This is a genomic window from Methanoregula sp. PtaB.Bin085, assembly GCF_002067035.1.
GTDB lineage: Archaea > Halobacteriota > Methanomicrobia > Methanomicrobiales > Methanospirillaceae > Methanoregula.
The window spans coordinates 1-55,657 of sequence record NZ_MVQB01000026.1 but is presented as its reverse complement, the minus strand read 5'-3'; the positions used below and the strand labels follow the sequence as shown (position 1 = coordinate 55,657).

The 55,657-nt window shown below is 57.3% G+C and carries 60 protein-coding genes and 1 pseudogene (1 of these 61 cut by a window edge); 28 read left to right on the top strand and 33 right to left on the bottom strand.

Annotated features, from left to right (window positions below; translation table 11 throughout):
- The 3 genes from A4E33_RS05055 to A4E33_RS05045 form a co-directional block, all read right to left on the bottom strand.
- Positions 1-139 carry the 5' end (the start) of a zinc ribbon domain-containing protein gene (locus A4E33_RS05055; protein ID WP_292346599.1) on the bottom strand. It extends 602 nt beyond the left edge of the window, so 139 of the gene's 741 nt are visible here — the first part of the coding sequence; its start codon is at positions 137-139; its stop codon lies off the left edge, out of view.
- Positions 140-323: 184 nt separating this feature from the next.
- Entirely contained in the window at positions 324-1,754 is a 1,431-nt protein-coding gene (locus A4E33_RS05050) for a PAS domain S-box protein (RefSeq protein WP_292346598.1), read from the bottom strand.
- Positions 1,755-1,902: 148 nt separating this feature from the next.
- Positions 1,903-2,517, bottom strand: a complete 615-nt coding sequence (locus tag A4E33_RS05045; protein WP_363053835.1) for an HD domain-containing protein — start codon at positions 2,515-2,517, stop codon at positions 1,903-1,905.
- A 748-nt stretch (positions 2,518-3,265) separates the two neighbouring features.
- On the opposite strand from A4E33_RS05045, the gene A4E33_RS05040 reads away from it, so the two are divergent.
- Positions 3,266-3,790, top strand: coding sequence for a DJ-1/PfpI family protein (locus tag A4E33_RS05040; RefSeq protein WP_292346597.1), 525 nt, complete (start codon positions 3,266-3,268; stop codon positions 3,788-3,790).
- A gap of 38 nt (positions 3,791-3,828) precedes the next feature.
- Here the strand turns inward: A4E33_RS05040 and A4E33_RS05035 are convergent, their stop codons facing one another.
- Positions 3,829-4,164, bottom strand: coding sequence for a hypothetical protein (locus A4E33_RS05035; protein ID WP_292346596.1), 336 nt, complete (start codon positions 4,162-4,164; stop codon positions 3,829-3,831).
- A gap of 279 nt (positions 4,165-4,443) precedes the next feature.
- On the opposite strand from A4E33_RS05035, the gene A4E33_RS05030 reads away from it, so the two are divergent.
- The 3 genes from A4E33_RS05030 (at position 4,444) to A4E33_RS05020 (ending at position 7,400) form a co-directional block, all read left to right on the top strand.
- On the top strand, positions 4,444-5,250 hold the full coding sequence (locus A4E33_RS05030; protein WP_292346595.1) for a hypothetical protein: 807 nt from the start codon (positions 4,444-4,446) through the stop codon (positions 5,248-5,250).
- Between the two features lie 293 nt (positions 5,251-5,543).
- The gene (locus A4E33_RS05025; RefSeq protein WP_292346594.1) at positions 5,544-6,323 is read left to right on the top strand and encodes a hypothetical protein; all 780 of its coding nucleotides are present in this window, start codon (positions 5,544-5,546) and stop codon (positions 6,321-6,323) included.
- Positions 6,324-6,467: 144 nt separating this feature from the next.
- Positions 6,468-7,400 carry a polyphosphate kinase 2 family protein gene (locus A4E33_RS05020; RefSeq protein WP_292346593.1) on the top strand — a complete coding sequence of 311 codons (933 nt, stop codon included), beginning with the start codon at positions 6,468-6,470 and terminating at the stop codon, positions 7,398-7,400.
- An 18-nt stretch (positions 7,401-7,418) separates the two neighbouring features.
- On the opposite strand, the gene A4E33_RS05015 is transcribed toward A4E33_RS05020, so the two are convergent.
- The 5 genes from A4E33_RS05015 to A4E33_RS04995 all read right to left on the bottom strand — a co-directional run bounded on the left by A4E33_RS05015 (position 7,419) and on the right by A4E33_RS04995 (position 11,646).
- Positions 7,419-8,687, bottom strand: a complete 1,269-nt coding sequence (locus tag A4E33_RS05015; protein ID WP_292346592.1) for an ABC transporter permease — start codon at positions 8,685-8,687, stop codon at positions 7,419-7,421.
- Positions 8,684-9,364 carry an ABC transporter ATP-binding protein gene (locus A4E33_RS05010; protein WP_292346591.1) on the bottom strand — a complete coding sequence of 227 codons (681 nt, stop codon included), beginning with the start codon at positions 9,362-9,364 and terminating at the stop codon, positions 8,684-8,686. Before A4E33_RS05010 ends, A4E33_RS05015 begins: the two co-directional genes overlap by 4 nt.
- Before the next feature lie 17 nt (positions 9,365-9,381).
- Positions 9,382-10,749 carry a hypothetical protein gene (locus A4E33_RS05005; protein WP_292346590.1) on the bottom strand — a complete coding sequence of 456 codons (1,368 nt, stop codon included), beginning with the start codon at positions 10,747-10,749 and terminating at the stop codon, positions 9,382-9,384.
- 230 nt (positions 10,750-10,979) lie between these two features.
- A complete protein-coding gene (locus A4E33_RS05000) occupies positions 10,980-11,201 on the bottom strand; it encodes a helix-turn-helix transcriptional regulator (protein ID WP_292346589.1) in 222 nt (73 codons plus the stop codon).
- On the bottom strand, positions 11,191-11,646 hold the full coding sequence (locus A4E33_RS04995) for a DUF2178 domain-containing protein (RefSeq protein WP_292346588.1): 456 nt from the start codon (positions 11,644-11,646) through the stop codon (positions 11,191-11,193). The genes A4E33_RS05000 and A4E33_RS04995 overlap by 11 nt, the downstream gene beginning before the upstream one ends.
- A gap of 337 nt (positions 11,647-11,983) precedes the next feature.
- Here A4E33_RS04995 and A4E33_RS04990 point away from each other — a divergent pair, with 337 nt between their 5' ends.
- The 5 genes from A4E33_RS04990 (at position 11,984) to A4E33_RS04970 (ending at position 16,328) form a co-directional block, all read left to right on the top strand.
- Complete coding sequence (locus tag A4E33_RS04990) at positions 11,984-13,258, top strand: response regulator (RefSeq protein ID WP_292346587.1); 1,275 nt, start codon at positions 11,984-11,986, stop codon at positions 13,256-13,258.
- Positions 13,259-13,406: 148 nt separating this feature from the next.
- Positions 13,407-13,886, top strand: coding sequence for a metal-dependent transcriptional regulator (locus A4E33_RS04985; RefSeq protein ID WP_292346586.1), 480 nt, complete (start codon positions 13,407-13,409; stop codon positions 13,884-13,886).
- Positions 13,883-14,698, top strand: coding sequence for an energy-coupling factor transporter transmembrane protein EcfT (locus A4E33_RS04980; RefSeq protein WP_292346585.1), 816 nt, complete (start codon positions 13,883-13,885; stop codon positions 14,696-14,698). The genes A4E33_RS04985 and A4E33_RS04980 overlap by 4 nt, the downstream gene beginning before the upstream one ends.
- Before the next feature lie 4 nt (positions 14,699-14,702).
- Entirely contained in the window at positions 14,703-15,608 is a 906-nt protein-coding gene (locus A4E33_RS04975) for an energy-coupling factor ABC transporter ATP-binding protein (protein ID WP_292346584.1), read from the top strand.
- 78 nt (positions 15,609-15,686) lie between these two features.
- Positions 15,687-16,328 carry an energy-coupling factor ABC transporter permease gene (locus A4E33_RS04970; RefSeq protein WP_292346583.1) on the top strand — a complete coding sequence of 214 codons (642 nt, stop codon included), beginning with the start codon at positions 15,687-15,689 and terminating at the stop codon, positions 16,326-16,328.
- A gap of 188 nt (positions 16,329-16,516) precedes the next feature.
- Here A4E33_RS04970 and A4E33_RS04965 read toward each other — a convergent pair whose 3' ends face one another.
- The 4 genes and pseudogenes from A4E33_RS04965 to A4E33_RS14725 all read right to left on the bottom strand — a co-directional run.
- Positions 16,517-17,050: a hypothetical protein gene (locus A4E33_RS04965; protein WP_292346582.1), complete on the bottom strand. Its 534-nt coding sequence runs from the start codon at positions 17,048-17,050 to the stop codon at positions 16,517-16,519.
- A 238-nt stretch (positions 17,051-17,288) separates the two neighbouring features.
- Positions 17,289-18,212, bottom strand: coding sequence for a 4Fe-4S binding protein (locus A4E33_RS04960; RefSeq protein WP_292346581.1), 924 nt, complete (start codon positions 18,210-18,212; stop codon positions 17,289-17,291).
- 189 nt (positions 18,213-18,401) lie between these two features.
- Positions 18,402-19,364 (bottom strand): DUF4352 domain-containing protein, encoded by a 963-nt coding sequence (locus A4E33_RS04955; protein ID WP_292346580.1) that lies wholly within the window; start codon positions 19,362-19,364, stop codon positions 18,402-18,404.
- A 165-nt stretch (positions 19,365-19,529) separates the two neighbouring features.
- Positions 19,530-19,691: pseudogene (locus A4E33_RS14725) on the bottom strand (zinc-ribbon domain-containing protein); the annotation flags it as partial.
- A 312-nt stretch (positions 19,692-20,003) separates the two neighbouring features.
- Here A4E33_RS14725 and nikR point away from each other — a divergent pair.
- On the top strand, positions 20,004-20,426 hold the full coding sequence (nikR, locus tag A4E33_RS04950; RefSeq protein WP_292346579.1) for a nickel-responsive transcriptional regulator NikR: 423 nt from the start codon (positions 20,004-20,006) through the stop codon (positions 20,424-20,426).
- Between the two features lie 379 nt (positions 20,427-20,805).
- On the opposite strand, the gene A4E33_RS04945 is transcribed toward nikR, so the two are convergent.
- The 9 genes from A4E33_RS04945 to A4E33_RS04905 form a co-directional block, all read right to left on the bottom strand.
- A complete protein-coding gene (locus tag A4E33_RS04945) occupies positions 20,806-21,900 on the bottom strand; it encodes an adenosylcobinamide amidohydrolase (RefSeq protein WP_292346578.1) in 1,095 nt (364 codons plus the stop codon).
- Positions 21,897-23,240 (bottom strand): cobyrinate a,c-diamide synthase, encoded by a 1,344-nt coding sequence (locus tag A4E33_RS04940; protein WP_292346577.1) that lies wholly within the window; start codon positions 23,238-23,240, stop codon positions 21,897-21,899. The genes A4E33_RS04945 and A4E33_RS04940 overlap by 4 nt, the downstream gene beginning before the upstream one ends.
- A 43-nt stretch (positions 23,241-23,283) precedes the next feature.
- Positions 23,284-24,315 (bottom strand): ABC transporter substrate-binding protein, encoded by a 1,032-nt coding sequence (locus A4E33_RS04935; protein ID WP_292346576.1) that lies wholly within the window; start codon positions 24,313-24,315, stop codon positions 23,284-23,286.
- Positions 24,312-25,064, bottom strand: a complete 753-nt coding sequence (locus tag A4E33_RS04930; protein WP_292346575.1) for a sugar phosphate isomerase/epimerase family protein — start codon at positions 25,062-25,064, stop codon at positions 24,312-24,314. The genes A4E33_RS04935 and A4E33_RS04930 overlap by 4 nt, the downstream gene beginning before the upstream one ends.
- On the bottom strand, positions 25,061-26,350 hold the full coding sequence (locus A4E33_RS04925) for an ABC transporter ATP-binding protein (protein WP_292346574.1): 1,290 nt from the start codon (positions 26,348-26,350) through the stop codon (positions 25,061-25,063). Before A4E33_RS04925 ends, A4E33_RS04930 begins: the two co-directional genes overlap by 4 nt.
- A complete protein-coding gene (locus A4E33_RS04920; RefSeq protein ID WP_292346573.1) occupies positions 26,347-27,294 on the bottom strand; it encodes an iron ABC transporter permease in 948 nt (315 codons plus the stop codon). Before A4E33_RS04920 ends, A4E33_RS04925 begins: the two co-directional genes overlap by 4 nt.
- A gap of 40 nt (positions 27,295-27,334) precedes the next feature.
- Complete coding sequence (locus tag A4E33_RS04915) at positions 27,335-27,700, bottom strand: hypothetical protein (protein WP_292346572.1); 366 nt, start codon at positions 27,698-27,700, stop codon at positions 27,335-27,337.
- A gap of 138 nt (positions 27,701-27,838) precedes the next feature.
- A complete protein-coding gene (locus tag A4E33_RS04910; protein WP_292346571.1) occupies positions 27,839-28,465 on the bottom strand; it encodes a type IV pilin N-terminal domain-containing protein in 627 nt (208 codons plus the stop codon).
- Positions 28,462-29,073: a type IV pilin N-terminal domain-containing protein gene (locus tag A4E33_RS04905; protein WP_292346570.1), complete on the bottom strand. Its 612-nt coding sequence runs from the start codon at positions 29,071-29,073 to the stop codon at positions 28,462-28,464. Before A4E33_RS04905 ends, A4E33_RS04910 begins: the two co-directional genes overlap by 4 nt.
- Before the next feature lie 398 nt (positions 29,074-29,471).
- Here A4E33_RS04905 and A4E33_RS04900 point away from each other — a divergent pair, with 398 nt between their 5' ends.
- From A4E33_RS04900 to A4E33_RS04880, 5 genes are read left to right on the top strand one after another with little or no spacing between them, the layout of a single operon-like run.
- Positions 29,472-30,089, top strand: a complete 618-nt coding sequence (locus A4E33_RS04900) for a hypothetical protein (protein WP_292346569.1) — start codon at positions 29,472-29,474, stop codon at positions 30,087-30,089.
- Complete coding sequence (locus A4E33_RS04895) at positions 30,090-32,003, top strand: type II/IV secretion system ATPase subunit (protein WP_292346568.1); 1,914 nt, start codon at positions 30,090-30,092, stop codon at positions 32,001-32,003.
- Between the two features lie 55 nt (positions 32,004-32,058).
- Positions 32,059-33,831 (top strand): type II secretion system F family protein, encoded by a 1,773-nt coding sequence (locus A4E33_RS04890; protein ID WP_292346567.1) that lies wholly within the window; start codon positions 32,059-32,061, stop codon positions 33,829-33,831.
- An 11-nt stretch (positions 33,832-33,842) separates the two neighbouring features.
- Complete coding sequence (locus tag A4E33_RS04885; protein ID WP_292346605.1) at positions 33,843-34,280, top strand: type IV pilin N-terminal domain-containing protein; 438 nt, start codon at positions 33,843-33,845, stop codon at positions 34,278-34,280.
- Entirely contained in the window at positions 34,277-35,269 is a 993-nt protein-coding gene (locus A4E33_RS04880; RefSeq protein WP_292346566.1) for a hypothetical protein, read from the top strand. Before A4E33_RS04885 ends, A4E33_RS04880 begins: the two co-directional genes overlap by 4 nt.
- A gap of 47 nt (positions 35,270-35,316) precedes the next feature.
- On the opposite strand, the gene A4E33_RS04875 is transcribed toward A4E33_RS04880, so the two are convergent.
- From A4E33_RS04875 to A4E33_RS04855, 5 genes are all read right to left on the bottom strand, one after another.
- Positions 35,317-36,126: a winged helix-turn-helix transcriptional regulator gene (locus tag A4E33_RS04875; protein WP_292346565.1), complete on the bottom strand. Its 810-nt coding sequence runs from the start codon at positions 36,124-36,126 to the stop codon at positions 35,317-35,319.
- 29 nt (positions 36,127-36,155) lie between these two features.
- Entirely contained in the window at positions 36,156-36,467 is a 312-nt protein-coding gene (locus A4E33_RS04870) for an energy-coupling factor ABC transporter substrate-binding protein (RefSeq protein WP_292346564.1), read from the bottom strand.
- Positions 36,467-37,159, bottom strand: coding sequence for an energy-coupling factor ABC transporter permease (locus A4E33_RS04865; RefSeq protein WP_292346563.1), 693 nt, complete (start codon positions 37,157-37,159; stop codon positions 36,467-36,469). The genes A4E33_RS04870 and A4E33_RS04865 overlap by 1 nt, the downstream gene beginning before the upstream one ends.
- Before the next feature lie 681 nt (positions 37,160-37,840).
- Positions 37,841-38,179 (bottom strand): hypothetical protein, encoded by a 339-nt coding sequence (locus A4E33_RS04860; protein WP_292346562.1) that lies wholly within the window; start codon positions 38,177-38,179, stop codon positions 37,841-37,843.
- A 263-nt stretch (positions 38,180-38,442) separates the two neighbouring features.
- A complete protein-coding gene (locus A4E33_RS04855; RefSeq protein ID WP_292346561.1) occupies positions 38,443-38,739 on the bottom strand; it encodes a helix-turn-helix domain-containing protein in 297 nt (98 codons plus the stop codon).
- Between the two features lie 91 nt (positions 38,740-38,830).
- On the opposite strand from A4E33_RS04855, the gene A4E33_RS04850 reads away from it, so the two are divergent.
- The 5 genes from A4E33_RS04850 to tsaA are packed head-to-tail and all read left to right on the top strand — an operon-like array spanning position 38,831 to position 42,990.
- Positions 38,831-39,994: an iron ABC transporter substrate-binding protein gene (locus A4E33_RS04850; protein WP_292346560.1), complete on the top strand. Its 1,164-nt coding sequence runs from the start codon at positions 38,831-38,833 to the stop codon at positions 39,992-39,994.
- A gap of 15 nt (positions 39,995-40,009) precedes the next feature.
- On the top strand, positions 40,010-41,080 hold the full coding sequence (locus tag A4E33_RS04845; RefSeq protein ID WP_292346559.1) for an iron ABC transporter permease: 1,071 nt from the start codon (positions 40,010-40,012) through the stop codon (positions 41,078-41,080).
- Complete coding sequence (locus tag A4E33_RS04840) at positions 41,077-41,850, top strand: ABC transporter ATP-binding protein (RefSeq protein ID WP_292346558.1); 774 nt, start codon at positions 41,077-41,079, stop codon at positions 41,848-41,850. Before A4E33_RS04845 ends, A4E33_RS04840 begins: the two co-directional genes overlap by 4 nt.
- Positions 41,851-41,861: 11 nt before the next feature.
- Entirely contained in the window at positions 41,862-42,557 is a 696-nt protein-coding gene (locus A4E33_RS04835; RefSeq protein WP_292346557.1) for an FmdE family protein, read from the top strand.
- A 19-nt stretch (positions 42,558-42,576) separates the two neighbouring features.
- Positions 42,577-42,990: a tRNA (N6-threonylcarbamoyladenosine(37)-N6)-methyltransferase TrmO gene (gene tsaA, locus A4E33_RS04830; protein ID WP_292346556.1), complete on the top strand. Its 414-nt coding sequence runs from the start codon at positions 42,577-42,579 to the stop codon at positions 42,988-42,990.
- Between the two features lie 52 nt (positions 42,991-43,042).
- Here the strand turns inward: tsaA and A4E33_RS04825 are convergent, their stop codons facing one another.
- From A4E33_RS04825 to A4E33_RS04810, 4 genes are all read right to left on the bottom strand, one after another.
- Positions 43,043-44,116 (bottom strand): iron ABC transporter permease, encoded by a 1,074-nt coding sequence (locus tag A4E33_RS04825; protein ID WP_292346555.1) that lies wholly within the window; start codon positions 44,114-44,116, stop codon positions 43,043-43,045.
- Between the two features lie 21 nt (positions 44,117-44,137).
- The gene (locus A4E33_RS04820; RefSeq protein WP_292346554.1) at positions 44,138-45,187 is read right to left on the bottom strand and encodes a methyltransferase; all 1,050 of its coding nucleotides are present in this window, start codon (positions 45,185-45,187) and stop codon (positions 44,138-44,140) included.
- 16 nt (positions 45,188-45,203) lie between these two features.
- Positions 45,204-46,337, bottom strand: coding sequence for an iron ABC transporter substrate-binding protein (locus tag A4E33_RS04815; RefSeq protein ID WP_292346553.1), 1,134 nt, complete (start codon positions 46,335-46,337; stop codon positions 45,204-45,206).
- Positions 46,338-46,618: 281 nt separating this feature from the next.
- Positions 46,619-47,191 (bottom strand): flavin reductase family protein, encoded by a 573-nt coding sequence (locus A4E33_RS04810; protein ID WP_292346552.1) that lies wholly within the window; start codon positions 47,189-47,191, stop codon positions 46,619-46,621.
- A 197-nt stretch (positions 47,192-47,388) separates the two neighbouring features.
- Between A4E33_RS04810 and A4E33_RS04805 the strand changes: the two genes are divergently transcribed.
- From A4E33_RS04805 to A4E33_RS04780, 6 genes are read left to right on the top strand one after another with little or no spacing between them, the layout of a single operon-like run.
- Entirely contained in the window at positions 47,389-48,150 is a 762-nt protein-coding gene (locus A4E33_RS04805) for a class I SAM-dependent methyltransferase (protein ID WP_292346551.1), read from the top strand.
- Between the two features lie 44 nt (positions 48,151-48,194).
- On the top strand, positions 48,195-49,823 hold the full coding sequence (locus tag A4E33_RS04800; RefSeq protein ID WP_292346550.1) for an ABC transporter substrate-binding protein: 1,629 nt from the start codon (positions 48,195-48,197) through the stop codon (positions 49,821-49,823).
- Positions 49,824-49,868: 45 nt separating this feature from the next.
- On the top strand, positions 49,869-50,816 hold the full coding sequence (locus A4E33_RS04795; RefSeq protein WP_292346549.1) for an ABC transporter permease: 948 nt from the start codon (positions 49,869-49,871) through the stop codon (positions 50,814-50,816).
- Positions 50,809-51,720 carry an ABC transporter permease gene (locus A4E33_RS04790; RefSeq protein WP_292346548.1) on the top strand — a complete coding sequence of 304 codons (912 nt, stop codon included), beginning with the start codon at positions 50,809-50,811 and terminating at the stop codon, positions 51,718-51,720. The genes A4E33_RS04795 and A4E33_RS04790 overlap by 8 nt, the downstream gene beginning before the upstream one ends.
- On the top strand, positions 51,717-52,661 hold the full coding sequence (locus tag A4E33_RS04785) for an ABC transporter ATP-binding protein (RefSeq protein WP_292346547.1): 945 nt from the start codon (positions 51,717-51,719) through the stop codon (positions 52,659-52,661). The genes A4E33_RS04790 and A4E33_RS04785 overlap by 4 nt, the downstream gene beginning before the upstream one ends.
- Positions 52,637-53,374 (top strand): ABC transporter ATP-binding protein, encoded by a 738-nt coding sequence (locus A4E33_RS04780; protein ID WP_292346546.1) that lies wholly within the window; start codon positions 52,637-52,639, stop codon positions 53,372-53,374. Before A4E33_RS04785 ends, A4E33_RS04780 begins: the two co-directional genes overlap by 25 nt.
- Before the next feature lie 4 nt (positions 53,375-53,378).
- Here the strand turns inward: A4E33_RS04780 and A4E33_RS04775 are convergent, their stop codons facing one another.
- Positions 53,379-53,531: a hypothetical protein gene (locus A4E33_RS04775; protein ID WP_292346545.1), complete on the bottom strand. Its 153-nt coding sequence runs from the start codon at positions 53,529-53,531 to the stop codon at positions 53,379-53,381.
- Between A4E33_RS04775 and A4E33_RS04770 the strand changes: the two genes are divergently transcribed.
- Together A4E33_RS04770 and A4E33_RS04765 are read left to right on the top strand one after the other, a co-directional pair.
- The gene (locus A4E33_RS04770) at positions 53,530-54,447 is read left to right on the top strand and encodes an ABC transporter ATP-binding protein (protein ID WP_292346544.1); all 918 of its coding nucleotides are present in this window, start codon (positions 53,530-53,532) and stop codon (positions 54,445-54,447) included. The two genes, A4E33_RS04775 and A4E33_RS04770, sit on opposite strands and share 2 nt — an antisense overlap.
- A complete protein-coding gene (locus A4E33_RS04765) occupies positions 54,447-55,190 on the top strand; it encodes an ABC transporter permease (RefSeq protein WP_292346543.1) in 744 nt (247 codons plus the stop codon). The genes A4E33_RS04770 and A4E33_RS04765 overlap by 1 nt, the downstream gene beginning before the upstream one ends.
- 54 nt (positions 55,191-55,244) lie before the next feature.
- On the opposite strand, the gene A4E33_RS04760 is transcribed toward A4E33_RS04765, so the two are convergent.
- A partial coding sequence (locus A4E33_RS04760; protein WP_292346542.1) for an integrase core domain-containing protein occupies positions 55,245-55,657 on the bottom strand: 413 nt, incomplete at its 5' end.

Sequence of the window (55,657 nt, the reverse complement as noted above, 5' to 3'; positions counted from 1 at the left end):
CGGAAACGACGGTGCCGCACCCCGGGCAGACCGGGAATGCGGGCTTCTTCTCTTCGGGCACGGGAGCACCGCACCGGTTGCAGAAGAGCGCATGGTCGTCGAGCCCCGCGTGGCCGCATTGCGCACAGGTTTTGGTCATGTACTTCACTATTGATAAAACCGACAGGAGTATAAACGCTGTGATACCCCCGTGCCGCTGCCGGCTGTAACGGTTCAGGGAGTCCGGGAGGGGACCGGACTGGACGGTGGTTCCAGGGGAAGCCGGCCGGGTCACGGGGCGTTGTCAGTACCGGACGGCACCCCTTCCATAAAACCGGCTGCCCTTACCCGTGCAGGGAATCCTTGTTACCAGCGAACCGGTACCCTCCCTTTTTTACCCGCAGATCGAACCGGGCACCGGAATGCGGGCCACCGGTCTCGTGGATCGTGATGCCGGTGAGAGAGAGGATCTCCCGGGCAAGGAAGAGGCCGGCCCCGCGCTTCCTCTCATAATGCCGCTCGAAGATCTTCTCCTTCATGGCAGGCGGAATTGCCGGGCCGTTGTCTGCAAACGAGATCGTCAGCCCGTCTTCGTCCTCGCGGTATGTCAGGGAGATCTCCGTTGCGCCCTTCGCATACGTGACAACGTTTTCGGCAAGCGTGAAGAAGATGTTCTCCAGCATCGGATCTGCATAGATCTCGAGCCCGTCCAGGCTGATCGTCCGGGTGATATCCGGCAGGTTCAGGTGGGAAATACCGTACAGGAACGCGTGATGGACATTCTGCCAGCCGGGAGGATTCTGCCCCATGGTCTGGTACAGGGCAGCAAAGTTCAGGGATGCGGATATCGTTCCGACCAGTTCCCGCTCCCTGGTGACATAGTCCTTTTGGACTTCGCCGGGTATCTCTTCCTGCTGCAGCTCCAGGTAACCATTCAGCGAGAAGACCGCATTCTGGATATCCTGGAAGGTGACCGTATTGAGCAGGTTCAGTTTCTTCTGTGCCAGCGACAGGGCGTCCTCAGCAGCTTTTTTCTCGGTAACATCGCGGATCGTCCCTTCGATCAGCACCGGATTGCCATCGCTGTCCCGGATAATATGGCAGTTCACCGAGGCATTGATATAATACCCGGCCCGGTTTTTCAGCCGCACAAGGTAATCCTGCACCCTGCCGTTCCTTTTCAGTTCGTCAACCAGGGCTCTGCGCTGTTTTTCATCGGGATACAGGGCAACCACATTCGTGCCGATGAGTTCCTCCGGTTCCCAGCCGCTCAGCAGTTTCAGCGACGGGGAAGCCATCAGGATTGTGCCGTTGATATCTGTCTGGAAATACAGGTCGATAAGGGAGTTGAAGATCGAACGGAACTTCTTCTCGCTCTCGGCAAGCTCCTCCCGCTTCCGGTTCAGTTCCTCAAGGTTATTCTTCAGTTCCGCTGCGGACCGGCGCAGCTGGTCGTTTGCTGCCCTGAGTTCCTCGTTTGCATGCAGGAGATCGTCCTCGGCTTTTTTGCGGTGTATGACGTCGAGAGCGATAAAGAACAGGCCGAGCGCAACGATCGCATATGCGGCCATCCGTACCAGGATATAGATCTGCTCGTACTGCCGGTTCAAACCAAAGAGAATGAAGGTGTGGGAGATACCGAAGAGGCCGAAGGCCAGACCGATGAAGAGCGGGGTGCGGCTTTTTGTCTTCCCGTACCACCAGAGGCTCAGGGCGACAACACCGACACAGAATGCCAGGTTGATGAACGTAACCGGGTCTGCATTGAATGTCATCGGGCCTCGTCTCCCGGCAGGTACCGTGCCTCCGGGAGCGGTACCGGCAATAAATAATCATACACCCGGCCTCCTATTAAAATATTTTTAAAAAATAAAAACCCGGTGAAAATGAAATGATAATCGGTAAGACAAGCGGGTCTTTTTTTCAGGGTTCTCTTCTTCGGGATTCCGGAAGGGCGGCCTCACGGTCGAGCGTTTCAAGGAACAGGGAGAGAAACGCGTGCCGGTCACATGCGATTTTTCCTGCCGTGCCGGTATACATCAGGCCGCCGAGGTGCAGCAGTTTTGTATGGATATGGTCCACGCCATCCCGGATCTCCCCCCGGTGCTCCCCTGCCCGGATGAATGTCCGCGCTATCCCCACGGCGCCCATCGCGTCCAGCTTATCGGCATCCGACAGGATCTTTGCCTCCGGCGTTTCCGGCTCGCAGCCCGTACTGAAACGGTGGGAGCGGATCGCATGGGAGATCGCCGGAATCCGGTCTTCATCATACCCGATCGAGCGGAGATAGCGTTCTGCATGGTCTGCGCCTGCGATTTCGTGAGGGATTCCTTCCTTCTCTTCAACAGACCGTGCAATATCGTGGAAAAGGGCAGCAGGGATGAGCACATCCAGGTCTGCATGCTCCTCCTTCCCGATCATCTCGCAGAGGTGCACGACCCGCAGAACATGGTCTATGCCGTGGGATCCGGGCCGGTCCATGGTCTCCTCAACATACCGGCGCATGATTTCAATGGTATTTTTCTGATTCTGTGCCATGCCAGTATACCGGTGGAACCGGCGGGTATTTAAACCGGGGCGGGCGGTCCTTTGCAGGACGGAGAACTCCAGAGCCGCAGAGAGGCCGGGATCCTGTTTAAAGAAAAATATTCCGGGGGCTGTCCGGGTGATCTTCCCGTTCAGGAGAATGAGGGAGTCATCTTCGTATTCCATTACGTGCATTATCGGAATGAATTTCGCATGAAAAACACGCTCAGAAATAAACGATGGGAGCTGATGCCCCCATACCCCTTCAGGATAGTTGCCACCGCTTCCGCGGGGGCGCTCCCGCGGCGGCCTTCAATGAGCGTTTCCCGGAACCTGCTCTGGCCCCGCTGTGCCTTGGAGAGGCCCTGAGGCGGGGAGCCCTCATAAATATCCAGATTTCAAATAATTTTCATCATCCTGGTGAACTCCTGTTCATATGCGTTTTTCCAGAATCGCAGCTTTTTGTTAAATGAAAATCGTTATCAACAGCGCTGATGGTAAAGGAATCTGGGCCTGTTTTCCAGTGGAAATAAAGGGGTATAAAAGAATTATGAAATTGCCGGATTGAAAAAAGGGCTGGCATGCAGTGACGAAACAATGAATACAGGCAGGATTCTGGTGAAAATTCCTGCCCGCTGCTGGTTTTTCCGGATCAAATCTGTCCGGTATTTCCGGATAATATCTGTCCGGTATTTACGGTCCCGGGCAGAGAATGCCCGGTCCGCAATCCTCTTATAATTGCAGCGGTATGAGGCAATGTATGAAGATCCTCATCGTTATTGCACCGGAAAAATTCCGCGACGAGGAATTTGCCATCCCGGCAGCAGCATTGCAGAAGGCCGGCATCGGTTACGATGTGGCCTCCAAGAGACGGGGTCCCTGTACCGGGATGCTGGGGATGAAGGTCAGCGCCACCCTGTCGTTTGAGGAGGTCGATCCCAAAGCCTATGACGGGATTCTGGTTGTCGGCGGCGGCGGCGCACAGATGCACCTCTGGGATGATGACCTCCTTGCGGGGATGGTGAAGTACTTCCAGACAACTGCAAAAGTGGTTGGTGCGATCTGCCTTGCCCCGGTCGTGCTCGCCCGGGCCGGGATCCTGAAAGGGAAGAAGGCGACCTTCTTCAACACCCCGGTCTCGTTCCGCGAGATGAAGGCCGGGGGTGCCATACCGGTTGACCGGCCTGTGGTCACCGACAGCCGGATCATTACGGCGAACGGTCCTGCGGCAGCAGAAGAGTTTGCCGCGACTTTCATTAAAACCCTCACTGCGGTGGAATGGTGACCGGGATATCCCGGTCTTTCCTTTGCAAAACGGGGAATTCAGGATCCCTGGAACTCTTCCCACGTTATCAGGAGCGAGGCGACTGCCCTGACAACAGTCTCGGTATTCTCCGTTCTGAATGTTTTATCGGTAAACTCGTATGACCTGTCTTCGGTGGATCTGAGTTCGGTGATCTCCCAGAGCCCGAAGCCGTCGGTTGAGACAGCGAGGCCGTCGCGGTATTTTTTATGGCCGATCAGGAAATGGCCGTTCCCATAGTTGATGATGATATCGGTATTCTTTGCTGCCGTGAGAACGGATTTCATCTTCTCGTGCAGGTCGTACGGGGTCAGCACGTTATAGATACAGTCAGCAAATTCCTTCTTGGTCAGCATACTGTTCCCCTCATCCGTACAGTATCCTTACGTTTTTTCTCTAAGTTGAAAAAGGAATGTATTTTGGAAACCTGCAGGGTACCGGAGCGGTTTTTTGAAAAGCCGGCCGGAAAACCCGCGGGATCCGGTGCATTGCCTGCGGGCATGTTCATCCGGAGCTGCCTGCGCGCTTTGCTCGCCCGGGGCACATCTTCACGGAACCGGACGACAGCTCTCCGCCGGAGCGCGATCCTGCCTCATGCAAAAGGATAATGGCCTCTCTCAAAGAAAATCCTGTACATGAGATGTTCAGGGATACTCCTGCTGGCCGTGATGGCCTGTATCATCATCGCGGGCTGTACCCAGGTTACCGGGTCGGTCCCGTCTACTCCCACAGCCACGGCAGCATCGCCGGTCCCCACCGAACCGCCGACGCCGGTCCCCACGGTACCCGATACAACGGTTCCCGTTCCCGTGGAGACCGAAGCTCCCCGGACGGTCGTCACCATCGTCCATTATATCCCCCTTGTCAAGGATGTGAAGGACTCAAAACTCCTCTTCTCGCTGCAGGTCCCCGTGACATGGAACCCCTCAACGTACCGGCTGGCAAATCCCGAGAACTACGAAGGGTTCATGTACCAGACGGACCTCTTAAAGAACAACACGTTCTACATCCACAACTACGAGAATTACCGGAACCGTGACCAGAATTACCGTGATGAATGCAAGGCATGGGTCCCCTCGCCCAACATGACCCTTGTTACCATCAACGGCATCCTCTTCGACCGGTTCGAATCAACGGCTAACGGCACGACAAACGTGACCTATGTTTCCCGGCAGGCGAGCATGAACGATTTCGGGTACCTGACCGTGATTGCATACACGGCCGATGCCTCAAACCCGTTCGCTGTCGAGGATTACGACCGGGTTGTTTCATCGTTCCGGTATTACCCGCACGACAAGATCAGCAGCATGCCCGGCAGGGAGATCCCCTATATCATTCCCGATGAAACCGAGAGCGGAGGCACCCGGTCTGCCGTCAAGAGCAGCAGCTCGATCCAGGGAGGAAGTTCCTCGGGATCCTCCTGCCCCGCACGGAGAGGGTAATCCTTCCGTCACGGAAATCAGTCGGGCAGAATCACGCCGGTAATTCCGGCGCCCAGTTTTTGCATCCTCACAGATACCCGGGGAAGGAATAATCCGGACCTGGCATTATGTCCCCGTATCCCGGTTTCGCTTGTCATCGATGGGATGCCCGGTAACATCTCAGTATTCCTGTTGCCGGCGATCCCGTGAGACCGCACGAGCGGTGTCTGGAGAATCCGCCCCTCTCCACAAGGACGTCTCCCCGCGTGGCGACAGCCACAAGGATATTTTATCATCCGGATACACGTTTCCGTATGAAACACTCTGCCATCACCCTTGCATCTTGTATTTTTCTGTGCATCTTCCTTGCCGGGTGCACCCAGCAGGCAGGACCCGCGCCCGTGACAACGCAGGCTGTCCAGGCATCCCTCCCGACACCCGCTCCGGCGGAATCTGTTCAGGCTGCTGCGACAACCGAAGTCCCCCAACAGGTTGTTACGATCATCCGGCAGGTTTCTCAGCAGAAGGATGTCCGGGATTCCGAACTCCTCTTCACGTTCCGGGTCCCCGTGGAATGGAATATTTCAACGTACCGGATAACGACTGCCAATGATCCCGGGATGATGGAATACCGGACCACTCTCCGGGACAATAATATCTTTTACATCATTACGTACACCGTTTCCCGGAGCCAGGACCAGGCATACCGCGACCAGTTCCGGAAATGGGTGCCGGCCCCGGCCGAGACAACGGTAACGATCAACAACATCGTCTATGACCGGTTCGAGTCCTCATCCGACGGCAGGACATCCGTGGCATACGTTGCCCGCAAGGGCAGCGCGAACGAGCGCGGGTTCGCGAGCGTGCTGGTCTTTGTCGCGGACTCCTCCCACCGGTTCGAGAAAGAGGATTTCGAAGGAGTTGTATCCTCTTTCCGTTATTTCAGTGCCGGCGCTGCCAACACCACGCCCGGGCAGGAGATCGAGCGGATCAACCCGCCGTTCGAGTCCTATGCAGGCCTGAGCTCCGGGAAAGCGGGCGCTGCCTCGGCCGGTGTCAGTTCCTCCGGGGGCTGCAGCAGGTGCGGGAATTGACCTGACACTCCCTGCAATCACCGGCCGGGCATCCATCAGCAGTCCTGCGCCCCGGCCCTGTTCTCTCTTTTTCCCGGGACTGCACGGAACCAGGCCCGAAGGTTTCATTCAGGAGCACTGCCAACAACCACGTATCGGTGCTGCATGACCCAGCTTCCTGACAAGGTACTGAAACGTTTGATTGTCCCGCCCGGAACACGAATCAACCTCCGCAGGGATTACGACCCGGGGTATACCGGGGGCCTGTCCTCCCGCGGGGATGCCGGTGAACAGCTCGCAGAAGGGATTGAGCGCCTTGCAGAGCATCAGGACAAGCTCTATGCCCAGAACACGTATGCCCTGCTTATCAACCTGCAGGCCATGGATGCTGCCGGCAAGGACAGCACCATCAAGCACGTCATGTCGGGCGTCAATCCCCAGGGAGTCCAGGTGAAGAGCTTCAAGGTACCGTCCGAAGAGGAGCTGGACCACGATTACCTCTGGCGGAACTTCCTTGCCCTTCCCGGCCGCGGCAACATCGGGATCTTCAACCGCTCGTACTACGAGGAAGTCCTCGTGGTCAGGGTTCACAAGGAGTTCCTCGAACGCCAGCAGCTGCCGCCCGGCCGGAAAACCGATACAATATGGCAACGCCGGTACGAGGAGATCAACAATTTCGAGAAGTACCTCAGCGACAACGGCATTGTGGTACTGAAGATATTCCTGAATGTTTCAAAGGAGACCCAGAAGAAACGGTTCCTGGAGCGGATCGATGAGCCGGAGAAGAACTGGAAGTTCTCGGCAACCGACGTGCTCGAACGCCGGTACTGGGAGCAGTACATGGATGCGTACGAGGAGATGTTCAACCACACGAGCACGCCGTGGGCCCCGTGGTACATCGTTCCTGCCGACCACAAGTGGTTCACCCGTCTTGCGGTTGTCTCAATCATCAATGCCATGCTCGGAAGGCTGGATCTGGCCTACCCGGAAGTCAGCCCCGAAAAGAAGGAAGCCCTTATGCAGGCCCGGAGGATGCTGGAAGACGAGGAGCGGGATCCTGCCCCTCCGGACCGGAAGAAAAAGAAGCGGAAGCGCTGACGCTTCCGGCACCGTCCCTCAGTCCGCCCGCAGCGCCTCGATCGGGTCGAGATCGGCAGCCTTCCATGCCGGGTACACCCCGGAGAAGATACAGATGGCGATCCCGATCACCATCGCCATGGGGACATAGACCAGGCTCTGGAACGTGAAGAAATACTTCGTTGTTCCCACCATGATGAGAACCACCAGCCAGCCGAGCAGGAGGCTCATGATCGCGCCGATGATCGCGCCAACGAGTCCCAGGATGATCGCTTCGTAGAGGAACATCTTCCGAACCTCGGCTTTCTGGGTGCCGATGCTCCGCAGGATGCCGATCTCCCGGATCCGTTCCGTCACCGACATCATCATGACGTTGAAGATGGATGTCGCGGCAACGAGAAGCGAGATGCCGGCAATGGCCATGACGAAGGTTGTCAGGGTCCCGACCGTTGATGTGATGCTCTCCAGCATCCGGCTGCTGTCCTGGATCGTGACAACGTTCGTCTTGCGGTTCAGCTTGTCGGTGATTGCCGTTTTTGTCTCATTGACCGTGCTGATGTCGCTCACGATCACGTTGACCTGGTCGTACTCCTCCTCCCCCCCGAACAGGCCCACGTAGGCCTTCTCGGTCATGATGATGGCGTTGTCGCTGTTGAGATCCATCGACATGCCTTTTTCTTTCAGGATTCCCACGACCCGGTATTTCGCGACCGTTTCGTTCTGGGTTGCATCGCCGATGGTGACCCGGCTGCCGATGGTGAGGCCCTGCCGCTCTGCAAACGAGGGGCCGACAGCGATGGAGCCTGCGGTGTTGGGCAGCACCCCCTTATCGACGGTCAGGACCTTTGGCATGTCGTCATCGCGCATGCCGTAAATCGTGGCCCGCCCGGTATTGTCGCCGACCTGGATCTTGTCGCTGTCCTGGTACAGGGGATAGACAGTCCCGGAAGTGCCGACTGCCCGGATGATATCGTCCAGGTTATCCCGTGTCAGGTAATCCTTCGTGCTGGTCGAGGACGAGGATCTCCGCACGGTGGACGTGCTCCCGCCCCCTCCACCCGGCCCTGCGAAGAATCCCCCGCCACCACCGCCGGTATCCGCCCTCACGACAAGGACGTTGGCCATCGAGGAGAGCTGCTCGGTCACCGACATGGTCATGTTGGCTCCCATCATGCCCATGGACGAGATGGCAACGACCCCGATGACGATCCCGAGCGCGGCAAGGACCGAACGGAGGAAGTGGAGCCGGATGCTCCGGACCGAGAGCTGGAGGATGATGTCCTTTGTGAGGAAATTTTTCTTCTTCATGCTTCCGCCACCCTGCCGTCCCGGATCTGGATGATCCGCTCTGCCTGTTTCCCGATCAGGGGATCGTGCGTGACAATGACAATAGTCCTGCCCTGCCGGTGCAGGTCCTTTAACATATCCATGATCTGGCCGCCGGTCTTTGTGTCAAGGTTCCCGGTCGGCTCGTCGCAGAGGAGGATGTCCGGGTCGTTCACGAGCGCCCGTGCGATCGCGACCCGCTGCTGCTGGCCGCCCGACAGCTCGGCGGGCTTGTGCTTTGCCATCTTCCGGTCGATGCCGACATCGGCAAGAAGCCTGCTGACCCTCCCGGTGGTGTCATTCTCCCGGTGCTTGAGGATGTACGGGTACTCCACGTTCTCATACGCGGTGAGGAGCGGGATGAGGTTGAACTTCTGGAAGATGTACCCGATCGCGTTCAGGCGGAGATCGGTCAGTTCCGTATCGGACATCTTCCGGATGTTCTTCCCGGTGATCTTCAGGACGCCCGAGGTCGGGACATCGAGCCCCCCGATCTGGTTGAGGAGCGTGGACTTGCCGGACCCGGACGGTCCCATGATCGCGACGAACTCCCCGCGATTGATGCAGATCGACATGTGGTCGAGGGCAAGGACATCGCCGGATGGCAGGGGGTAGATCTTGCTCACGTCATTGAGTTCGATGACGGCTGTCTGCTGCATGACACGTGCCCGCAACGTTACTGTTCCTTCAGTTCTTCGTCATCATCGTCCTGTTTCTTCCGGAACCTGCCGGCGAACCCCTTCAGGAGGCCCTTTCTCCATGCAATGATCAGCGCGATGACGGCGATGAGGATGACCGCGATGGGGATGAGCGGTACCTGGTTCAGGCCGGAACCGAAGGAGCCGAACATGCCGCTGCGACGGTTGAACGAGGAGCCTGAGGATCCCGGAACGCTGCCCGGCATCCCTCCCTGGCCGTACGCAGTCGAGTTGCTGCTGCCATCCATCGTGAACTGCCGGCTGAACATGTTGCCGTCGCTGTCCTTGAATCTGACAATGAGCGGGACAGCACCGGGCCCTGTCTTCGAATAGGTAACCTCGAAGCTCGAGAAGTCGTCCGGCTCAAGGTTCCCGATGGCGTACTCCGGGTTCGGGTCGACCGGGGTTGCCGGGCTCCCGACCGTGACGAGGACGGACCTTGCAGCCGTGAGGCCGTTGTTGGTCACGTCGCCTTTCAGGGTAAAGGTGCTCCCGGTACTCGTGCTCTCGATATTATTGATGACAATCTCGGCGCCCTGCTTGTTGTCACCGAGGACTACCGGGAGGACAACGTCAGTGGTGTGCCTGTTGTCCCCGTTCTTGAAACTCACGTGGAACGTGACCGTGGTATCCTTCTTGGGGGTGATAAAAAACGGGACCTGAACGGACTGCCCGGCACCAAGGTTCCCGGCGAACGATTCATCGGGCGAGACCGTTGCACCGACTGTCTCCGGAACGATGAGGACATTGGTGATATTGCCGCTCCGGGAGTTGACGACACTGACATTCACCCGGTCCTTTGTATCGAGCGAAAACCGGTCGGGTTTGAGCGAGATACTTGCCCTGACGTCCGAAGAATCGATCCTGAGTTTTATCTGGGAATGGATTGCCGATGCCCCGTATACGTTGGTGGATACCGTGAAGAGCGGCAGGTAGGTGCCGTCGCTTCCGGTTGCGGTGACCACAAAGTTGAATTCGATGGTCTCACCGGGGCCGATGGACGTTGCCGTGGCAAAATCCCCGATATTAATAACCTTAAGATGGGAATCAATCAGGTTCGGCTGGGATACCGACACAGAGGTGTTGGCAGCGTTCGTCACATACACGGTCACGGTTCCGGTCTCGCCCGGGTAAAAGACCTCCGGGGATATCTCATAGCCTGATACGTACACGAGCGCCGCTGCGTCGAGAGGGTTTGTTACGGAGATCATCGTTCCCCCGGACGACTGCGCAGCGCTGGCCACGGCAGAACCGGCGAAGAGAAGCAGGATGCTGATGAGGGCTAGGGAGTGCAGCCTCAGAGCAGTGCCTTCCGCTCGTTTCCGTACGATAGATCTCTCTGACACGGTATCATGGTTTTGTGCAAATCTCGTTCCAGGGGAATATTCGCGGGACATACTTCACCAGCATGTGCGTGTTGGGGCACACATTATGTAAAGAAAATTTTACATTTTGTCATATATACTTTTTGTTTTCAATGGTATTTTTTACAAAACAACACGCCGTGTTCAGGACGATTGCAGCGGTTGCGCTGCCGGAATCCTCCCGGGACGCGCTGGTGACCCCATGTCCGGATTCAGTCAATCCCGACCGTGATCGGTGATGCCGCCTCGTACTGGAATACGTCTTCGATGGTGACGTTGAAGGTACGGGCGATCCTGAATGCAAGATCGAGAGATGGCACGTATTTTCCCTTCTCGATGGCAAGGATCGTCTGCCGGGTAACCCCGATTGCCTGTGCAAGATCCTCCTGCGTCATGTCGTGCATGGCGCGGAACACCTTGATCTTATTCTTCATCGGTCTCCCAGTCCCCGTATTTGCGGGCATAATAAATCCTGAACGCAACGTACAGGAAGATCATCAGGCAGAGCAGGAAGAGCTGGAAGAACCCCATGAGCCGCGGGCCGAGGATCACCGGGGGGCGGCTTGCGGCATTCGTGAAATGTTCCTGGGGAAACGACGGGATGTACAGGATCTGCATGACGGCACCGATGGAAAATGCGCACAGGATCACCCAGAATACCTGGAAAGTCCGGACCGCAGCCTGTTCGGTTATCCGGGTAGTGCGTTCGTCCTCAATAAAATCGGTCACCTTCGTCCGGATAAGATAGATAAGAACGATCGCGACAATGAATGCCGCCTCGGTGATGAACCGGATATGGTGTTCAACGGAATACCAGAAGACGGCGAGCAGCGCGAGCGCGATACAGCCGACAATCAGGTAAAAAGAGTTCTTCTTCATGCAGTCCCTTTGTTTGGTATATATGACATTTTGTCATATATAGTTGACTACAGGAGACCTGTCGCCGAGCTGGAGGTGCAGCAGGCTACGGATCCTGTGAAGGTGGTGGAGAATATCACCGCTGCAGGTTATGGTGCCGGCAGTACTGAGGTAATCCTGCGATTCCCGTGCCTGTTTTGTATCGCATGGCAGAAAAACCTGAACAGAAAAAAACCCTTATTCATCATCCGCTCAAACAGGTACCCTGAGCAGGACCCGGAGATTCTCCGATATTTCAGGGGATACCAGTCCGGGTGCCGATCGGACGGAACGCATGGGAATTCAGGAAGCAGCAGAGATGGATACTGTTCTTATCGTTGACGACAGTTCCTTTATTGTCGAGGGACTTATCTCATTTCTTAAAAAGAACTACCGCCCTCTTGCTGCATATGGCGGTGCCGAGTGCCTTGAAATCCTGAAACACGAGATCCCTGCGGTCATCATCCTCGATATCATGATGGAGCCGATGGACGGCTGGGAGACCCTTTCCCGTATCAAGGAAGATCCGCGGACCCGCCACATCCCTGTCCTCATGTTCTCGGCAAAAAAGATCAGCGTGGAGGAGGCGGAGAAGCACCGGATCAGCATCGATGATTTTATCACGAAACCGGTCTCCCCCAGAAAGATCATCGAGGCGATTGAGAAGGTCCTTGCCCGCCGGGACACCAACCGCCTGGTTGTCGAACGGTGGCAGGCAGCAGGCATCCCGCAGGAGAAGATCGAGGAGTATCTCTCGCTGACAACGAGCCTCGAGGTGGATCTCAGCCTCTGCCAGAACATGCGGATCCAGTACGATATTGTCCCTCACCCGGAGAATGAGCAGGAAGAATTCCGGGCGGTGATGGATGCTGTCGACGAGCGGATCCGGCACGAACGCGAGCTGATCGAGTCACTGGCCCGGGAGATGAACCGGATCGTTGAGCAGCAGGTGAATGCCCCGCAGCCTGTTGAACTCCGTATCGTTTCTGAGCCGCAGGATGCATCCTCCCCCTTACCCGTACCTGAACCCCTGCCTCTTCCGGATGAATCCCGGGATACCGATATGCCGACAGGCGGAAGCCCGTCGGTGCTCCCGAAATCGCATGGATGCCCTGCGCAAACGGAAGAATCATCGGTTCCGTCCCCGGTGGATGCAGGCACGGGGCCAGTCCCTGCGATACACGAGGTGCCGGCAGAAGACGTTCCTGAAGTACCACCATCCATGTCGTCGGATTGCGTTGAAACGGAAGAAGACCGGCGTGAGCCTGCGGAACCTGAAAAATCCGCTCCGGCAGCCGGCGGGACTGTGCCGGCGCACCGCCCCGTGGACCAGACGGCGGTGATAATGGAACGGAGAGTAATCCCGGCAGAACTTGACCTGCCTCCGGATACCGCTGCCGGGTCTTCCATGAACGGGGCAGGTACCGACGTACCCATGCCCTGGGATACCGGCCGGGAAAGGAGACAGCGCTCTGCCATGCCCCTGACAGAAAAACCGGATAGCCCGAAAAAACCGGAGATGGCATCACACGCTCCGGGCATCCTTGGCCGGATCCTATCGTTTATCCGGTCCCTGGCTGGCGGCCGGGGATAAGGCCGGGCTCCGGAACCAGACTGCCGGTGCATCTGTGCCTGGAAAAATCCCGGGAGCTGCGACCGCAGGGACACGGGACGGTTTTTTCTGCAACAAAATTTGGGGATATCCCAAACATTCATCTGGATCGCCGCATAACAGGAACCCCATGGAGATCCGTGACGGTCTCGGGCTCTCGCCCCGGAAGGTAACATACCTGAAGTATATCGCCGGATGCAGCGGTGCGGTCAGGACGAGTGAGCTGGCGGTCCGGTTCGGCGTTGATCCGTCTACGGTTACAAAGACTCTCGGCGAACTTGCCGACGCCGGCCTGCTTTCCCTGACCCCGTACCATGGTGCCGTCCTCTCGCAGTCTGGCCGTGAGTATGCCGGGTTTCTGACCAAGCGGCACCGGATCCTTGCGCTGGCCCTGACCCATTTCGGCCTGAGCGATGAGGAAGCCTGCGCGGAAGCCAGCCGGTTCGAGAGCCTTGTCTCGAAGGGTGCTATCGACCGCATGTGTCGTGCGATGGGCCATCCCCAGAATGGTGCCTGCGGTGCCATAACCCACGATACCGGGTGCCTTGGAGCCGGCACGGGATCTCAGGATCCTGTCCCGGGTGAGCCGGAACAGGGGGGGCAGCCGTGAGTTCCGCGATGCTCTCCCCCCATATTCCTGACCTTGACCTGATCACGTATTACTCCGAGAGAAAAGACTCGCTCTTCTCCCGCATGAGCCCGTGGACAAAAGCCTGCCTGTTGTTCTGTATCGTCGCCCTTGTCACCGTCATCCGCGATCCTGCCTGGCTGCTCGGGCTGTACCTCATCGTCCTCCTCCTCTACCTCACTGCCGGGCTTCCCGCAGGAAAACTGGTGCAGTGGTATGCCATCCCGATCCTGTTCGTTGTCTCGCTCGCCGGGCTCATGATCTGGAGTGTTCCCGGGACGCCGCTCTTTGCCTTGACCTGCTGCAGCATCACGCTTGTGCTGAGCGATAACGGACTCCTCCTTCTCATCACTCTCGTAATAAAGGCAATTATCACCGTTACATACTCCCTCTTTTTCCTGATGACCACCCGGTACCGGCACTTTGCCGGCCTGATATCCCGGGTGTTTCCCGCTCCGATCGACCAGATCTTCCTTTTGGCATACCGGTTCCTGTTCCTCACCCTTGCCATGACGGCGTCCCTGCTCAAGTCAGTCCGCTCCCGGGGTGGCAGCCTTGCCCGGAGCCTGCGGGTGCAGGGACGGCTCTTTGCCAGCGTATCTGCGCTGGTCTTCATCAGGTCCTTCGAGCGGGGCGAACGGGTGGACAAAGCGATGAGCTCCCGGGGCTTTACCGGGACCTATCCCCTCTCCGGGGATGTTCCCCTTCCCGGGTTTCCGGAGTACGGCCTTCTGGTCGTGAGCGGTGCTGTCGTCATCGCGGCAGTTCTTGCATCGCCATACCGGGGGTGGTGATTCGATGACGATTGTCCGGAGGAGTCCGGAAGCCCCTCACTGCCCGCCGCTCGATCGCGACCGCGAACTGATCCACGTGGACTGCGCAAGCCATACCTATCCTGACGGGAGCATTGGCATCCACGACATGTGTTTTTACGTGCTGAAGAACGAGATCGTTGCCATCTGCGGCCCGAACGGTTCCGGCAAGTCTACCCTGATCGAGCACCTCAACGGCCTCCTGCTCCCGGCTCAGGGGTCCATCTGGGTGAACGGGCGGGTGATCTCCGGAGGTGCTCAGGCCGGCCTCTGGAAGGAGGTGGGTGTTGTATTCCAGCGATCTGAGGATCAGCTCTTCGCACCAACGGTTCTTGACGATGTCATGTTCGGGCCGCTCAACCTGGGTCTCGCACCGGACGAGGCCCGGGCACGGGCAATGGAATCCCTGAAGGCAGTCGGTGCAGCGGATCTTGTCGATAAAATCCCCAATTACCTGAGCGGCGGCCAGAAACGGCTCGTCTCCATTGCAGGGATCCTCGCCATGAAACCGATAGTGATCGCCATGGACGAACCCACGTCGGATCTCGACCCGGTTCATGTCGCGATCATCGAGGAGATCATCCTCGACCTGAAGGAGAAGCACGGGATCAGCGTCGTCATTGCAACCCACGACATGGACCTTGCCGCCCGGATCGCCGACCGTATCTGCCTTGTCAGGGACGGGGCGGTCTTTGCCGAAGGCCTGCCGGAAGAGGTCTTTTACGATCCGGCCCTCATCGCCGAAGCCGGGCTGAACCTCCCTGCTCCCGTACAGGCATACCTGGATCTCTGCCATGCTGCCGGTATTGCCCCCGCAGCCCGCCCGCTGAAGACCGGGGACCTCGTTGCAGTACTGGGGAAGATCATGTCCGGCAGGCAGGCCGGATCGTAATTTGGGGCAACCCCAAAATTTTTTCATAACATTCAATACAACCGGGGGCGATGGTAATCCGGAAAATACGGGATCCTCATGGCACATATTCATCTCGAAGACGGTGCATTCTCTCCCTTCTGGGTGATTGTCTGGTGGGCGGTCGCCCTGGCTATCATCGGGATCGCACTGTTCCTGATCCGCAACCAGCGCAAGCCCGACAACCGCCGGATCACCCTGGCTGCGTTCTGTGTCGCAGCAGCGTTTGTTATCTCGCAGGTCGAGGTTCCGATCGCGGCCGGGGTGCATCTGAGCCTGACGCCGCTCATCGCCATTCTCACCGGCCCGGTTATCGGGCTTCTTGTCGTGTTCATCGCCAACATCCTCTCCGCCGCGATCGGTCACGGCGGCTGGGGGATGATCGGGGCAAATACCCTTGTCAGCCTTTCAGAGATCCTCGTTGCGTATGCTATCTGGCGTGGACTGAAGCCCTTTATCGAAAATGTCTTTGCCCGGGCTGTTGCCGCGACCCTCTCCGGCCTGATCATCGGGAACTGTGTCATGATGGGGATCATCGGCCTCTCCGGGATCCAGGGCTCGGGCCTCTCCATGGAACAGGTGATCACCTCGCTTTTCCTCATTGCGTCGATCAATGTTGCCGTGGCGGTCATCGAGGCGTTCCTGGCCGGCCTTGTTGTCCTGTATATCGGGAAGATGCGGCCGGACCTGGTTGACCGGTAACCGGATGATATGAGAAACTGAAAATCACCCGCTGCATGTGTCCACTCCCCCCGGAGCGATGAAAAGTACCCTGATAATGGCAGAAAAAATGTCGGGAGACGGTACTGCGGACCGGTCATTCCGACCGTCCCGCAATCCCGGGTTGTTGTACTGTCGGGGTATCCTGCTGCCTGTACTCTGCCGGAATCCTATGAGATCCCGTGGGCTTTCAGCCAGCTGACCAGCTCGCTGACCATGCTGTTTCCGGAATCATTCCGGTTGCCTGCCTGAGGCTGGCCGCTGCCCTGCCATCCCTGCCCGTTCCCGCTGCCCTGCCGGGGCGGCTGATCGGGCGGGGTCATATTGGTTACGTTCATACCGGTCATGTTCCCGCGGGGGCCGTGCCATCCGGTCATGTTCATGGCAGTCGCATTATCCGGGTCACGGTCCGGTTTCTCCGGCAGGGCCATGTTCGTCCTGTTCATGAAGCCTGTCATGTTTCCCCGGTCCATTCCCTGCGGACGACCGCCCTGCCCGGGCCCGGCATTGCCTGCCCGGTCGCCCTGCTGGAAGAGACCGTTACCGTTGAATCCCTGCCCGGAACCCGACTGTCCCGGGCCCATATTCTGCGGGGCGTGGTTCGTATCCTGTCCTGCTCCTGCTGCAGCAGCCATGGGTGCAACAACCATGGCAGCACACCAGAAGACTGCGATCATCAGGCCGAGATGCCTGAATAGTTGCATGGTGTGTTTCCTCCTTTCGGCAACCGGCTCCCGGGCCGGTCTGCCCGCATACCTGTCCCCTCAGTCTGGTATATATTCGGACCATGGAACCGGTCAAGTCCATCCCGGCCTGCGGGATATATTGAACCGGGCGGTGAATATAACCGGAGATACGTCAGCATTGGCCGGTTTCGGCAGACTGTCAGGGAAAAAGGTACAGGAAAGGTCTGATGTCCCACTCGCCAGTTTCAGGTCCGTTTCAGAGTATCCTGCCCCGGATCGAGATCATCGTCTCTTTAACCGGTACCTTCTTTCCTGCGTTCTCAAGCGCCTTCTCCACAACATACCGCACGCCCCCGCAGCAGGGCACTTCCATGCGGGCGACAGTGATGGATCTGATGGTGTGCCGTGTGAAGATCTCCGCGAGTTTTGCGATGTATCCTTCGACATCCGCGTCCAGTTTCGGGCAGAAAATGATGAGGATCTTTCCCCTCAGGATGTCGTCGTGAAATCCGGCGTACGCGAACGGCACGCAGTCCGCCGAGACGAGCAGGTCTGCGTTGTCGAAATACGGTGCTGCGGAATTGAGGAGGCTGAGCTGGACCGGCCACTGCCGGAGCTCTGATGAGGCCTCCACGCCCGCGGGCTGGCGCGGCATCCGCTGCCCGTTTCTTTCTCGGAGGATACTCTGCGCTGCAGTGCCCGGGCACCCGGCAAAGGGATGGACGGAGTGCGGGCCGGGGGGAGGACAGACCCCTTCACCCATGCGCCCGGCAGCAGGGGGGCAGGTTTCGCGGGAAGCGGCCCGTGCCCCGCGTTCCGGCGGGGTGTGGTCCGGGATCGGGATCGCGTTCTCGATCAGGTACTCGACAGCCTGGTTGTAGAGATTGGTCTGGCCGTGCCCCGCGAGATGTTCGAGATGTGCCCTGATTACGGCACTACCCTGTCGTGCAATGGTGGCCATCACCGCCTTCTCATCGTATGGCACGGCCTCGCGTTCGATAACGCTGATTGCTCCTTCCGGGCAGGTGCCGATGCAGGCACCGAGGCCGTCGCAGAAGAGGTCGCTGACCAGCCGTGCCTTCCCGTCGATGACCTGCAGCGCCCCCTCCGGGCAGTCCGGGATGCATCTGCCGCATCCCGTGCATTTCTCTTCATCGATACTGATGATCTTCCGCCTCACAGTGCATCTCCCAGGCGATTGAACCCGATCAATCGTATCTCGTTCTGTGCATCCGGGTTAATAGAGTATGGTATCGTGCGTATCGCCGCAGGGAGTACTGAAACCGGAATTCCATTTTTTCCGTCCTGCAAAGGCATCCCGGGTATAGAAAAAAGGGAACCGGATTTACCTGAATCCGGTTACTGCAGCCTACAAATACTGGGGTAACTGGAACACTGCAATCTTCCCGTCACCGAAATCATATTTGAATTTCAGGAAGGTTGCATCCGGTGCGATGATGAATGCCATGTTGCCGGTCCTGTTCTCAAGGGGCGGGACAGTCTTCCCGCTCAGGTAAAACGGACTCTCCAGCATGGGATCGTCAGAAACCTGGTCAAAGGCAAAACTCCCGGCATCCTCGACGGTCATACCCCTGAGGTTCACTTCCGTTGTTGCATTCAGCTGGAGATTCTCGTACGTGATATTCAGGATCAGGTATTTTTTCCCGATGGCATTGCTCGGGGTGGGATCTTTCAGCTTATCCTTGAGGCTGTATCCGTGCAGGGTCAGTTTTCCCTTCCCGTCCGTTGCAGTCTCTCCAATGGAGAAGGATCTGGACGCGTCGATGTTGGACACGGGTTTTGTCACCGAAGGCGTCACGCTGGCCGTCACATTCGCTGAGGTATTCGCTGCGGAGGTCACGGTCGCATTGACCGCCGGTGTGGCAGACACGTTCGTTGTCCCGTTCGCTGGCGGGACCGGGGCAATCGTGGTCTTTTCTGGGGCCGGCGTTATCTTCAGTGTCGGGGATGTCGTGACGTGCTTTGTCGGGACTGCGGTTGCGGGTGCCTGTTCTTCAGCGGGAGGTGCCGGTACTGTTGCATTATCTTTACCAAATCCCGGTATCATGCCGGTCACGAACCCGGCAACAACGGCAATGATGATAATCGCAACAAGGGCAATCGCGCCAGCGGCGATAACGGACTTCCGGTTGCTCTTTCCTGACGGTGGTTCATCCGCTGCAGGAATATCATCCGCAACAGGTGTACTGGCAACGGCAACGGGCAGTGGGGCGGGGAACCGTTCCGGTTCGGGAACCTTTGGGGGAACGGGGACCGGTTCGGGTTCAGGGATTTTCCGTGGTGCCGGTTCTGGCGGTTCAGGCCTGCTCATATGCTCCAGGCATGCATCGCAATAATCCGTGTCCTCATATGCAAGCGGGGCTCCGCAGGACAGGCACCGTTTACGGGCCAATACAGGCGGGGGAGCCGGCGGCTGTTTCCGGGTTTGCCGGGCCTGGGGCTGCGGGGCTTTTTGCAGGGGAGAGCCACACCGGTCGCAGAAAACGGAGTGCTGATCGGTTACCTTCGTCCCGCAACGCGGGCACAGGATATCCTGTTTTACCGGAACAGCCGGGGGCAGCCTGGTCCCGCATTTGTTACAAAAAACCGATTCATCATCGGGAGCCTGCGTCCCGCATTTCGGGCAGAACTGAACCATACTGAAGTACTGTCTGTTCTGTTTGGATAAAAAAGGAGATATATCGTGCGTAAGGGTCCGGGGATTCACTCCCTGACCTTCCGGCGACAGCCGCACGATTACCCCCGCCCCTGTGTCCCGGCAATTGCCCGGAAACTTCCGTGATTGTCCAACAGGGAATCCCTGCATTCCCAAAAACAGAGAGGATGGGCCGGTGTATCCCTGTTGACTGTTCCGTGGTCCCGGAAAATCACATCATGTGGTACCGTATCGGATATTTTTTCAAAATGTTAAAAAACCTGCAGCAACGATATTCACATCACTGGTACAGCAATGACCATGGACGACGACCTCTCCCGGATTGGCATATCGCTGCCGAAAAACCTTCTCGACCGTTTCGATGAGATCCTGAACTACCGCGGCTACTCTTCCCGTTCGGAGGGGATCCGCGACGCGATCCGGACCTACATCACGTACTACAAGTGGATGTCCGATGTAAAAGGAGAGCGGGAAGGTGTCATCACGATGGTGTACGACCATGACCAGCGCAACCTCCTGACAACCCTTACCGATATCGAGCATGACAATCAGTCCATCATCAAGGCCTCGCTCCACTCGCACGTCACCCACGACCGGTGCCTTGAGGTGATCCTTGTCCATGGCGACGGCACCCAGCTCAAGGCCCTCGCTGAGAAGCTGATGTCCCAGAAAGGGGTTGAGTCGGTCAAGCTCACGACGATATCGCTGGAGGATTAACGGAGTTCTTTTTCCGGTTTTTTCTTGAGGGAAAATATTTGTACCGTCACTGAATGATCCGAAAGTGTAGACTCCCTGCCGCTGTAAAATTATGTTCAAAGAAGTGATGATGGGGACTGATGCCCCTCAATCCCCCATTATGATAGATGCTGCCGCCCCCGCGGGGCCTCAATTTTCCGGTTTATCCCAACAGGTAATTGCGCCGCCGTGCCGCGGAGCGGCCCTGAAGCGGGGAGCCATCGTAAAGAGCCAGCATGGGCTTGGCTGAATAAATCCGGAAAACAGAAAACGGGGGATTTTAATGGGGATTAGTGGGTATCCGGGCTTTATATGTGGCCGGGCGATTTTGACAAAACGGGATGGGTGAGATTCTTCAGCGTTATTGGAAATCCTCTTGGAGGGCAGATTCCGCCAGTGCCCGGGCCAGATCCGGAATAATTGATCCGGTATCGTTGATCCCGGTGCGCTCCGTACTAAAGCCATCCCGGATAAGCCGTGAAGCAGCCCGGGTTGCATCGTCCTCCGGTATAAGACCCCACCCGGCCTCGTCGACAATATGGAGAATTGCTGACACCAGTGCAACCCGTTCCGGTTCCCGTGCCTGCTCTTGCAAACGCTCCATGAACTTTTCCTTTACACGGTTGTCGGAAAACGATCGTTGTGGATGAATATTCGCGCTATTCCAGATATCCTCAACCGTGACACCGAACCGTGCGAGCCGTACGAGCACATCCCGTTGGAATGCAGCCGACAATCCGGTCTCCATCTCCAGTGCTTCTATCGTCGCCCCGATAACCGTGCTCCCGATGAGTTCGCCGAGCTTCGCGTGCTTTCCTGCATCTGACAGATGAAGCGGCGAGCCGGGATCCGTGACAATGGCAATCATATCCGTACCGGACCCGGTTGCAATACCGGTCGAGTATATACTCCGGGCCATCAGCTGCTGGAGTGCTGCAGCCTTTGCCTCGGTCGCAGTCATCAGCGCACGGGACATCGCGTGCTCCGGCAGGTCAGCGCCGATGATCAGGATAGTATTGATCGTGCCTCCCACCGGCTCGAACGTATCGCCATTTTCATAATAAGAGGCAGGATCCCCGGCCCGGCCGCCGTTCCTGTCTAAGCCGGCAGTCACAATGGCAGCTACGGTAAGGTCGCGGAATGTTTCGGAAACGACCGCCGTATTCTTCATCCCCGCACGGGTGACCAGCCCGGTCACGCGAGACGGATCGAACCCGAGATCGGAAGCAACTTCTTCAAGATAGGTTCTGATCCGTCTCCCGTTGTGGCAGGCCTCGCAGGCCTCAAGGGAGATCTGGTGGTTGAAGACCGCCCTGAGATCTGTCCGGTATCCCCCATTCAGCCACGAAGTCGAGAGGACATTGCACGGCCCGAGGAAATGGACGGTCACCGAATTCCCGCAGCGTCCCATCTGTACATTTGCAGGAATGACGGCCCTGTCAATGATCCCATTCACTTCCCCTTCCTCCGGAACGCTTCCGCCGCGGCAACAAACTGCCGGCAGAAAGTATCGTTGAAATACGCATGGGTATACGTCCCGACCGCGTTATGCTCGGTGAGGCCATCGTTCCCCTCACGAATCCCGGTGCCCTGCGTCAGGCAGAGGGAGAATCGTGCATCGCGATCGCATATCACCCGGGAATAATGGAACTCGTGCCCGAGAACGGGAGAAGCACCGGCCCATGATCCGGTATAATCGGGAAAGGTTCCTTTAACGTACCCGAGAGCCTGGATCCTGTCCGTCATCTCTGCGCTGGCAGGCAGGATGCCGGCCATCCGGTACTCGCGATCGGCAGAGATCGATCTGCTCAGGTACATGAGCCCGCCACATTCATCATACACCGGCATGCCACGGTCAGCCATCTCGCGGATGGCATGCCTGCACTGCGAAGTTTCGAGTTGTCCGGCATACAGCTCCGGGTATCCCCCGCCGATGTAAAGCCCATCGGTGTCCGGAAGCCTGTCGTCCATGGGAGAGAAAAATCTGAGTTCTGCCCCGGCCTGCCTGAGCCTGTCGAGATTGTCCTGGTAGTAAAAACAAAATGCCCGGTCCCACGCAATACCGATGACCGCCCGTTTTCCGGCTTCAGGCATCTCATCGGAAGAGGAAATACGCGGCATCTCCGGGGCAGACCGCGAGATCGCCAGGATTGCGTCGAGGTTGCACGAGTCCCGGACAACGGCACCGTACGCCTCCATCCCGTCCGATTCATGTGCCATCACAAGACCGAGATGGCGGCTCTGCACGCCGGGTCCACCCTGGCGGGGGATATAGCCGATGGCCGGGACGTATTCTTCCGCAGCAATCATCGAGCGGTGTCTGGCACTTCCGAGCCTGTTGAAGATGACTCCCGTAATCCTGATGCGGGGATCGAATGCCTGGAAACCACGGACAACCGCGTGGACGCTTCGCGATGCCGCTCCTGCATTAACAACGAGAAGGACCGGGGCATCGAGGATCCGTGCCACGTGGGACGTGCTCGCGAAATCCGTTCCGTCAATCCCGTCAAAGAGGCCCATGGCACCTTCGATAACCGCAATATCCGCACCGCGGGATGCCGAAACGAATACCTGCAGGACGCCTTGTTCCCCCATCATGAACGTGTCAAGGTTCCGCGAGACCCTCCCGCAGAGAGCGGTATGGTGCGTGGGATCGATGAAGTCAGGGCCGGTCTTGAACGGCTGGACTTGGAGACCCCGCTCGCCAAGCGCAGCCATCAGGCCGCCGGCAACAGAAGTCTTGCCGCAACCGCTCTCCGTCCCGGCAACAACAATGCGGGGAATGGTCACCGGCATGAAAGACACCCATGACTGTTGCTTTGCCCGGAAAGGCGAACCATCAGGCCCCCGCCTCCCGGAGAACGACCATGATGCCGATGATGAGGACAATGCTGCCGGCACAGAATCCCGGTGACCGTGCAGCAGGTGCCGGGATCTCCCGTGATGTTTTGTCGGCCATTTCCATGGCGCGGATATCCGCTGCCACCTGTTCGGCTGCATCTACAATCCTCGGCCCGGCACGGCTGATGGCATCCGCATTCACAGCGTAAACCCGGTGGTTCTTTACTGCAGAGAGTGAGGCGTACTGCGGGCTCGTCATGAAATCCTCGAGGATTACGTCGCGTATGGCATTGTCCATGCCGCCTCCCCCGCTGACAATGACGATGTCCGGGTTCTTCATCAGGAACTGTTCGAGGGAGACCGTCCCCCAGCCGTCAACATTGGAAAACGCATTCGTACCGCCCGCATGTGCGATAATATCATCCTGCAGGGTATCGTTGCCGCTCACATAGAGCGGCTTGTTCCAGACAACATGTGCAACGGTCGGGCGCCGGGTTGCAGGATTTGCCGGAGCAATGACTGCAAGACGGGCCGAGAGGTTTGCAGCAAGCGTGTCTGCCGTTGATTCTTCTCCGGTAACCGTCCCGATCCTGCGGATGTCCTCTATCACCTGATCGATGTTATGCGGCGACACGACCATGACCGTCAGCCCGAGGGCACGGAGGCGCCGGACCGTCTCCTTCGGCGTGATATCGGATGCGAGGACGAGGTCAGGGTGTGCAGCGGAGACCTTCTCGGTACTGATGGCTGAATAGCCGCCAATCCGGGGAATTGTTTTCACGGCCGGGGGATAATCGCAGACATCCGTCACCCCGACGACCCTGTCGAGAAGGCCGAGCGCGGCGAGGATCTCGGTGTTGGAGGGGGCGAGCGAGACGATCCGCTGTGGCGGGGCTGCGAGCGTGACATTCGCGCCGGAATCGTCGGTCACGGTTACGGCTGAAACAGGCAGGATGTTCAGGCAGAGTGCCAGTGCAAGGATAAGGATTACTGCACTATGACAGGGAACACGGGTCGTTGTGGGTTTCATGATTTTTCTCCGTTCAGGATTGAGGAAAGGCAGCAGATGCTCTCGTCAGCTGCTGCAAGCCCGCGTGTCTCCACGACCAGCGATGCATCCGTGGGAAGGCGCGGCAGCACTGCAGTAAAATCGGTTGTTCCGCTGCCGCATGCTGCATGGTCGTCAATACACCCGTCATTGTCATGGAGATGGACATGGCAGGAGCCGCCGGCGGCAAGGAATGCATCGAGGTTGCCGTTCAGCCGGGCATGGCCGCAGTCGAGAGTCATCCCGAGCCCGCGCAAGGCCAGTTCCGGGATAAACGCCGGCGTCCGGAAATGGCAGCATTCCCATGCACCCATGTTCTCCACGCAGACCCGCACCCCGTGTTCATCCTGGAGACGGACAATGTCGTCAAGCGAACGAAGGAGGGACGCAGAGGACCGGTCCTTCACCTGTTCGTATGCCGAATATCCGGGATGGACGACACAGCGGGTTGCATTGATACGATTGCAGACAACAAGCACGTCTTCCAGGACGGCAACCGAAGCGCTCCGCATACGTTCGTTCACGGACGCGATGTTGGTCTCGCTTGTCGGGGCATGGACGGTGTACGTAAGCGGGTATTCGTCACAGGCTGCGGAGCCGTCGAGCAGGTTGTGGAGGCCGTCTGAAAGAATCTCGACATGGGTTGTACGGCCGGCGAGAATGCCAAGAGCCTTGTCAAGCGGCTGGTCAATGCAGCAGTAGGTCGAGATGAAGAGGGGGCGTCTGCTCATGGGTCACCTTCACGGTTTTTCCGTTGGGATTCCTGTTCCAGATGCCGGAGTATGCTGTCATGGGTTTCACAACAGGGCGAACCGGCATCGAGGATCTGCTGGTATACGGCTGCCGCTGCGCCTTTTGCAAAGTCATATGATGCAATGTCCCGGCCCTCCGGCAGGTGAATGAGCAGCCGCCCGGGGCCTGTGCCCCGGACCGCTTCGAGGACCGGTAAATTCCCGGTTCCGACCGGATGGGCAGACAGGACAATCCGGTCAGATTGCGCGATCATCCGCTTCAGTTTTTCAAGGGCATGGTCCGAAATTTGGGAGAACGGCATGACCGGAATATACGGGATCTTCAGCACCTTTGCAACGGTATAATCGGAATCCGTTGTTGCAAGGATGCCGGCCGAGACAGAATATCCCCTCCGGTACAGGAAACGGAGGAGTTCACCCCCGCTTCCCCCGCCGGAGATGACAAGAACATTCTGGTTATCTTTGGTATGACTGTCCGCATGCCGGGTTCCGAGGGGCAGCAGGATGGTCCGGCCTGTTGCCGGGTGACTGGTTGTGACCACCTCGGCCCCGTAGACATCCCAGACATTTTCCGGGGTCAGGACCTTGGCCGGCGACCCGTCGGCAACAATCTTCCCGTCCCGGATCATCAGGAGCCTGTCGCAGTACTGGGAGGCAAGGTTGAGATCGTGGAAGACCCCGATAATAGTCCTCCCGGAACCGGCAAGGTCGCGTACCAGCGAAAGTATCCCGGCCTGGTGTGCGAGGTCGAGATGCGATGTCGGCTCGTCCATCAGGATCACCGGCGTATCCTGCGCAAGGGCCCGGGCAATGAGCACCCGCTGCCACTCCCCGCCGCTGAGTGCCCGGATCGACCGGTCCTTCAGCCGGCCGATCCCGGTCCGTTCCAGGGCATCGTTACACCGGGCATAATCGTCTGGTGATAACGGGGAGAACCTGCCTGTCCGGGAATACCGCGACATCAGCACGACCTGCATGACCGTGTAGGCGAACGACCGTTCTTCGTCCTGCGGGACAAAACCAAGTACCATGCCCAGCTCGGCAGTCGTATAGTCACAAACCGGCCGGCCATCGAGTTCGAGGATCCCGGTTGCGGGGAGTATCCGGCTGATCGCCCGCAGGAGCGTTGTCTTGCCTGAGCCGTTCGGGCCGATGATGCCCGTGAAGGTTCCCTTTTCAAACGAGCAGCTGACGGACCTGATGATCTCTTCCCCGTTATACCCGGCAGCGAGATTCTCTGCATTGACCGGATCTGGGCCGTTCATGACAAGGCCCCCCGGCGGTAGATGAGCCAGATAAAGAATGGGGCGCCGATGAATGCAGTGATGATCCCGACAGGCAGATCGGAGAAGAATGTCCGGGCCAGGGTATCCGAGACAACGAGAAGGATCCCGCCGGCTAGGATACTGGCCGGGATTACCATGCGGTTGTCCGGGCCGAGGAGCAGCCGGACGATGTGCGGGGTGACGAGCCCGATGAAACCGATTGAGCCGGCGATGGACACGGCGCCGGCAACAAGAAGGGTGCTGCCGCCAAGCACAGTCCAGCGGGCGCGGGCGGCATCGATGCCGAGATGGGCGGCAGTCTCCTCGCCAAGGGAGAGCGCATTGAGGTCGCGGCCCATGAAGAACAGGAGAAACCCGGCCGGTACAAGGATACCGGCCGACAGGATCGCGTCGGACGGCGATGCATTCCAGAACCCCCCCATGAGCCAGAAGAGGATCTGGTGGACGTTCTGGCCGGCCACCGAGATCAGGAACGAGACGATGGCCGAGAAGAAGAACGAGACGGCGATGCCCGTGAGAAGAAGTGTTTCTGTCGAGATGACGCCGCCCCTTCCCGCGATCAACCAGACAATGAGGATGGCAGCAACGGCACCGATCCATGCACAGACGGGGACAAAGAATCCCCCGAGAAAGACCAGCGCGAGCGATGCTCCCAGCGCCCCGCCGGATGATGTGCCGAGGATGTACGGGTCGGCCATCGGGTTCCGGAAGAGCGCCTGCATGGCTGCACCGGCAACCGCTAAGCTTGCACCCACGGAGAATGCCGCAAGGACACGGGGGAGCCGGATGCCGCCCACGATATCAACCGCCCCGGGCGCCGTTGTGACGAAGCCGAAGCCGGCCGGGCCGATAAATGTGCAGAGAATGATCGTCAGGACTGCCACGATGATGAGAGCGATGATGACGGGGATGGTGCGGGTCACAGGATGCGATCACTCCCTGAACCGGATCCTATATGCTCCTTCATGCTCCATGGAGGGCAAGAGAACGCTCCTGTGCCAGGACAAAACGTAGGAAATCGTCCTTATCCCTGATTGTTCCGGCATCCAGTATCTTTTCGGTCGCGGTATCCGACCGGAACATCTGCACCCGGTCCACCGTCAGGGGCTGAACCAAGTAACGCACCTCAAGCGGATTCTCCGGACCATTCAGCCCGGGTTTCCTGGAGTAGTTGTAAGCGAATGCCACGGACCACCGATCCATCTGCATATCCACGTATACTGTCCCCAGTAACTGCTGGTTGTTGTACCGGACCAGCACTTCGTTCTCGAATTTTTCAATAAGGTTATGCGTTTCCTGCTGTGGTCTGAACCCAATAATCCTTGCCAAGGTCTCTGCCTCCATTTTTCAATTTTTCACTGCCGGTTCTCCGGCATTCGTTTTTATGGTCTTTAAAAAAATCCTGTTTAAGGTGCATAACGCAGTTCCATGATAATGCCGCGTCAGATCCAGCGGGACCTGAATCCGTTATGTCAGGACAACCTCGCCGCTGCTGATCACGCGGCTGCTGGTCTTGTCGATGACCTTGTATTCGAGCCGGGTATTCAGGTATGCCGCTTTTCCGCCCTTTGCATCTTCAGGTCTCCAGGAGATCTGTTGAGCATGGTTATACCCATTTTCCGGTGAATGATCAATGCGGCAGTTATCTGCATAGAGCATAAACTTGTCACCGGGGGAGATGAACCCGTCAGAGTCCCCGATTTCCATGATGTAGGATGTGACATCGGACGGGAGGCATGTGCCCCGGGTTGTCTGAATTTTATCAAACGTGTCGATATCGTACTTGTTATCGCCGCTCTGGAGCTGGATGTAGATATCCGAGAGCGCAAAGGAATCTCCGCCGGTGTTTTCAAAGAGCAGACCGTTCTTTGCTGAGAAACCTGCAGGGTAGGTCGGTGCCCAGTCGGTTTCGTCCGTGTCCTGGATATTTTCAATAACCGCTCTGGCAGAAAGCGATGTTTGCGGTGTCTTGCTCTGGTCACCACTGAGTCCCCCCGCAAATGCGCTCACAACGGCGGCAATGATGATCGTAACGACAAGCATCAGCATAACGCCGACTACGGGCGAGACTGCCGAATCGCTTACTGTCTTCATGGTACAATCACCTCTTTGTCAAGAATGTATTTGCCACTGGGCGTATGCAGGATCTTGACATCAACTACCGATCCTGATTTAAACTCGTAATCATCGTCGGTGATGTCAAATCCGAGGATGGCGCTGGTGCCCTCATCAGAGCCGGAACTGAGAATGTCTCCTGCCTTCCAGGTGAAATTGCCGAAATCCTTGTGAGGGTTATTGCCCGAATAGCCAAGGGACATGTCATTGAGCAGGGGGACTCGCGTGTAGGTTCCGTGCCCGTACAAATCCGTGGCTTCGCTGATAGGCGTCTGCGTGTGCTTAAGGGCAGTACCGTTCGGGTGCGTGAAATACGTGATGATATTCACATCCCTGGTTGGAATGGGATCACCACTCAGATGCTCGAATACCATTTTCAGGTTAACGTAAGCGGGTCCCATACCCCCGTCATCTTCCATGAACTTCACATCGATCGATGCCTGCGGTGCTTTCTTTGTTCCCGTGGAGAGACCCCCGGCAAACGCGGAGACAACCGCTGCGATGATGATAGTGACCACAAGCATCAGCATCACGCCAACTACTGGCGAGACAGCCTGCTCCGGTTCAGTCATCGTTTTCTTTTCCATTCTTCATCTCCCAACACTGGCCATCATGCAATGTGCAAAGATCTCTCTCATTTCAGTGACTGCATGGTATCACCGCTGATGGCTTGATCAATGTAGCTTGTGTTAAAACTATTTAAGTTGATCATTTTAAATTGTTTTAGAACAAATTAACTTGTATTAAGAGAACAACCCTACAATGAAACGGGAGGTCGATTATTATCAGCAATAACAATCCGGCACCGTGTTTGCGAGAGAGAAACCGGCAATTCCTCCTTTCAATTCTGCTCCTGCTTTCGATCGCAGCAGCTGTATCCGGTTGCCTGAAGGTCATGCAACAGTATTCGGATGACGGGAGCATGGCAGGACCAGTTCACGGGCAGGAAAATCATACGATACCAACCAGGATGATACCTCCCGGCATGGTAACGCTGTCCGTCGCTGTGCCGGTGACCGTTACAGATGCTGCCCCTTCATCGCCCGTCTTTGTTACCGATGCACCGCCCTACATGACCCCGGATCCCTACCCGGCCCAGCACGCGATGCGGATCAGTACACCAGCAGAGCCTTCGCGAAACCTCCGGTACCCGGACTTTCGCAGGACCTTTGCATTGAGGGGGAATTCAACCGGCCTTGTCGTGAATGCAACAAGTCTGAACAACGGCCCCCTCTGGATATCTTTCGATATCGAACCATTACACGATTGTCTAGAGGATGCAGAGTCCTGCCGGGGAAATACGGAAAAAACGATCGGCCGCCCGTACTTCACGCTCACTGTCCGCGACAACGGAACCCGTGCCCTTGTGGCAGAGGACGGGTACGGTGGGATCTATAGTTCGCAGAAGACAAACCGCACGATGAAGATCTACGAGGAAGGATGGTATCACCTGACGCTGGAGGGAAACTGGGCCGATGTCACCCTGTCTTTAAGCACCGGCGCGTTACAGAACACGACACCGATGAAGACTGCTGTGACCGGTATATCCCGGAGAGCCACGCTGTCGCCGGAAATCCTCCGGCATTTGCGGGAGGATACGTGAATGAAGACTTATGAACGGATACTTGTTATGGCGGCGATGGTCTCAGCCGGATGTTCCGGTGTTCTTTCTGCCGGAGAGATGGATCCGGTTCAGAACGGCAGGGAAACAGCCAATTCGGCTGTGAATGAGGATACCCACGCTTCTGCTCCTGAATCCGTTCACCTGCCTACCCGGCTCCAATCTCTCCCTCCCTGGCTCGGGAACCGCACGGACACCGGCGACATCCTGATTCTTGCAGTTTTTCTTTTCGCGTTTCTCAGCGGCTATACCGCGCTCCTCATCGATCTTCCCGTTCCCGTACTTGGGCTCCTCGGGCTCCTCTCGCTGGCATCCCTCGCTCTCACTGCCGGGGCGGTATGGCACCGCTTCACCCCTCCGCCCTCGGGAGTGACCCCGGTAATCCCGGTATCGAGTTCTTGGGCAGGAATCGGATCCCGCCCTCCGTCCGGCAGCCTGCAGCCGGCCTGTACACCAGACCTGCCGCCTTTGAGTGCTGATTCGTCCTCTCTCCTTGACCGGTACTGGATCGAGGCCCCGTTCGTCTCCGTCCGGATCGTCCGCAGGGGGAACGAAGGGTTCACGTACACCGTTGATGAGCCCGCGATCACCCGGGACGAGCAGGTCGTGCTGCTCGAAACCTCCGCCCACCTCCGGAAGGTGATCGTGTATGACGACCCGGACAAGCCGCCGGTCTCCGCGCTGGACAACGAAACGCTCGGCGGGTTCATCCGGGAGTTTCACCCGCGTATCAGCTCCGAACGTCTGGAGGTCCTCTCGTACTACCTCCGCCGCGACCTTGCGGGATTCGGCCCGCTCGATCCCCTCATGCGGGACCCGGCGCTCGAGGACATCAGCTGCAACGGGGAAGATCTGCCAATCTTCATCTTCCACCGCACGCACGGGAGCCTGCCCACGAGCGTGCATTTCCGCGAAGGCGAACTCGACCAGTTCGTGCTCAAGCTCGCCCAGAAGGCGGGCAAGCAGATCTCGCTCTCAAGCCCCATGGTGGACGCCACCCTGCCGGACGGATCACGGGTGCAGATCACGTTCAGCCATGTCGTCTCCCTTCGGGGCAGCTCGTTCACCATCCGGAAGTTCCGCAAAGAACCGATGACCCCTCTCGACCTTATCCGGTACGGCACGTTCAGCCCCGAGGTTCTTGCCTTCCTCTGGCTCGTGATCGAGCACCGCCGGAGCCTCATCATCGCCGGCGGCACCGCGAGCGGCAAGACCTCGACCATGAATGCTGTTTCGCTCTTCATCCCGCTGAATGCAAAGATTGTCAGCCTCGAGGACACCCACGAGATCCAGCTCCCTCACAAAAACTGGCTCCCGACCATCACGCGGGAGCTCGCCGCTGCCGGAGCACCCGGAGACATTGATCTCTTCTCGCTTTTAAGATCCTCGATGCGCCAGCGACCCGAGTTCATCATCGTTGGCGAAGTCAGGGGAAGGGAGGCACAGACGCTCTTCCAGGCCATGAACACCGGCCACGCCACGCTCTCGACCCTCCATGCCGGCAATGTCCGGGAGGCCATTAACCGCCTGACCCACGAGCCGATCAGCGTTCCGCCGGTCATGTTCACCGCCCTTGACCTTGTCGTAAACCAGGCAATCTACACGTACGGCAGTAAGCGGATTCGCCGCTGCTCCGGCATCAGCGAGATCACCGTAGACGACAATGGCACCATCGTCCCCCGGACGCTGTACTCGTTGGATATCCACACGGATGCTATCCAGCGGAACCCGGTGCCGTCCCGGGTGCTGGACGAGATCGCGTCGATGCGGGGATGGTCGCCGGAGCGGGTGGACAGGGAACTGAAGAAACGCGAGGAATTCCTTCGTAATGCCGCTGAAGTGCCATCGCCTGATATCTACGAGCTTGCCGATGCCATGCACAACCTTGGTGAATGAGATGCGCCTTCCCATGTTTTTGGATCATACAGGGGCCATCATCGGGAGGGCCGAGATGGCAGTCATGGGCACACACCTCGACCGTGACCTCTGCGCTGCACACATGCCGGTCACAACGGGGCAGTACCTCCGTACTACCCGTATCACGGTTATCACTTCAGCCCTGGCTTTCCTTGCGTTCTTCGCTTTCATCTCCCTGACCGGCATCTCATTTGGTTTGTTTGCCTTCATCCCGCCGGCACTCTTCTGGGTGCTTCTCTTTGTTTCGATGGTGCCCGGGCTCTGGCTGTACCAGGTCCTGTATCCCGGTATCGTTGCGCGGGGAAGGAAGAGCCGGATCGAACTCGAACTCCCGTACGCAGTCTCATACATGCAGGCGCTCTCCACTACCATGCCCCCGTTCGCGGTCATCCGGCGCGTGTATGAGGAACGGCAGATGTTTTCGGATGTCTCAGCCGAGTTCGGCCATGTGGTCAGGGACGTCGAACTTTTTGGCGACGACATGATCACTGCCATGCGCAATCTCCAGAAAACAACGCCGTCGCCGCTCCTTGCGGACTTCTTCAACGACCTGTGTATCGTTTTCGAAAGTGGCGGGGACTTCTCCGCATATCTTGCATCGAAGACTGACTATTTCCACCAGCAGGCCCGGCGCGAGCTCGACCTCGTGCTGAAGACCATGGAGATCATGGCCGAGGTTTATGTATCAGCCTTCGTTGCCGGGCCAATTGCCCTCATCATCATGATCGTGGCACAGGGTATGACCAGCCACTCGGCCATGGCCTGGCTCCTGCCGTTCATGTACATCTGCATCCCGGCCGGGGCGATTATCATGATCTGGATACTCTCACTGATGCTTCCGCCGGAGAACCTCGAGGTCACGAGCAGCGGGAGCGTGGAGTACGGTTCCGGCGCGCCCGTGCTCGGCAGCGATGCCCCGTCCGATCCGGAACTACACCGGCATATCGAAGCAAGACGACAGCGGATACGGATTGCCGATCAGCTGCGCCACCCGTTCCGTGCCTACATGTCCCGGTACAGTTACGGCATGGCTGCAGGTGCAGCCCTGGCCTCCCTTGTGTCTGTCCTGCTCGCGGGCGGGGCCCTGCGCGGGGTTTTCCCGGCCAACACCTTCGAAGCCGGGATCTGCCTTGTCCTCATTGCCTTCATGGCGCCGGTCTCCCTTGCCTATGAAGGGCGGAAGCGGTACGTGAACAGCATCGAGGCAAACATTCCGGAGTTCCTGCGGGAACTCGCGGACATGGAGGAGATCGGGCTGACGCTGCCGGATGCCATCCAGCGAATCTCTTCCGCCAAGCTGGGCCTGCTCAGTTCAGAGCTCTCGCTTGTCTCGCGGGATGTCGGTACCGGCTCCTATATCAGCACCGCGCTCGTCCGGATGGACCAGCGGATCGGTCTCGTCTCGGTCAAGCGGGCTGTCTCGCTGCTGGTCAAGGCCGGGGAGATAACGAACGACCTCCGGCAGATCTTCCTGATCGCCATCACGGACTTTGAGCATTACCTGAAGATGAAGCGGGAGCGGGCCAATACCGCAATCGTATACGTCATGATCATCTACCTCTCGTTCGGTATCTATCTCTTCACGGCGTATCAGCTGAACGGGCCGTTCATGGTCAGTTTCTCAAAGTACAACATCGCCTTCAACATTGCCCGGAATATCACCGACATGTTCCGGATCGGGATCATCCTCGGGCTCTTCTCCGGCATCATGGCCGGCCAGTTCAGCTCGAACAGCATCCTTGCCGGGTTCAAGCACAGCATCGCCCTCCTTGCGGCTGCAATCATCCTGTTCGTATTCATCGTGTGAGCGTGTCCGACATGTATCGCAATACCCGGAAAAACTTTAACGCGGTCTCGGAAGTTGTCGGTGAGATGCTGATGATCAGCCTGGTCCTGATTCTCGTTTCAGTCTTCTCAGTGTCGCTTGCCGATCACCTCCCATCGGAACGAGTTCCGTCCGTCACCATCATGGTGAGCAACGATACCTCCGGGAACATCATGCTCTGGCACAAGGGTGGGGACTGGGTGAAAGCTGATTCGCTCAGGGTCAGAGTTTTTGAAACCGACGGGGATGTCACTACTTATACGTCTGGGGGCATTCCCCCCTTCATGCTGGTACCTGACGTGGATTCATTCGACCTTGAGAGCAACATCACGGTGAACCGGGGCCTGCCGCTTCTTGGCAACGAGAGCGTTTCGCTGTATACCGACCGGGCGGTTCTTTTTTCAGGTACCATTGGAAGGGGTTCACCGTGAAGGACGATGCGGTAGCGCCGGTCATCGCGGTCATGCTTATTCTTGCGGTTGCGGCAACGGCTGTTGCGATCTTCAACGGGGTTTATATCCCGTCGCTTAAGGAGGAATCTGAAACGGTACATCTCCATAACGTCGAATCATCGTTCCAGCATTTTTCCTCTGATATCGAGCGGGCTGTTGCAGAAGGGGCGAACGGGGTGACCGTGAGCGAACCGGTCCAGCTCGGGGGCGGGGATGTCTTTCTCAATCCGCTGCGTTCGGGAGGATCACTTCTGATCATGGACGAGGATAAGCCGGTTTGCACGGTTTCCCTGTATGACAGCAGCGGCGTCCTGATCGGGGAGATGAACAGCACGCTTGTCAATATTTCGTATGAACCCTCGGGTAATTTCTGGCAGGACCAGGGATACCGCTGGCAGGAGGGGTACCTGAATATAACCAAGTATGACGGGAAGAGACAGGGGCCTCTCGGGTATGCCAACATGATTGACGTGAGCAACAATCTCAATGGCACCGGAACACTCGCGGCATTTGCCGGATCGTTCGGGAGTGCGGAATATACCATCAACCGGACGCTTTACCAGAATGTGACACCGACTGCGAATAACCGGTTCACTTTCTCATCACCCGACGATACCTGCTCCCGGATCGTGCTTCGTGCGGTGAACCTCACGACAGCACCGGGGCACTCCTTTGCTGGTGGCAATGGTTTTGGGAAACTCGTGCTGGAGTCCAGCGTTACGCCGGTTGAGTATCATGACATTATTGCAATCACAATCAGGTCCTCTATGAACCCCTTCGGCAACGCGACATTCCGGAACTGGAACGAGAGTTTCACGGCAATGACCGGAGACTGCAGGAACAATATCGGGTATGTTGCTGATCCTCTTTTTTCCGGTGAGGGTTTCAGCATGTTCGCTGTCAGGCAGCAGGTCAGCCCCGTGAACGTCACGCTCAGAGTAGTGACGATTAAAGCCGGCGCGTACTGAATAAACGTGGCTGACGGCATTCCGGTCTGGCCGGCCCCGTCGTTTTTTCAGGAAACAGTCAGATCGTGGATAACATACGTTATTTTCGAAGTCTCAAGCCGTTTCACGAAATCAGAAAATTCCTCGTCCACGATCACGATAGCGCAGTCGATGCCATGGAGCGCCGCCTCAATGATCCCTTCGCGTGCCCCAAAGAACAGGTCGGATTCTCTCCCGGCAGATTTCAGCGCAACGAGCGCTTCAACACCGACAGCTGTGATAAAACGGATCCCCGAGATAACCGATTTCAGTTTTTCCTTCTGTACCCGGTGTGAACCGCCCTGGCGTATCCCGGGTATCTTGCAGATACGGACAACGCCGTCGCGGTGCTCGATCATGCCGGCGAGGTGCGCTATACCGACATCCATTCCTTTTCCGGCATCGGCCACGACCGACCCGGTTGCAGACCTCGGGCCCTTTGCCGCGTACAGGAACCCGTCCTGCATGTAAACTCCAGCCTCGTCACCGGCCCGGAGATCCTCGGCCGCAATCGCCGTCCAGACCGCAACCTGCTGGACGATATCACTCCGGATGTGCCGTGCGTAGGATTCAATTGACCCTGCACTGGCAAGCAACCACTCAATGCCGGCCTTTGTCACCTCGTAATTCCCCCGGCGGCTTGCCGATACGAGGCCTTCGTCTGCAAGCTCGCGGATATATTCCGAGATTGCCTGGGGGGTGACTCCCAGTTTGTCGGCAATCTCCTGCTGGCGCACGGACGGCTGGTGCTCGGCAATTTCAGCAAGGATCTGGAAACGCGAGATCTCGCGCTTGTTCCGCAGGATGGTGTTCAGAGGATCTTTCTTATCCCGGGTCATGGTCCGCCAGCTCCGGATGACTGTTTTTATTATTCCGCGCTTTTCCCCCGCGCCTGCCCGAGCCAGTACCCGAACACCCCGCCGACAAAGATCCCTCCGAGTGCAGCCTGCAGTGCAAAGAGACAGGACTCTATCTCGCCGCTGGGCGGCTCCCACTGGGGGATGAGCGGTGTGAAACTTTCCACGTCCTTTCCGGACAACTCGGCGATAAGGCCGGATCCCACGTTGTCGGATCCGGCGAATTCCGCACCCTTCATTGTCGCGCTGGTGTACAGGAAGAGCCCGCAGAACGCGATGATTGCAACGGCAGTGAGAATTTCGAGCATGTACTTCCGTGCCATCAGGCCTCCCCCCGTGCGGCATTAATCTGTTCCTCAGAAAAGATCTTCAGCCGGATCAGGATGTCGGGCTTGAGCGCCACGATATACTTGAACACCAGCGCGAGCACGATGCCTTCAACAATCGCAAGCGGAATCTGCGTCACGGCAAAGATGGCCATGAACATGATGAACGATGTGGTGATTCCTCCGGTTGCAGCCGGGTACGCGAGCGCCAGTTCAAGCGATGTGGTGACATAGGTGAACATGTCCGCAAGGGCAGTTGCCAGGAACACCGTGACGTAGATATTGACGGGAGTGTCCCGGAGCAGCCGGTAGATGCCGTACCCGACCAGCGGCCCGACAATTCCCATCGACACGATGTTGGCTCCGAGAACCGAGAGCCCGCCATGGGCAAGGAAGAGGCTCTGGAACAGGAGTACGATGGCACAGATAACCGCGGTGATCCACGGCCCGAACGAGATGGTTGCAAGCCCCGTACCGGTCGGGTGCGAACAGCTGCCCGTCACCGAAGGGAGTTTCAGGGACGAGAGGATGAAGACGAATCCCCCGACAACTCCGAGGAGCGGGAGTGCTTCACGGTCCGCCCGCATGACTTTTTTCAGCTGCCATACGCCGAGCATGAGGCAGGGAAGCGCGATGATCCACCAGATCAGGCACCACTGCCACGGCAAGAAACCTTCCATGATGTGCATGATAATACAGGAACAACTTTACTTGTTTTAACTAAATAAATATTGCTTAGTTGTGATCGCGCCGGCAGCAGTCAATCTTTCGCCTTCCTTTGTCAACAGCAACGAGCCCATGTCCCGGCCTGCCTCTCACAATAATAGTGCAGCAGTCCCACGATTCCAGAAAAGGAAAGCCCGGATATCCGCTTATCGGGGGCAGATACAGGCATTTCCCGGAACAATGGTGTCATTTTTCCACGAACCGCTGTCATCCGGGCCGGAAAATGAGGTAAACGGAGGGATGAAATCGTCTCTGTTGACTGTCTCCCTCCCCCAGCCGGGTTTCTGATGGCCCGGGGGATCATTATTCCCCTGCAGGCAGGTCTGCTGCTATCATCCTTTCCTGTTCGGTTCCTGCAAGTGCATTCCCGGCATGACAAACTGGTGTATCACCCGGCACTACCATATCCGCAGACGCTGCCGGCCCGGCATCTTCCGGAATGTATACCGGACTTCCGGCGCCGGTGCAGTTGCCCCGTCCGCACCGGCTTTCTGGATGGCGTTCCATCTCTTCAGCCAGCGTTGTTGGATAAAAGAGATATCTTCAATGGGAAAACGGGATCCGGTATTTCCCTGGAGGAATCACCGGTCCCGCATCCCGGAACAAGGGACGTGGATATGAGTGAATGAGTGAGTATCCTGTGTTCAGAACTCTTCTGCTATACCATACCCCCAGTTGTAGAGCGTGTCGATCGGGCTGCTTTTCGGGAAGAGGGTACAGGTCAGCCCCTTCCCCCGCAGGAACCGTTCTGCGGTTGCGGGGGAGATCGGCATGATCTTGTCTCTCCCGTTCCTGCCGGCATGCCAGAGATGCAGATAATATGTCATTCTCTGCTCTCTATCCGTGTGGAGATAGAGATCCTTTCCCTGTTTTGCGAATTCCGGGGAGTATCTTCTGGGCCTGGCTGCCGCATACAGGCAGATATCGCGTCGGGTATCGGCCTCGATCTTCCTGCTTCCGTCATACAGTTGCGCTTTCATCATCTCAACTCCTGCCCGTGCCGGGACCGGTTTCCCCGCCGGCCCTGCACGGCCAATAACATGAGTGGCTTTGACCTTGTCGAAGGGTCAGGTGTTGCCGGCGGTGCCGGCCATACCCTGTATCCAGTATGGGGGCCGGTTGTTCTTATACTTTTTCAAATTCGTAGCAACTTATAGGCATAAAAATTTAATATTGTAGCAAATTGCGGTTCAGCGTTATGCTGCCCATCGAATAATTTTTTCTGGAAAAAGTGAGTGTCCTCCAGCTACGGATCCGGTGCATCGGCAATATGGGGTTTCCGGTAACTCATGTAGATCTGGTTATGGTGCCGGGCCCATCGCATCATGGGCCGGATCACCTCGCGGAGTTCCCGGCCATGCTCCGTGAGCAGGTACTCGACCCGCGGCGGGATCTCATTATAAGAAATACGTTCAATGAGTCCGGTGTCTTGGAGTTCCCTTAAGACATCGGCAAGCGACTTTGGGCTGTTCTCCCCGCAGTCTTTCATGATTTCCTTGAACCTTATTTTGAAAACAATGTAACAATTGTTATTTTGAGTCATACTGAAATTTACAAATTCAAAAACATTGTAGTAAAAAAAATCACATGATCATGTTTTAATAACACTCAATTTTAATTAATTGTAGATTCGTATGAAAAAGACATGGATGTCCTTCATTATCGTAACAACACTGATCCTTGCATTTGCAGTATGTGCCGGATGTACCGGTAACGCATCTCCTTCACCGACTGCCGCAACCGGGACACCGGCATCATCAGCCACGACAACTATCACGGATGGTTATGGCCGGAACGTTGTTATCCCGTCAAATCCGGATAAGATTATCTGTTCCGGTGCAGGTTGTCTCCGGTATGTCGTGTATCTCGGGGCGCAGGACAAGGTCGTGGGTGTGGACAGTATCGAGAAGAAAGCCCAGTCCCCGGAAGGCCGGGCTTATAGCATCGCGAACCCGCAGTTCTCCTCCCTCCCGCTCTTTGGCGAGATGCGGGGCAAGGATGACCCGGAGAAGATCATCGGGATCGGTCCGCAGGTGGTCTTCAAGAGCGGCTCGACAACGTCCATGAATGCAACGAGCGCGGCGGAAGCCGACACCCTGCAGAACAAGACCGGTATTCCGGTCATCGGGTTCCCGTACGGTTCCCTCCGGACCCCTGCTGAAAAAGCAGATATGTACAATTCCCTGCGGCTAATCGGAAAGACGCTCGGGAAAGATGCACGGGCCGAGGAACTGATCGCATACATTGATGCAACAACCGCAGATCTCGAGCGACGTACGAAGGACATTCCGGCTGACCAGCAGAAGACCGTGTATATTGGTGGCGTCAGCTCGGCCGGCGCCCATGGCATCATCTCGACCGAGCCGGCCTACCCGCCCTTCCTCTGGGTACATGCAAAGAACATCGCAGCACAGTCCGGAAGCCAGCATGCAGATATCTCAAAGGAAGTGATCGTGAGCGGGGACCCCGAGTACCTGTTCATCGATGTGGGCACGACCCAGATGGATAACGAAGGAGCGATCGGTGAACTCAAGACCAACGCTGCCTATTCCAGTCTCAAATCCGTGAAGAACGGGAACGTGTACGGTGTCCTGCCCTACAACTTTTACAGTACCAACTACGAGACCGTTCTTGCGGATTCCTATTACATAGGAAAAGTCCTGTATCCAGACCGGTTTGCCGATGTAGACCCGAAACAGAAAGCTGACGAGATCTACACGAAATTTGTCGGGAAGCCTGTCTTCTCAACACTCAACGGCAACTACCGGAATCTCGGGTTTGCGAAAATTACACTCTGATACGGAAATAGTGCCATGCACCTGGAACAAGGAACGGTCCCCCGGGATTACCAGTCGTACCTTGACCGCAAGGTCCGGTGGATCGTCTTCGGCATCCTTGTCGCATTTTTCCTGTTTGTGATGGCAATATCCGTGGGTGCCGTTGCCATCCCACCGCTTGACGTAATCCAGACCCTCTTTGGGATCTCCGCCTCGGTCAAGTGGGAACGGATCATCTGGAACATCCGGCTGCCGCAGGCACTGGCGGCAGTCATTGCCGGTATCGGCCTCGCCATTGCCGGCGTTGCCATGCAGTCCATCCTCCGGAACCCGCTCGCGTCCCCGTTCACGCTCGGTATATCCAGTGCCGGTGCGTTCGGGGCCGCGGTCTCCGTCGTCCTTCTCGGGACCGGTAACATCCATTCAACCGTGGCGAACCCGATCTCCATCTCGAACCCGTACCTGACAACAGTGGTCGCGTTCATCTTCTGCATGCTGGCAACCGGTGTCATCCTGATGATCTCGCACATCAAAGGAGCGTCGCCGGAAGTGATGGTCCTGACCGGCGTCGCCCTCTCTTCCCTCTTCTCGGCCGGCGTCATGTTCCTCCAGTACTTTTCCACCGATGCCCAGCTGGCTGCCGTTGTCTTCTGGACCTTTGGCGATGTGGGCCGGGCAACATGGGACATGCTGCCGCTGATGTCGTTTGTCGTGGGGGCGGGCACGCTCTATTTCATAGCAAACCGCTGGAACTACAATGCCATCGATGCCGGTGACGAGACAGCGCAGGGCCTCGGCGTCGATGTCTCCCGCGTCCGGCTTGTGGGGATGACAATAGCGGCGCTTATATCCGCCGTCATTGTCGCGCTGCTCGGCGTGATCGGGTTCGTGGGCCTGGTCTGTCCCCACATGGTACGGAGGATCATCGGGGACGACCAGCGCTACCTCATCCCGGGCTCCGCAGTGATGGGGGCGATCCTGCTGCTTGCTTCGGACACGGTGGCCCGGGTGATCGTTGCACCCTTCGTGCTGCCGGTTGCCGTCCTGACAGCGTTCATGGGAGCACCGGTATTCATCTTCCTTCTCTTCAGGGGGTATAAACGATGACAGAAATGCTGACCGTAAACGAACTGAAATTCATGTACCGGAACAGGAACGTTCTCGAGAAGATCGGCTTCTCCATTGAACAGGGACAGGTCGTTGCCGTGCTCGGCCCCAACGGGGTCGGGAAGACGACGCTCTTAAAATGCCTGAACCGGATCCTGCGGCCCCGGGAGGGGGCCGTGATGCTCGATGACGAGAACCTGCTTGGTCTTACCACCATGGAGATCGCCCGCCGTGTTGGTTACGTTCCGCAGCGGGTGGAGACCGGGCGCCTGACAGCGTTCGATGCAGTCCTGCTCGGCCGCCGCCCGCATATCGGCTGGGATGTGACGCCCCGGGACATTGCCATCGTGGATGCAATCTTCACGAAACTCGGCATGGAATCTCTCCGCCTCTCGTATATTGACGAGATGAGCGGCGGGGAACTCCAGAAAGTCGCCATTGCCCGGGCGCTCGTGCAGGAGCCGAAGGTGCTGCTCCTCGACGAGCCGACCAGCAACCTTGACCTGAAGAATCAGGTGGATATCCTCACGACCATCCGCGATATTGTCCGCGACCACAAGATAGCGGCTGTCATGACCATGCACGATCTGAACCAGGCACTGCGGTTTGCTGATACCTTCATCTTCATCAAGAACGGATCGGTGTATATTCACGGCAGCAATGATATCGTGACCCCCTCGGTCATCGAGGATGTGTACGGCCTGCCGGTCATGATTGGAGAATTCGGCGGCATCCGGTGTGTTATTCCCGGTGCCTGTAAAATTGCATAGGAGAATTGTTCATGCACGACAACAACAACCACAAAAATCAACACGGGAACGACACTGGGCACAGCCACGACCACCCGCACCCCCACGATCCCGTGCTCCCGATGGTAACGTTCGATGACTGCATCCGCTTCCACGGGCATTCCTGCCCGGGCCTTGCCCACGGGTACCGTGCTGCCAAGGCTGCGATGGAAGCCCTCGGGGTTTCGCGTCCGGAGGACGAGGACCTTGTCGCCATCTGCGAGACCGATGCCTGCGGCATTGACGCGATCCAGGTGATCGCCGGCACAACGGCCGGCAAGGGCAACCTCGTCATCCACGATTATGGCAAGCACGCGTTCACGTTCTACAACCGGAAGGATGGGAAAGCGGTGCGGATCACCTTCAACCGGAACGAGGCAGCAGAGGACGAGGGAATGATAGCCCTCCGGGCAAAGGTCTTCTCCGGCAAGGCAACGGAAATGGAGGCCGCAGAGTTCCACGAGAAGATGCACAAGGCAACCATCGATCTCCTCCATGCTCCCGCAGATAAGCTGATGAAAATCGAGAAGGTAAAAATGGATGCGCCAAAGAAGGCGCGGATCTTTAAAAGCATGACCTGTGAGGAATGCGGAGAGTCCGTTGCTGATGCAAAGACAAAGATGGTGAAGGGAAAAGTCCTCTGCATTCCCTGTGCGAACGGCTCGCATATTACAAAGAAGAAAAAATGAACCGGCATCTTTCGCGGATATGACAATCCTGAATTTCGAAATCCGGCCGATCGGCCATGTGCGGTCTCCTTACAAGGTTAAGAAGGATGCCCCCCGGCAGGGAAGGCTGTCGGATACCGTTTCGGAGATCGTGATCAATGAGCGGTATCGTACCGGGCTGGATGATGTTGAGAAGAAGTCCCACCTCATTGTCCTGTCATGGTTTGACCGGGCCGACCGGGCCCTGCTCCGGGCAACGCCCCCGCATGAGGGAGTCGAGCACGGGGTGTTTGCCACCCGTTCGCCCAACCGCCCCAACCCGGTTGCATTCTCTGTCGTGGACCTGCTCGGCCGGGAGGGTAATGTGCTGCGGGTCCGGGGGCTCGATGCACTTGACGGGACACCGGTTGTGGACATCAAGCCATATGTGCCGGATCTCGATTGTGTGAAATGAGGGTGGGATGATAGTACATAGGTAAAAGGTAAAAGGCCGCCCTCTTTTTAATTCACAACCTCTGCCTGCCCAGAACCAGCCAGATGAAGAGCGGGGCTCCCAGGAATGCTGTCAGTACCCCGACCGGCAGGGTTGCCGGTGCAATGATGACCCGGGCCACCTGATCCGCTGCAAGGAGAAGAATTGAACCCATGAGGCACGCTGCCGGAAGGAGATACCGGTGGTCGCTGCCGACAATGGCCCGGACCATGTGCGGGCCGAGCAGGCCGATGAACCCGATGATGCCCATGAACGAGACAACAACCGCCGTGATAAGCGAACCAAGGAACATCCCGACCGTGCGCGAGCGCTCCACGTTCACCCCGAGGCCCTGCGCCGCGTCATCGCCGGCATCGATCGCGTTGTAGTCCCAGCGTGAGTACACAAAATACGCAATCGAGGGGATGACGACAAGGGCGATGATGGCAAGGTCACCCCATGTTGCCCGCCCAACATCCCCGAATGTCCAGAAGACGATGGCCGCAACCTGGTCCGCAGAAGAGAAGTACTGGAGAAAGGTCGTGCCCGCCGTGAACAGGGCGGCAAGGGCAACGCCGAGGAGGATGATGACCTCCGGCCGGGAATTCCGGTAGCGGGCAACGAGAAGCAGTGCGGCGGTAGCGAGCATCGACCCGGCAAACGCACAGATGGTGATGATATATGGGTTCCGGACCGTGACGGCATCGGCGATATTATGCGAGAGGGTCCCGGCACCCAGTGCCGTGATTGCAAATGCCGCGCCAAAGCCGGCCGCATGGGAGATACCGAGCGTGTATGGCGAGCTGAGCGGATTCCGGAGAACGGACTGCATCACCACGCCAGCGGCTGCGAGACCCGCACCGGCAACCAGTGCTGCAATAACCCGGGGGAGGCGGATACTCCAGACGATAAGGGAAGCATTGCTTTCAGCGGGACTGACCAGGCTGGAGATCACATCCTGCACCGACAGGGTCATCGCACCGATAACGATCCCGAGGAAGAAGAGTGCCGCTGTCAACCCGCACAGGAACAGGATGAAGACCGTTTTTCTCCGCGTATACTTCTGGTAATCGCCCACACCCGTTCCCGGGAGATTATCAAGATGCATGGATCACCGATCGTGTCTGCATCAGCAACTCTTCTTCTGCGCAACGGTCATGACCGATTGTTCATCGAGCGCGATGACGTCGCGGACAATGAATCCCTGCTCTCCGAGCATGCGGTTGTAATCCGCGAGAGGGACACTATGGCTGAACGAGTACTGCCGCTTGTCCTTCTTAACTCCTTTAATTGCCCACATGTTCCATTCAAGGTTCAGCACGGGGATGTCGAGAACGTTCTCGTTCCCCTGCTTGTTGATATAGATCCCGCCCGGATTCAGCGCCTCATGAATCTTCGGGATGAGCGCCGGGGCTCTGCCCCCGGGATTCGATGACGAGAAGACAATGTCGAACCCGGAACCGAGCGAATCAGTGAAGAAGTTGCCGGGAGTGCAGCTGACCCGTCCGGCCTGGTAATACTCAATGTAGCGCTTTGTTGCCGGCAGGACGCCGGGAAGGTCGAAGACAACTCCGTCCAGTGCCGGGTTCTCCTGGCAGAAGGCAATCGTGTACAGGCCATGGCCGCCTCCGATATCGAGCAGCCGACGTGCCGTCCGGAACTCCGGGAGTACGGTAACCGCTTTTACGGTCTTTGGAAGGATGCTGCATTTCGCGTTCGCAGCCATTGCCGGAATGATCAGTTCGGAAAACCATTCTTCCGGATCGTACATGCGGGGACCGTTTCTGAGGATACTATCAAGGTCGTCCCAGAGACCGGCAAGGTGCATCTGGAGCGTGATCTGGTCCTGCAGGCAGTAAGGGGAAGCGGGGTCCAGGTACTGTCCGGAGAACGGGGTATTGGAGAATTTCCCGTCCTTCTCGGTAAGGAATTGCCGGGCAACGAGCGATTTCAGCAGCAGTTCCGCAAGGTCAGGGTTCAGCCCGAGACGGGAACTGATCTCGTCAGCGGTCACGGGTTCCCTGCACTGTGCAAAGATCCCAAGCCGGCATGCGGATGCAAACAGCCGGAAATGACGGAGGCCTGAGAGGGTCTCCTCAAGGATCTTATCAGGGGAGGTGCCGGATCCGTTGTCCGAAACGTTGAACCCATCTGGCAAAACTCGGGGAGTGTCCTGCATGTTCTGCACCTCCCACTTACTGGGATGAAGCGATATCCAGGGGCTTGTAGCCCCCGAACAACGCCTGCATCTCTGCATAAACCGGCTTTCCGTCAAGTTCGCTGTAGATCTCGTCCGCTTTTTTGCCGGCATCAACGTCGCTGAACTGGTCGGGATAGAGAATCTTGCCCATGTAATACGCATTCGCGAGGACCGTATCGTAGTTGTTGGCGTACCAGTTGTACGGCATCAGGCCATAGACCTGCTTGTTCTTCACGGCTTTCAGTGACTGGTAGACCGGATCCTTAAGGTCGGCTGCGACAAGCGCATAGCTCGATTCATCAATGAAGATGACATCCGGGTCCCATGCGAGGAGCTGCTCCTTATCGATCATGACCTGTCCGCCGGTGCCTGCACCGGATGCAACGTTCATCCCGTTGATCATCTTTAGCGAGGGGTATGTCGGCTCGGTAGAAAGGAGTCCGTGGGCGCCGTTGAAGGAGACGCCGCCGATGTACACCTTCTTTGCCGTGGTCTTTTGTGCATCCTTCGTTCTTTTATTCAGGTCTGCGATCGTACCGTCAATAAAGGCAATGACCGATTCGGCTCTCGCTTCCCTGCCAAGGACCTTTCCCATGAGGCGCAGTGACTGATAGAACTGGGACTTGCTCTTCCCAAGGTCGCCGGAGACCAGCGCTACGACCGGGATTTTTGTCTTCTCCTGGAGTGCATCGGCCTGCTGGCCGGTCCGCCATGTTGCAAAGACGATATCTGGTTTCTGGGCAAGGATCAGTTCGGGGTCATCAACGGCGTTGGTACCGATATATGCCTGGTCAGCCAGTTCGGGATGGGCGATGCTGTACGGCCGGTCCCTGCCAGAAGGCAGACCCATGCCAAGCGCTGTTTTGTTGGTTGCGCCCTTCTCCATCTTGTCGACACCGACAATCCGGTCGGCGGCCTGAAGGTAGACGAGCATCCGTACATCCCCGGCACCGACACCGATGATCTTCTGCGGGGATGCAGGGACGGTCACGGTCCGGTTCGTGAGATCGGTTACGGTGAGGGTTGATCCAGCAACAGGGATCGAGGGAACAGCTGCGGTTGATGACGGTTGTTGCTGAACCGGTGTGGCTGTACCGGGATTCTGGCTTGTACAGCCAGCGATGAGCATTGTGGTTATGAGGATAAGTAAACAGATAATCAGTGTTCTGGCCATATTTTTCATACTTATTATACAAATTTTCAAACTATTTAAACAGGATTTTTCTTTTTTCTCGTTATTAATATTATAACGATCGTGCATTTTTCTCACAACACTATCAATTGAATAAGGATGAATGCGCTGTCGGGCAGGTCACCGCTCTTCCCGTTTCGGCACTCATTTATTCCTTACTCCCGCACGCTGATGTAACCAGGAAGTTTATGAAAAAAGACGAGGGGGATATTTCTGCATTACGGGATGAACTTCCTTCCGGAATTCCATGCCTTGCCAACAACAGGTCCCAGGGAATAATACTCCATTCTCATGACATCGAATGCAAACGTGCCGATCTTCTGCAGGTCGGGTTTTCCATCCGCATCAAGGACCGATTCATCGATCTTCACATCAAGGATCTCCCCGATGATCTGCCGGGCGGAACCAATCTCGTGAATTCCCGATAGCCGGCATTCGAGGACAACCGGAAATTCATCGATAAACGGTGCTCCGACGAATTCAGCCCTGACTGCAGTGAGTCCTGTTGTCAGGAATTTATCCTGGTCCCTGCCGGAGACCATACCACAATAATCCGTTTCCTCAATATACCGTACAGAAGGGATACTGACCGTAAACGCCTTGCTGTTGCTGATATTCGCAAAGGTCTGGTGGGCCGGGTTGATCGTGACGGCAATACAGGGCGGTTCTGACGCACAGATGCCGCCCCATGCGGCTACCATTGCATCAGCCTTTCCACCATTATCGTATGTTCCGATAACGAAAACAGGCAGGGGGTATGCGACCGGCCGGGCCCCAAAGGATCGTTTCATGGCCGGATGTTCGTCTTTTCGGGAATAAATGCTATATGGTCGGGTGCAGGGAATACCGGTAATGCCGGGTTCCTTGCATAAGATCTGATTTGTTGATTCTTTTGTGATATCAGATGCTAATATGATACCATATAATTCATATTTAGTGTGAATAAATATCAAAATCTTTTTACGATCCCCCGGCCAATCACCTAGTCATGGTGATGAACGATGCCGAGATCAAGGACGCGGTCAGGAGGATCTGGGATGTTTCGTCTTCGACATATGATACCCATGTCGGCCACCGGATCGGGACCCTTGAGGAGAAAGAAGCCTGGAAACAGGAACTGAAGCGAGACCTGCCACTGGAACCGCTTGACGTTCTTGATGTCGGGTGCGGCACCAGGGCAATGGGCCTTCTCTTTGCAGAGATGGGCCACAGGGTTACCGGCGTCGATCTCTCGGAAGCAATGATGGCAAAAGCCCGCGAGAAGGCACACAAACAGGGCCTTTCGATCGAGCTGCAGACCGGTGATGCCGAGCGCCTGCCGTTCGATGGTGGCATGTTCGATGTAGTCGTCAATCGTCACCTGCTCTGGACGCTTCCCCACCCGGAGGTTGCTTTGAAGGAATGGCACCGGGTCCTTAAGGATGGCGGCACGGTCCTCATCATCGACGGGGTCTGGAAGGACCGGAGTTTTTCCATGCGGACGAAACGGATGGTGAGTGACGGGCTTGCCCGGATTTTCGACCGGACAAACCACAGCCATTACAGCAAGGACCTGCGGCGCTACCTCCCTCACGACAGGGGAGTCCCAAAGGAGATCATGATCTCTTTTCTTGAGGAGGCAGGATTCTTTGGCGTGCGTTTCCGGGACCTGATGTACATCCGCGAAATGCAGAAACCCTTCCAGCCATGGTACCGGAGGTTCGCGCCCCAGAAGACGTACTACATCCTTGCTGCAAAAAAGCAGGGCTGATTCGGGAACGGATTGAATTCCAGACAGAAAAAAGCGTGATTCTCATGAGGACAAGAACACTTTCCGTATGCTTACTCGTATTCCTGCTTGTTGCGGGAATTTTTATTGCCGGATGTACGAACACCAGTGCACAGGCTGGTACAGGCGTGAACGCTCCTGTGGTTACGCAGGGAGCATCCTCCCAGGGATCCGCCGCTGCGGTAGCAGGGACCGGCAAGATGCTGAAATTCGGGGAACTCTGGCTGATCACCGGGTTCGATCCCATGAACCAGGGTGTGTTCATCACCGAAAAAGCGATTGTCACCGAATCGCTGATCTCGGCTGACGAGAACTTCAGACTCATCCCGAATCTTGCAACGTCGTGGAAGCAGACCAGCCCGACAACTTGGGAAGTGAAGCTCCGTGACGGCGTGAAGTTCCACAACGGCAAGCCGATGACCGCGGAGGAGGTTAAATTCTCCCTGGACCGCTCGGTGAAGCTGAACTCCGCAAACGGGGTGCTCATGGACTACAAGTCCTGCCGGGTCATCGATCCGCTGACTGTCGAGATCACGACCAACAAGCCAAACCCAATCCTGCCAGAGGCCCTGCACTACCCGAATATGGCAATCATCCACCCGGATTCCCTTGACGCGAACGGGAACTTCTCGAAGCCCATCGGGACCGGTGCCATGGTCTTCGATTCGTTCGATGCCCAGACCCGCACGTTCACTGTGAAGAAAAATCCCAACTACTGGGGAGGGCCGGTCAGCCTAGAAGGGATGATCATCTCCGGGATACCCGACTCCAATTCCCGTGCTATGGCCATCGAGAAAGGCGAGGTTGATTTCACCGTCGATGTCCCGATGAACGAGGTCAAACGCATCGATGCCCTGCCCAATGTCAATGTCGAGACGTACCTGACGCCCCGGGTCTACCGGATGGTCGTCAACTTCAACCGGACACCACTGCAGGACAAGCGCGTCCGGCAGGCAATCTCGCTTGCCATCAACCGGACGGATATCGTCAACGACGTCCTGTACGGCGTGGGAGGTCCTGCCCGGGGCATCTATATCCCCAAGATGGCCTGGTTCAACCAGAACCTGCAGCAGCTTCCTTACGATCCTGTAAAAGCAAAAGCCCTTCTTGCTGAAGCCGGGTACAAGGACACGAACGGCGACGGAATAGTCGAGAAGGATGGCAAACCGCTTACCATCGATCTGGTCTCCGCGCAGGAACGGCCGGGGCTGCCACCAATGGCTGAAGCGATCGGTGACTCGCTGCGGAAGATCGGTATCGATGCGAAAGTAGAGATCATGGCAAGCGCTGCTTCGACCGACCGGCAAAAAGCGGGAAGCTATGACCTTGTCATGAGCCCGTCCAACATCGCCATGGTTCCGGATCCTTCGTATATCATGGAGCAGTGGTATATGACCGGCGGGTACCAGAACTACGGGAAATACAGCAACAAGACCCTTGACGCCCTGATCCAGGACGCCAAGGAGACAACGGACAAGACCGAGCGGTACCGGAAGTTCAACGAGCTTGAGGTTTATGTCCTCGACGACCTGATCACCATCCCGATCGCAGACTACGGTTGTACTATCGCTAAGAAGGATTCCGTGAAAGGGTATAAGTTCGATCCGACGGCTCACGACCTGCGCATGGACGCAGGCATGACCTTCACAGGATAGGGGGAGTGCAGAAGATCCAGTAATTCTCCCCCTTTTGGAGCAACCATGCATTACTACCTTGCCAAGCGCCTGGGATTTCTGGTTCTTACAATCCTCGCAGCGTCCGTGCTCGCGTTCGTACTGCTGCATGCCGTTCCCGGCGGATCAGCGGAGACGATTGCACGCCATACACTCGTCGGCCTTGAGGATTCCGTATCCGATGAAGTCCTCACCCAGGTCTCCCAGCAGTACAACCTGGCCGACCCGCTCTGGAAGCAATACATCACCTGGCTGTCCGGTATCGTCATGAGGGGCGACTTCGGGGCCTCGTTTGTCTACCTTGATACGCCGGTCGCGAGCCTGCTCTCCCTTGCCATAATCCCGACGCTTGTCCTTGCCTGCACAAGCATGCTGATCGTGATCGCCTTGGGAATCCCGCTTGGGATCTACTCCGCGATCCACGAGAACAGTCCGGGAGATCTCGTTATACGGTGCGCAACGGTCGTGAGTATCGCGTTCCCCTCGTTCTGGGTTGCGCTGATGCTCATCCTGGTCTTCTCGCTGACCCTCGACTGGCTCCCGGTCACCGGATACGGGACACCAGCCAATCTCGTCCTCCCGGCAACGGCGCTTGCCCTTCACCCGACCGCGGTCGTGATCCGCATTGTCCGGACAAGCATGCTCGATACGTTAGGCCAGCAGTACATCACGTTTGCCATCGCAAAGGGGCTCTCGTTTAAAAACATTGTCTGGAACCATGCGGTGAGGAACGCACTGATCCCGGTCGTCACCCTGCTCGGTGTCTATTTCGGGCACCTGCTCGCGGGCACGGTCATCATCGAGAACATCTTTGCATGGCCCGGTATCGGCAAGCTGCTGGTCGACGGCGTATTCTCCCACGATATCCCGGTCGTCACCTCCTGTATTGTCGTTATCGTCACCCTGTTCCTGCTCGTGAATCTGGGTGTCGACCTGCTCTACCACGTCATCGACCCGAGGATCCGTTATGAGTGAAGATGCAACAGCCATCCCACATATCCGGGGCGGAACCGCCTCCGGTTATCAGGACCGCTCGAAGAACAGGATCATCCAGGAGATCCGCAGCCGCCCGGGATTCCAGCTCTGCCTTGTGCTGCTGGGGGTCCTCATCGTGGTTGCTGCACTAGCGCCGGTCATTGTACCGTATAATCCAAACGAAACGAGTCTCCCGCACAAGAATGAAGGTCCCTCCCCCGAACACATCTGGGGAACGGACTACCTGGGACGGGACCTGTTCAGCCGGACCCTGTGCGCCGCCCAGACATCCCTCATTATTGCGTTCCTGACGGTCGGCTGCGCCTTTGCCGCAGGAACCGTCATCGGGTGCATCGCGGCATACTACGGGGGCATCGTGGACGAGCTGGTCTCGCGCTGCATCGATCTCTTCCTCGCGTTCCCGGGGATCATCTTCTCGCTCGCGCTGCTTGGGCTGATCGGTGCCGGTATCCTGAACATGGTACTTGCCCTCACCCTCTCGCAGTGGGCGAGCTTTGCCCGCCTCATGCGGGGCGACGTGCTGGCGATCCGGAACCTCGAATACGTGCAGAGCGCCCGCACCGCGGGGCTGCCCGACCGGCAGATTATACTGCGGCACCTGATCCCCAACGCGATCATGCCGGTCCTCGTGCTCGCGACTCTCGATGTCGGCCACGTCATCCTTGCCACGTCCGGCCTGAGTTTCCTCGGTCTCGGGATCCCGCCGGGCATCCCCGAGTGGGGATCCATGGTCGGGGCAGGCAAGGAGTTCCTGCGCACCGCGCCGCTGAACATCATTGTTCCCGGCCTCGCCATCGCCGTTGTCGTCCTGCTCTTTAACGTGCTCGGCGAAGGCCTGCGGGATATCCTCGACGTCCATAAGGATCAGGTGAACATCGCATGACCCTCCTATCCGTTGAAGGTCTGAATGTCCGCTTCCCGACCGGTGATGGCACCGTGCATGCCTCGCGGGACGTCTCGTTCTCCATGGAACCAGGCGAAGTCCTGGGCCTTGTCGGAGAGACCGGCTCGGGAAAATCCGTGATCGGGCAGGCAATCATCCGACTGCTTCCTGCGAGTGCAAAGATATCCGGCGATATTTTCTTTGACGGGCAGGAACTGACCCGGCTGCCGGACCAGCGGATGCACGCGCTCCGTGGCAGGACCATCTCCCTTGTCCCCCAGAATCCCTCAGGATCCCTCGACCCGCTGGTAAGGAACGGCATGCAGATCGCAGAGATCTTCATTGAACGTGGAGAGAAGAAACAGGCTGCGCTGGATGCCGCTAAAAACCTGCTCGTCGCTGTCGGCCTTATCCCGTCGGACCGGATCGCACGTGAATATCCCCACGAACTCTCCGGCGGGATGCGACAGCGGCTCACGACCAGCATCGCGATCGCGGAACATTCCCGGTTGATCATCGCAGATGAGCCCACCAAGGGTCTCGATTACCATGCGCGGGAGACCACGGCCCGGGTGCTCGCAGGAATCCGTGAGCGGGAGCAGGCGTCTCTGCTTCTCATCACGCACGATCTGTACCTTGCAGAACGACTCTGTGACCGGATTGCGGTCCTCTATGCCGGTGAGATTATCGAGATTGGGCCCGCATCGCAGGTTTTTAGGAATCCCCGTCATCCCTACACGCAGGCCCTGATCCGGGCCATGCCAAAGAACGGGCTCGTTCCGCTCGAAGGACAGAGCCCGAGCCTGATGGCGCTTCCCATGGGATGCTCGTTTGCCAGCCGCTGTTCCTTCATGTCGGACCGGTGCTGCACGGACCACCCGGGGCTCATTCAGGATGATCGTGAGGGAGGTGTCCGGTGTCACAACCCGTGCTCCGGCTGACCGGACTTTCCAAGTCATACGGTCACGGCGATATCTTCGCAGGGATCTCGTTTACGGTCGATTGCAGGAAGACTGTCGGCCTTTTCGGCCAGAGCGGATCCGGCAAGACCACGCTCGGGCGATGCATCATGAGACTTGAGGCGCCGAGTTCCGGCCAAATCCTGATGCAGGGAACGGATCTCGCCCGCATGAGGCCAAAGGAGCTGCTCCGGCTCCGTCCGAGTTTCCAGATGATATTCCAGCACCCGGAGGTATCCCTGAATCCCCGAATGTCGCTTGCTGAAAGCGTTGCAGAGCCGCTCATGGTTCGTGACAGGATAGGGATTCAGGAAGCCCTGAAGAAGATCGCGCCGCTCATCGCCCGGGTCGGGCTTCGTGACGAGCACCTGGCCCGGTACCCCCACCAGCTCTCTGGCGGGGAGGTCCAGCGGGCGGTCCTTTCACGGATCTTCTCGCTTGGCCCGAAGCTGGTCGTTGCCGACGAGCCGACATCAATGCTCGATGTCTCCGTACAGGCACAGGTCCTGCGGCTGATGCAGGATCTCCAGAGAGAGACCGGTGTGTCGTATGTGTTCATTTCCCATGACCCTGATGTGATGTGTGCGATGTGCGACGAGATCCTCTGGCTCGAGATGGGAAAGGGGAAAATGTACAGCAGGGAGGAATTCCTTGACCGGGTCGGGACTGAATATTCTGCCGGTGCACCCGTATAACAGTTTACTTGCCGGGAAAGGCCGGGAAGAGCATTCTTCTGACCCTGGTTCCCTTTCCCAGACCGATGGAAAGAGATGCAGGAGAGTGAAGCCGGCTCTTCGGTTCCGGCAGAAACACGTCGAACCCGCCCGTGCGTGAAGCGGGACTGATCATCATGGATATCATCGAAGCACGGAACCTGAAAAAGTCGTTCGGGCCGGTCACTGCGGTCGACGATGTGAGCCTCTGCGTGAAGAAGGGGGAGATCTTCGGTTTTCTCGGGCAGAACGGCGCCGGAAAAACAACCACGATACGGATGCTGACTGGTGTCCTGATCCCGGATGCCGGGATCGTGCGGATTTGCGGAGTGGATATCCTGAGGGATCCGCTTGAGGCCAAGATGCACATGGGCATCATCCCCGAGAACGGTACGGTCTATGCAGATCTCACGGCGGAGAAGAACATTCTTTGGACGGCAAAGTGCTATGGCATGGACCGAAGGAGCCGGGAGGAGAAAGCAAAGGAAATCCTTGCACGCCTCGGGCTGGAGTCGCGCAAGGACGATCTTGTCCGGACCTTCTCCAAAGGGATGCGGCAGCGGATCAGCATTGCCTGCGCCATCGTCCACTCCCCGCCTGTCCTTTTCCTGGACGAACCTACAACAGGTCTCGATGTCCTGAGCCGCCGTCTCGTGATCGACACGGTCCGGCACATGAACCGCGAGGGCAGCACCGTGCTTATCACCACACATAACCTCGAGGAGGCAAATGCTCTCTGTTCCCGTGTGAGCGTCATCCACAGAGGGAAGATCATCGGCACGGACAGCCCGGAGAAGATACGGAAGCAGTTCGACACCGCAGGCTACATCGAGGTCTCATTCGACCGGTCCGTTCAAGGCAGCATGCTCGTCACCGGCAGCATCTCGCGGGCTGAGCCGCACGGGGACAAGTGGCGGGTCTATTCTGACGATACGGACTGGGCGATTAAAGCCCTTACACGGGTCGCAGAGCAGAACAACCTGAAGATCCTCTCGGTTGCAACATCGACCCCTTCGCTCGAGCAGGCATTCATCGAGATGACGGAGGAGGCGTGATGGACCTGAAACGATTTGTCTGGAGCGTCCTGATGGTCACCGAGAAGAACATGCGGATCTACTATTACAAGGGATCGGTCGTGATCTTCGGCCTGCTGTTCCCGTTTATCATGTTCCTCACCTTTTTCATCGGGCGGGACCTTGACCTCGTCCTGTTCTTCCCCGGTTTCCTTGGCATGATGCTCTTCTTTTCCGCATCGTCCACCGGTCCCCTCATCACCCCGTGGGAGAAGCGGGAGAAGACGTACGAGAGGCTCGTCTCCCTGCCGGTGGTCATCGAAAGCATCATCCTCGGCGATATCCTGTCGGGAGCCGTCTTCGGTTTCGTTATCACGACCCTTGTCTGGCTGGCCGGCTCGTTTCTTCTGCACCTGTCTCTTACAAATCCGGCAGCCCTTGTCCTTGCCCTCCTGCTCGGGTCGCTTGCCTTTGCCGCACTCGGGACGTTACTCTCGTCTCCGGCCACAGACACGCCATCCAACATCATGATGTTCTCGAACCTGGTCCGGCTCCCGCTCATCTTTGTCAGCGGTATCTTCATTCCGTTAAACAAGCTGGGGGACTGGGCGTGGACGAACCTGCTATCACCCCTTACGTATCTCGTCGACCTGTTCCACACGGCGATCACGGGCGATGGGGTCTATTCCCCGGTTATTGATTCAGCGATTCTCATTGTCGTGATTATCATCTTTGCATCGGGTGCGAAGCTCATTCAGCAGCATAACCTTCACAATGGGAGATGACCAGGTGCATGATTACTGGGGAAAAACCTGGAACTGTGATATCCCGAATTAATTTTACACATATAACCATTTCTTTGCATAGTCCAAAATCCTCTCAGGGGGTAATCTGTACCAGAAGACGTTACACGGTTCATCCCAGTTGAGACTCATATGAGGCTTAACAACGTTGTACCATCGAACAACCTTGTCAATAGAACCGAACCTGACAATTTTCCGTTCAACCTCCCCGAAGAACCGTTCAATCTTCCCATTAGTCTGTGGATGTTTTACCCGTGCGACGATGTGTTTGATTCCGTATTGATCCAGGAACTCTCCAAACGTGTGTCGGGCGTTCTCCCGGTCCCGGGCCGAAACAAACTGAGTTCCATGATCTGTCAGGATCTCGCGGGGAGCTCCATACTCAGCAAAGCCCTGATTAAGGACGGTGATGGTGTTCTGAGTAGTGGGTGAATCAAAGACACCATAGC

Excerpts from the sequence above, each read along its gene's own strand:
- A4E33_RS04900 (WP_292346569.1), top strand. The coding sequence starts at position 29,472 with ATGGTAACGCTGTCCGTCGCTGTGCCGGTGACCGTTACAGATGCTGCC.
- A4E33_RS04840 (WP_292346558.1), top strand. The coding sequence starts at position 41,077 with ATGACAGAAATGCTGACCGTAAACGAACTGAAATTCATGTACCGGAAC.
- A4E33_RS04925 (WP_292346574.1), bottom strand. The coding sequence starts at position 26,350 with ATGAACGGCCCAGATCCGGTCAATGCAGAGAATCTCGCTGCCGGGTAT.
- A4E33_RS04845 (WP_292346559.1), top strand. The coding sequence starts at position 40,010 with ATGCACCTGGAACAAGGAACGGTCCCCCGGGATTACCAGTCGTACCTT.
- A4E33_RS04910 (WP_292346571.1), bottom strand. The coding sequence starts at position 28,465 with ATGAAGACAGTAAGCGATTCGGCAGTCTCGCCCGTAGTCGGCGTTATG.
- A4E33_RS04965 (WP_292346582.1), bottom strand. The coding sequence starts at position 17,050 with ATGCAACTATTCAGGCATCTCGGCCTGATGATCGCAGTCTTCTGGTGT.
- A4E33_RS04790 (WP_292346548.1), top strand. The coding sequence starts at position 50,809 with ATGAGTGAAGATGCAACAGCCATCCCACATATCCGGGGCGGAACCGCC.
- A4E33_RS04870 (WP_292346564.1), bottom strand. The coding sequence starts at position 36,467 with ATGGCACGGAAGTACATGCTCGAAATTCTCACTGCCGTTGCAATCATC.
- A4E33_RS04820 (WP_292346554.1), bottom strand. The coding sequence starts at position 45,187 with ATGCAGGACACTCCCCGAGTTTTGCCAGATGGGTTCAACGTTTCGGAC.
- A4E33_RS05045 (WP_363053835.1), bottom strand. The coding sequence starts at position 2,517 with ATGGCACAGAATCAGAAAAATACCATTGAAATCATGCGCCGGTATGTT.
- A4E33_RS05020 (WP_292346593.1), top strand. The coding sequence starts at position 6,468 with ATGACCCAGCTTCCTGACAAGGTACTGAAACGTTTGATTGTCCCGCCC.
- A4E33_RS05040 (WP_292346597.1), top strand. The coding sequence starts at position 3,266 with ATGAAGATCCTCATCGTTATTGCACCGGAAAAATTCCGCGACGAGGAA.
- A4E33_RS04935 (WP_292346576.1), bottom strand. The coding sequence starts at position 24,315 with ATGAAACCCACAACGACCCGTGTTCCCTGTCATAGTGCAGTAATCCTT.
- A4E33_RS04810 (WP_292346552.1), bottom strand. The coding sequence starts at position 47,191 with ATGAAACGATCCTTTGGGGCCCGGCCGGTCGCATACCCCCTGCCTGTT.
- A4E33_RS04785 (WP_292346547.1), top strand. The coding sequence starts at position 51,717 with ATGACCCTCCTATCCGTTGAAGGTCTGAATGTCCGCTTCCCGACCGGT.
- A4E33_RS04815 (WP_292346553.1), bottom strand. The coding sequence starts at position 46,337 with ATGCTCATCGCTGGCTGTACAAGCCAGAATCCCGGTACAGCCACACCG.
- A4E33_RS05030 (WP_292346595.1), top strand. The coding sequence starts at position 4,444 with ATGAGATGTTCAGGGATACTCCTGCTGGCCGTGATGGCCTGTATCATC.
- A4E33_RS04835 (WP_292346557.1), top strand. The coding sequence starts at position 41,862 with ATGCACGACAACAACAACCACAAAAATCAACACGGGAACGACACTGGG.
- A4E33_RS04930 (WP_292346575.1), bottom strand. The coding sequence starts at position 25,064 with ATGAGCAGACGCCCCCTCTTCATCTCGACCTACTGCTGCATTGACCAG.
- A4E33_RS04875 (WP_292346565.1), bottom strand. The coding sequence starts at position 36,126 with ATGACCCGGGATAAGAAAGATCCTCTGAACACCATCCTGCGGAACAAG.
- tsaA (WP_292346556.1), top strand. The coding sequence starts at position 42,577 with ATGACAATCCTGAATTTCGAAATCCGGCCGATCGGCCATGTGCGGTCT.
- A4E33_RS04970 (WP_292346583.1), top strand. The coding sequence starts at position 15,687 with ATGGCACATATTCATCTCGAAGACGGTGCATTCTCTCCCTTCTGGGTG.
- A4E33_RS04825 (WP_292346555.1), bottom strand. The coding sequence starts at position 44,116 with ATGCATCTTGATAATCTCCCGGGAACGGGTGTGGGCGATTACCAGAAG.
- A4E33_RS04985 (WP_292346586.1), top strand. The coding sequence starts at position 13,407 with ATGGAGATCCGTGACGGTCTCGGGCTCTCGCCCCGGAAGGTAACATAC.
- A4E33_RS04885 (WP_292346605.1), top strand. The coding sequence starts at position 33,843 with ATGTATCGCAATACCCGGAAAAACTTTAACGCGGTCTCGGAAGTTGTC.
- A4E33_RS05010 (WP_292346591.1), bottom strand. The coding sequence starts at position 9,364 with ATGCAGCAGACAGCCGTCATCGAACTCAATGACGTGAGCAAGATCTAC.
- A4E33_RS05015 (WP_292346592.1), bottom strand. The coding sequence starts at position 8,687 with ATGAAGAAGAAAAATTTCCTCACAAAGGACATCATCCTCCAGCTCTCG.
- A4E33_RS04770 (WP_292346544.1), top strand. The coding sequence starts at position 53,530 with ATGGATATCATCGAAGCACGGAACCTGAAAAAGTCGTTCGGGCCGGTC.
- A4E33_RS05035 (WP_292346596.1), bottom strand. The coding sequence starts at position 4,164 with ATGCTGACCAAGAAGGAATTTGCTGACTGTATCTATAACGTGCTGACC.
- A4E33_RS04855 (WP_292346561.1), bottom strand. The coding sequence starts at position 38,739 with ATGACTCAAAATAACAATTGTTACATTGTTTTCAAAATAAGGTTCAAG.
- A4E33_RS04905 (WP_292346570.1), bottom strand. The coding sequence starts at position 29,073 with ATGGAAAAGAAAACGATGACTGAACCGGAGCAGGCTGTCTCGCCAGTA.
- A4E33_RS04975 (WP_292346584.1), top strand. The coding sequence starts at position 14,703 with ATGACGATTGTCCGGAGGAGTCCGGAAGCCCCTCACTGCCCGCCGCTC.
- A4E33_RS05050 (WP_292346598.1), bottom strand. The coding sequence starts at position 1,754 with ATGACATTCAATGCAGACCCGGTTACGTTCATCAACCTGGCATTCTGT.
- nikR (WP_292346579.1), top strand. The coding sequence starts at position 20,004 with ATGACCATGGACGACGACCTCTCCCGGATTGGCATATCGCTGCCGAAA.
- A4E33_RS04995 (WP_292346588.1), bottom strand. The coding sequence starts at position 11,646 with ATGAAGAAGAACTCTTTTTACCTGATTGTCGGCTGTATCGCGCTCGCG.
- A4E33_RS04805 (WP_292346551.1), top strand. The coding sequence starts at position 47,389 with ATGGTGATGAACGATGCCGAGATCAAGGACGCGGTCAGGAGGATCTGG.
- A4E33_RS04890 (WP_292346567.1), top strand. The coding sequence starts at position 32,059 with ATGGCAGTCATGGGCACACACCTCGACCGTGACCTCTGCGCTGCACAC.
- A4E33_RS04860 (WP_292346562.1), bottom strand. The coding sequence starts at position 38,179 with ATGATGAAAGCGCAACTGTATGACGGAAGCAGGAAGATCGAGGCCGAT.
- A4E33_RS04850 (WP_292346560.1), top strand. The coding sequence starts at position 38,831 with ATGAAAAAGACATGGATGTCCTTCATTATCGTAACAACACTGATCCTT.
- A4E33_RS04795 (WP_292346549.1), top strand. The coding sequence starts at position 49,869 with ATGCATTACTACCTTGCCAAGCGCCTGGGATTTCTGGTTCTTACAATC.
- A4E33_RS04765 (WP_292346543.1), top strand. The coding sequence starts at position 54,447 with ATGGACCTGAAACGATTTGTCTGGAGCGTCCTGATGGTCACCGAGAAG.
- A4E33_RS04895 (WP_292346568.1), top strand. The coding sequence starts at position 30,090 with ATGAAGACTTATGAACGGATACTTGTTATGGCGGCGATGGTCTCAGCC.
- A4E33_RS04940 (WP_292346577.1), bottom strand. The coding sequence starts at position 23,240 with ATGCCGGTGACCATTCCCCGCATTGTTGTTGCCGGGACGGAGAGCGGT.
- A4E33_RS04775 (WP_292346545.1), bottom strand. The coding sequence starts at position 53,531 with ATGATGATCAGTCCCGCTTCACGCACGGGCGGGTTCGACGTGTTTCTG.
- A4E33_RS05000 (WP_292346589.1), bottom strand. The coding sequence starts at position 11,201 with ATGAAGAATAAGATCAAGGTGTTCCGCGCCATGCACGACATGACGCAG.
- A4E33_RS04990 (WP_292346587.1), top strand. The coding sequence starts at position 11,984 with ATGGATACTGTTCTTATCGTTGACGACAGTTCCTTTATTGTCGAGGGA.
- A4E33_RS04865 (WP_292346563.1), bottom strand. The coding sequence starts at position 37,159 with ATGCACATCATGGAAGGTTTCTTGCCGTGGCAGTGGTGCCTGATCTGG.
- A4E33_RS05025 (WP_292346594.1), top strand. The coding sequence starts at position 5,544 with ATGAAACACTCTGCCATCACCCTTGCATCTTGTATTTTTCTGTGCATC.
- A4E33_RS04800 (WP_292346550.1), top strand. The coding sequence starts at position 48,195 with ATGAGGACAAGAACACTTTCCGTATGCTTACTCGTATTCCTGCTTGTT.
- A4E33_RS04955 (WP_292346580.1), bottom strand. The coding sequence starts at position 19,364 with ATGAGCAGGCCTGAACCGCCAGAACCGGCACCACGGAAAATCCCTGAA.